The sequence below is a fragment of the Derxia lacustris genome (genome assembly GCF_002105195.1).
Classification (GTDB): domain Bacteria; phylum Pseudomonadota; class Gammaproteobacteria; order Burkholderiales; family Burkholderiaceae_E; genus Derxia; species Derxia lacustris.
Genome location: NZ_MUHU01000026.1, coordinates 112537 through 170207, shown reverse-complemented (window position 1 = coordinate 170207; position 57671 = coordinate 112537). Strand labels below are relative to the sequence as shown.

The following is a 57671-nucleotide window of genomic DNA, read 5'->3' as shown; positions in this document are numbered from 1 at the left end:
CAGCAACTCAATGCAAATATTACGCAAAAACAGAATACAACCATTCAGTGATCAAAGAAGCAGTGATGTATATGCTATCGCACTTTAAAGAAGTTCTTGACGGGATTAAACCAAAAGTAGCATATATCATTCAGGGCCACTTTGCAGGGGGCCAAGAAAAACTGGATGGCAAAATCGACGTTGATTTTCTGAAGCAAAATTTTTTACATACAAAAAAGATGGAATCGTTCGCCATCACGACATCGAACTTGGGTTGAGCAACACCGACGTCTTAGAATTCCTACGGCGCCTAACAATAAATGTTCGCGCGGTTGATTTTGACTCGCAATTTAATCTAGTTTTGCAGCATCTAAAAACTCATTTTAATTGCAGACAAGCCAGCGCCGAGTACTTTTTTTACAACAGCGCACTCGCGGCAATCAGAGAGATAGCAATCAAATCGGCAGCCGCCGATAGAAGAATCACAAAAGCAGAGTTTTTAAGAAAAATCAATAAAACCAATGTTCTTTTTGATGAATGGCTGATCCAAAAGAAAGGCAAGAAAGCACATTACGCCAATCTTCGCCAAGAATACTTCACTCTTCTAAACATCTCTCCGTTTGAGCGCTTTTTTCTCTTTGAGATCGATAGTAAATCTTACGATAGAGCAAATCTAAAAGAGCTACTTTTTATTACCTCAATGAAATGGTCAAAGCTTACAAAGCGGGAGCCAACTCCTTTTTGTCCATACGTATATGTTCATGGGCTTACTGACAGCGAATTAGTTGAGCTTAAAAATGAACTGCAAACAGAAGAATTTCGAATTATTGACGGGCACAATTTTCAAGGTGCAAATTTCGATTCAAAGACAATCGCACAACAAGCAACGCCAGGAAATAAGATTCGACTTAAGATTCTTAATTCACTCGACGCATTACGCGCGACTGTGACATCAATCAATAAAACAAGAAAAGTTTATCAATTTTACCTAAACACTGCTTACTTCGTCTTCGACGATACTGCAGTTCATCACGTGAAGATTCAAGTGGAAAGCCCACTTGATATCAAAACGATTATCTGAATCTGAAACTACTCGGAAGCCAACATGACTCTCGCAAGCCAAGACGATAGCATTAACGCACAAGTAATTGCTGTCTTTCCAGACAGTGTCCGTATTGTTGTAGACGATTTAGAAGATTTTAAAATCGCCGAGGAGTCTTTAAAGGTTGGATCTCACTTAAAGATCGCCGATAACGAGAATGCAGTTCTCATCGCAATTATTGAAAATTTTCAAATTTCCGTTAACGAAAAAGGAAAGCGCGAGCACATAATTGAAGCCTTTCCACTCGGCATTCTGAGAAATGGGAAGTTTGAGCGCGGCGGAGATTCACTTGCCACCCCCCCCAAAAAAGTGGAGCCAGCAACAATCGACGACATTAAGCAAATATACGACGGGTCAGTTGATTCAAACAAGAAATTTTGCTTTTCCAAATTATCTTCCAACAGAGAAGTTGCCGTCCCGATCGACGGAAACAAGTTTTTTAATAAACATATTGCAATTGTTGGATCGACGGGATCTGGCAAATCACACACGCTCGCTACAATTATTCAAAATGCAGTCAAAGAAAAAGGCGAAGGATTTTCACTCAATAATTCTCATATAATTGTTTTTGACATTCACTCAGAATACAAATCCGCATTTCCGGATGCGACTTACATCGACACCTCTAGCCTGACACTCCCATACTGGATGCTAAACAGCGAAGAACTGGAAGAGTTTTTTTTAGACACAGAGGCAAATGACCATAACCAAAGAAATATATTCAAAGAGGCGATTATTTTAGATCGCCGAGAAAAATTCACCGGCTCATATGCTGAAAAGCAAAAAATCCATTTAGACACACCACTTCTATTTGATATTAATAAAGTACTTGAGTATGCCAAAGCCAAAAATACAGAAATGATTGATACTGGCGAAGTATATGCCAACAGCAATAAAGAAAAGGCCGGACAACCTAGACTTACCCAAGGGAGCCTGCATGGGAAACTCACCAACTACGTAAGTCGACTAGAAAATAAAATTAATGATAGAAGGCTTGAATTTTTTCTAGGCGAACAATCAAGGAGCATTACCTTTGAACAAACGCTCCAAATGCTAATGGGCTACAAACCCGGCAGCATGTCCAATGTAACGGTGATTGATTTAAGCGGAGTACCGTTTGAAGTGCTGAGCATTACGGTATCTCTGATATCGCGCTTGATATTTGAATATGGCTACATCTACAAGCGCTCACGCTGCTCACAAAATCCCAGCGAAACAATCAACAACAACGCTCCGATTTTACTTGTATATGAAGAAGCTCACAAATACGCCCCCAACAGCGAACTATCGAAATACAGATCTTCGAAAGTGGCAATTGAAAGAATTGCCAAGGAGGGTCGTAAGTATGGCATTACTTTATTACTCGCAAGCCAACGCCCCTCAGAGATATCAGAGACCATTTTTTCACAATGCAACAATTTTATTGCCATGCGACTTACCAATCCCATTGATCAAGGATACGTAAGAAAACTGCTTCCAGATTCACTTGGATCACTAGCTGAAAAGATGACATCGTTTCGACAAGGCGAAGCCCTTCTTGTCGGCGAATCAGTTGTCTTGCCAACGATCGTGCAAATTGATCCGTGTGGCAACGCACCTTCTTCCAATGACATTCCTTACTGGGAACTTTGGAAAGAGGAATGGAAGGAGATTGACTTCACAGATATAAAAAGAGAATGGTATAAATAAAGGCCCAAAGATTCAGATGGGATAGTTAATAGCCAACATCTTTTTTAGTGCATCAGCGACCGAATCGATTCCAAATGGATTCGATTCGGCAGTCCCAGACAAACCGTTATTACTCAGACAATGGAACAAAAATCTTCCAACTTAGAAAGTCACGCGAATTAGTGACTTACGGCAAAAGATTCAGTGCTCTAAATTGCCAACTAATAACAAATATCTTTGTTAATGCGCCCCAGCCGCCTCCGCCCCCCCCGCCCCGCCCTTCTTCGCCGGCTTGGCCACCCAGACCAACCCGATCATCGCCACGAACAGCACCGCCGAGCCCCAGAACACATCGTTCACGCCCAACATCGCGGCTTGCGTGTCGATCATCCGGTTCACCACCGCAGTCCCCTGCTCCGCCGTCATCCCCGTGCCGCGCAGCGCCTCGAAGGTGCGCAGCGCCGCCGGATCGGCGTTGGTCATGTGCTCGACCAGTTGCGCGTGATGCAGCGTCATGCGGTTGTCCCACAGCGTGGTCGAGATCGAGGTGCCGAACGAGCCGGCCAGAATCCGGCAGAAGTTCGATAGCCCCGACGCCGCCGGGATGCGCTCGGGCGGCAGCCCCGACAGCGCCGCCGATACCAGCGGGATGAAGAAGAAGGCCATCGCGATGCCCTGGATCAGCGTCGGGATGACGATGGACGCCATGCCGATGTCGGTCGTGTAGCGCGAGCGCATCCAGAACACGAGCGCGAACACCAGCAGCGCCAGCGTCGAGTAGAGCCGCGTGTCGACGCGGTGGATGGTCAGCCCGACCACCGGCGACAGCAGCACCGCCGCCAAGCCGACGGGCGCCAGCGCCATGCCGGCCATCGTCGCGGTGTAGCCCATGTACTGCTGCAACCACAGCGGCAGCAGCACCACGTTGCCGAAGTAGAGCCCGAACGACACCGACAGCGTGACCGTGGCAGTCCAGAAATTGCGCCGCGTGAACAGCGACAGATCGACCACCGGATGCTTCTCGGTCAGCTCCCAGATCAGGAACACGACCAGCCCGACCACCGCAATCAGCAGCAGGCCCACGATCAGCGGCGACTCGAACCAGTCGAGCTCCTTGCCCTTGTCGAGCGCGACTTGCAGGCAGCCGACCCAGAGCACGAGCAGCGCGAGACCGATGCTGTCGATGGGCAGCTTGCGCGTGGGCGTTTCGCGCTTGCGGTAGATGGCCCAGGTGCCGGCGGCCGCGACGATGCCGACCGGCACGTTGATGTAGAAGATCCACGGCCAGCTGATGTTGTCGGTGATCCAGCCGCCGAGCAGCGGGCCGATCACCGGCGCGACCAGCGTCGTCATCGACCACAGCGCGAGCGCCAGCCCGGCCTTGGCCTTGGGAAAGCTCGACAGCAGCAGCGTCTGCGACAGCGGAATCATCGGACCCGCGACTGCGCCCTGCAGAACGCGGAAGAAGATCAGCATGCCGATGTTGGGCGCCACGCCGCAAAGCCAGGACGTGAGCACGAACAGCAGCACGCTGGCCACGAACAGCTTGACCGCGCCGATGCGCTGGGTGAGCCAGCCGGTGATCGGCACCGTGATGGCATTGGCGACGCCAAAGCTCGTGATGACCCAGGTGCCCTGGTTGGCGCTGACGCCCAGATCGCCCGCAATCGTCGGGATGGCGACGTTGGCGATCGAGGTGTCGAGCACGTTCATGAAGGTGGCGGTCGCCAGCACGATGGTGCCGATGACGCGGGTCGCGCCTTCGAGCGGCGGATGCGCGGCGGGTGGCGCGGCCGGCGCCGGGGCGGGCGGCGCGCCGGCCCCGGCCGGCAGTGCGGAATCGGAAGCAGCCATGCCGGTTCAGCCGTGACGTTGCGTGGCAGCGGCGGCACCGAGCGGCGCCGGAATGCGCTGGCCGGCCACGTCCACCGCCGCGCGCTTGCCCGCGACCGGCGCCGGAGCGCCCGCGCCGAGGTTGCGGGCGATGATGTCCGCGACCAGCTTGTCGGCTTCGGCCGCGGCGTCGGTGTAGCTCGCGGTCAGCGCCTGCGACGCCGGACGCGGCGCGGTGGCCACCGCCGGGCCGGTCTGGTCGTGCACATCCACCGTCGCGACCATCGACAGGCCGATGCGCAGCGGATGTTCCTTGAGCTGGGCCGCGTCGAGCGCGACCCGCACCGGCACGCGCTGCACGACCTTGATCCAGTTGCCGGTCGCGTTCTGCGCCGGCAGCAGCGAGAAGGCCGCGCCGGTGCCGGCGCCAAAGCCCACCACGCGGCCGTCGTACTCGACCTTGTCGCCGTACAGGTCGGAGGTGAGCTTGACCGGCTGGCCGATGCGCATGTCGGTCACCTGCACTTCCTTGAAGTTGGCATCGACCCAGACCTGATCGAGCGGGACGATGGACATCAGCGGCGTGCCGGCCGCGACGCGCTGGCCGACCTGCACATTGCGCTTGGCAATCTGCCCGCCGACCGGCGCGACCAGCGCCGCGCGATGCAGCGCCAGCCAGGCTTCGCGCACCCGCGCCCCGGCGCGCAGCACGTTGGGATGGTCGGTGGCGGTGACGCCGCGCGTCAGCGACTGGTTGGCCAGCAGCTGCTCGCGCGCGGCGGTGGTCGCGGCTTCGGCGGCGGCGAGCTGGCTGCGCGCGTTGGCGACGGCGTTGCGCGCGTGCTCCAGCTCCTCGCCCGAGACGGCGCCGCTGGCGGTCAGGCCGGCGCGGCGCTTGAGGTCGTCCTCGGCCTTGGCCAGGTCGGCGCGCACGCGCTGGGCGTCGGCTTCGCGCAGCTTGACCTGCGCGGCGTAGCTGGCGTCGTTGGCAAACAGGGTGCGCACCTCGCGCACGGTCTGGCCGAGCTGGGCCTCGGCCTGGTCGAGCGCGACTTGCGCATCGGCCGGGTCGAGCTTGATGAGCGGCGCGCCGGCGGCGATCACGTCGGTGTCGTCGGCATAGATGGCGAGCACCGTGCCGCCCACTTGCGGCGTGACCTGCACCACGTTGCCGGCCACGTAGGCGTTGTCGGTCTCGACATACCAGCGCGCGTTGTCGTACCAGCGCCAGCCGGAGATGGCCGCCCCGATGACGACGACGGCGGCCACGGCGAGCAGCGCCTTGCCGCGGCTGAACGGCGGCTTGTGCATCGGGCCGGCGGCGGGTGCCTGGGCGGCGGCCGGGCGGCCGGTGGCGGGAGCGTTGTTGTTGGTGTCCATGGCGATTCTCAGGATTGAGGGCTGTAGCCGCCGCCGAGCGCGCGGACGAGGCCGATCTGGTTTTCAAGCGCGCGGGCGCGCAGTTCGGTGCCGGCGCGGCGTGCGGCGAGCACGCTGCTTTCGGCGCTGAGCACCGTGAGGAAGCTGCCGAGGCCGGCGCGGTAGCGCTGTTCGGCCAGCGCATAGGCGCTTTCGGCGGCGGCCTGGGCGGCGCGCTGCTGCTCGGCCTGACGGTCGATGGCGCGGCCCGAGGTGAGCGCATTGGCCACGTCGCGGATGGCCAGCGTCAGCACCAGGTTGTAGCTCTCGACAGCTTCGTCGGCGGCGGCCGAGCGCGCCGTGAGCTGGGCGCGCAGCCGGCCGCCCTCGAAGATGGGCAGGCTGATGGCGGGCGCGACGCCCCATTCGCGGCTGCCGCTGTCGAGCAGGTCGCCGAGGCCCAGCGCATGCAGGCCGGCGAACACGCTCAGATTCACGTTGGGATAGAAGGCGGCGCGCGCCACGTCCACGCCGGCGAGCGCGGCTTCGACCCGGCGGCGCGCGCCGACCACATCGGCGCGGCGGCCGAGCAGGTCGGCCGGGATCACGGCAGGCGGCGGCAGCAATTGCTGGCCGGCGAGGCGCGGCGCCAGTTCGGCCAGCCGCTGCGGCGCGACGCCGGCCAGCGCGGCCAGCGTGTGGCGACCCAGCTCGATGCGCTCCTCGGTGGCGGCGATGTCCTGGCCGGTCTGCGGCACGGTGGTTTCGGCCTGACGCAGCTCGACCCGCGTGTCGAGGCCGGCGGCGACCCGCTCGGACACGATCTGGCGGATGTGCTCGCGCTGGGCCTGGGTGGCGACGAGGATGTCGCGCAGCTCGATGTCGCGCGCGAGTTCCACGTAGCTGGTGGCGATCTGCGTCGACAGGATCCAGCGCGCGGCGGCCACGTCGGCCTCGGCCGCGCGCGCCTGACCGAGCGCGGCGGCGAGCGCGGCGCGGTTGCGGCCGAACAGGTCCAGCTCCCACTGGCCGCCCACGCGCAGCAGCGCGTCGGCATCGACCGAGCCGGCCAGCGGCGCGGGATAAATGTAGTTGTCGCTGAAGCGCTGCTGCGTCACCGAGGCCTGGCCGTCGACGCGCGGCAGCAGCGCGGCGCGCGCGGTCTCGATGCCGGCGCGCGCCTGATCGAGCCGCGCGCTGGCGATGCGCAGCGACGGCGAATCGGAAAGCGCGGTGTCGATCAGGCGGTCGAGCGCCGGGTCGCCGATGGCGCGCCACCAGTGGTCGCCGGGCCAGGTGATGGGCGTGGCGGCAGCGGCGCTGTTGGCGCCGAGCGCAGCGGGATCGGTGAACGCGGCCTTCGGTGCGATGCCCTGCATGTCGGCGCAGGCGGCCAGCGCGAGCGCGGTCGCCAGCGCGAGCGCAGTCGTGCGCCGGGGCCGCGCGGCGACAGCCCGGCGCGCCGTCGGCGCGATGGAATCCGGCCGGTTCATGCGTCCTCCTCCTCGCCGCGCGGCGCATTGGCGTTCATGCGCTGGCCGTTCTCCAGCATGCGCAGCAGCAGCGCGCGCAGCACGTCGTGCTCCTCGCGGCTGAACCCGGCCAGATGGCCGTTGATGACCTCGCACAGCGCCCGCGGGATCAGCGCCGCGAGCCGCTCGCCTTCGGGCGTGAGTTCGAGCTTGACCACGCGCCGGTCCTCGGTCGAGCGCACGCGCAGCACCAGCCCCTTGGCCTCCAGCCGGTCGAGCAAGCGGGTGATGGCGCCGGTGTCGATGCAGCCTTCGCGCGCCAGCTCGGCGGCGGTGCTGGCGCGCCCCATGCTGATGTGCAGCAGCGGCTTCCACTGCGCGTCGGTGATGCCGTGCTCGGCCATGCGCTGGTCGATGGCGCGCGTCATCGACACGACGATCTGGCGCAGCGTGAAGCCGAGGCTCTGGCTCGGGTCGTAGTTGTCGGCGGTATAGAAATCGATGTCTGGCATGGCGGCCTTCAGGTCCGGTAGGACGATGGCTGCCATGTATATCACTGCTCAGGCAGCAATTGCTGCGTCAGAAGCTGCCGGTTACAAACGTGTCTGTTCAGCCGCCGAAGCCTTCGCGGGCGCGGTCGCGCGCCAGCAGTTCGTGCAGCGCGTCGCGCGGCGTCGTGCCTTCGAACAGCACGCGGCAGACGGCATCGGTGATGGGCAGGGCCACGCCGAGCCGGCGGCCGAGTTCGCGCGCCGGGCGCGCCGAGCGCACGCCCTCGGCCACCTGACCGAGCGCGCCGACCGCCTCGGCCAGCGCCTCGCCGCGCCCGATGGCGAGGCCCACGCGACGGTTGCGCGACAGGTCGCCGGTGCAGGTGAGGATGAGGTCGCCGACGCCGGCCAGCCCCATGAAGGTGTCGGCGCGGGCGCCGAGCGCGAGGCCGAGCCGGGTCATCTCGGCCAGTCCGCGCGTGATGAGCGCGGCGCGCGCATTGAGGCCCAGTTCCAGCCCGTCGGCCACGCCGGCGGCGACCGCCAGCACGTTCTTGATCGCGCCGCAGACTTCCACGCCGGCCAGATCGCTGGAGGCGTAGATGCGCATCGCGTCGCCGTGGAAGACGGCGGCGAGCCGGTCGGCGAAGGCGATGTCGTCGGCCGCGAGCACCAGGGCGCAGGGCAGGCCGCGCGCCACTTCGCGCGCGAAGCTCGGGCCGGAGAGCGCGGCGGCCGGCACGCCGGGCAGCGCTTCGGCCATCACCTCATGCAGCAGGCGGTCGCTGCCTTCTTCAAAGCCCTTGCAGAGCCAGACCACGGCGGCCGGCGGCCGGAGCGCGAGCCGTTGCGCCGTCGCGCGCAAGGCGGCGGCCGGCGTGGCGATGACCACGACGCCGCAACTGGCGGCGCGGTCGAAATCGGCGGTGATGGCAAGACGGTCGGGCAGCCGCGTGCCCGGGAGATAGCGCGCGTTCTCGCGCGCGGACTGCATGGCGGCGGCGGCTTCGGCATCGCGTGCCCACAGGAGCACATCGCGGCCCTGGCGCGCGAGCGCGGCGGCCAGCGCCGTGCCCCAGCTGCCGGCGCCCAGCACGCCGACCGGTGCTCCGATCGATGCGTCAACCGGCATGCCGACCGGCACATCGGCCGGCCAGCCGGGCGCAGCGCCCGGAGCGGGCCGGTCCTGCGCCGTCGCCGTGCCGCTGGCGGGCAGCGCGGGCTCGTGGCCAATGCCGGTCATGACCCGCGCCGCCCGTTCGACTTACTGCACCGTGCCGTTGCCGGCTTCGGCCTGACGCTGCGCGAGGCGCTGCTGGTAGAAGGCTTCGAAGTTGATTTCCTGCAGCAGCACGGGCGGCAGGCCGGTGCGGGTGATGAGGTCGGACAGGTTGGCGCGCAGATAGGGGTAGACGATCGACGCGCAGAGGATGCCGAGGATCGGGTCGAGCTGGTCTTCGGGGATCGACTCGATCTGGAAGATGCCGGCCTGCTTGGCTTCGGCCAGGAACAGCACCTTGTCCTTCACGCGGGTGGTGATGGTGGCGGTGACTTCGACCTCGAAGATGCCGGCGGCGAGCGGCTGGTTGGCCACGTCCACCTGGATGTCGACGGCCGGCGCTTCCTGCTCAAGGAAGATCTGCGGCGCGTTCGGCAGTTCGAGCGAGGCGTCCTTCAGATAGACGCGCTGGAGATTGAAAACGGGGGCCTGCGCTTGCTGGTCAGCCATGAAATGCACCTGTGGGGATTGCCGCCCGTGCGAGGGCGGAAAAATGAGCGGGCGTGAAACCCGGACGGCGGCCGCTCGGCGCAGTCCGGCAGAAATCGGGGGCGAAGCCCGCGCGCGGCCGGCTCAGGCGGCAAGCAGCGGATCGAGCCCGCCGCGCCGGTCGAGCGACAGCAGATCGTCGCAGCCGCCAACATGCTTGCCGTCGATGAAGATCTGCGGAACGGTCGTGCGGCCGGTGCGCTCGACCATTTCGCGCTTGAGCGCGTCGTCGTCGTCGGGATAGAGCTTTTCGATGCCGGTGACGCCCTTCTTCACCAGCACGCTTTCGGCGCGCCGGCAGTAGGGGCAGCTGTCGCGGAAGTACATGACGATCTTGGCCATGGCGGAGTCCTTGTTGTGATGGGCGCGTCAGGCCGTGCGCAGCGGCAGGCCGGCGGCTTGCCAGGCAGTCACGCCGCCTTCGAGCACGACCACCTCGCCGAAGCCGGCCTTGGTCAGCAGCGCGAGCGCGCGCTGGGCGCGCTGGCCGCTCTGGCAAACCACGATCAGCGGCTTGCTCTTGGCCTTGGTCAGCTCGGCGCTGCGCGCTTCGAGCTGGTCGAGCGGAATGTTGCGGGCGCCGGTGATGTGGCCGCGCGCGAATTCCTCGGCGCTGCGCACGTCCACCAGCCAGGCATCGCGATCGTTGATGAGCCGGGTGGCCTCGAAATGCGAGACACCGCCCTTGCCGCCGTTGCGCAGGATGGGCCAAAGCAGCAGTGCGCCCGACACGAGGGCGGAGGCGACGAGGTACCAATACTCGAGCAGGAACTTCACTTGGGGCTGACCTTGCGGCGCGGCATGCGCGCGGATGAGGGAAGCGTCAGGGCGACGCCAAAGTCGGCCATTATAAAATGCCGGGGTTTTCCTCCCGCCGCGCCCAGCTCGCAGGCGCGCATCCAGCGCCGCCGCCAGCCCGCAAACCACCGCCCAGAGGGCGCCGCCGCCGGACCCGGTTTCCAAACCTTGCAGCGCAACGCTGAGCCCGCCATGCATAAACTCGTTCTCATTCGCCACGGCGAATCGCAGTGGAACCTCGACAACCGCTTCACCGGCTGGACCGATGTCGACATCACCGAAAACGGCGCCCGCGAAGCCAAGGCCGCCGGCCAGCTGCTCAAGCAGGAAGGCTATTCGTTCGACATCGCGTTCACGTCGGTGCTCAAGCGCGCGATCCGCACGCTCAACACCGTGCTCGACGAACTCGACCAGCTCTGGATTCCGGTCGAGAAGCACTGGCGCCTGAACGAACGCCACTACGGCGCGCTGCAGGGCCTGAACAAGAGCGAGACCGCCGCCAAGTACGGCGACGAGCAGGTGCTGGTGTGGCGCCGCGCCTATGCGATCGCGCCCAATCCGCTGGCGCTCGACGATGAACGCCATCCGCGCTTCGACGCCCGCTATGCCGACCTCGACCCGGCGCTGCTGCCGGCCACCGAGTGCCTGAAGGACACCGTGGCGCGCGTGCTGCCCTACTGGGACGAGACCATCGCCCCCACGCTGAAGAGCGGCAAGAAGGTCATCATCGCGGCCCACGGCAACTCGCTGCGCGCGCTCATCAAGTACCTCGACGGCATCTCCGACGACGACATCGTCTCGCTCAACATCCCGACCGCGCGCCCGCTGGTCTATGAGCTGGACGACGACCTCAAGCCGATCCGCCACTACTACCTCGGCAATCAGGCCGAGATCGAGGCAGCGATGAATGCCGTCGCGGCCCAGGGCAAAGCCAAGGCGGCTTGAACCCCATCGCGCATCGAGGCCGGCGGTCGATGCCGGCCGCAAGCCGTGCCGCCCGGGCCGGCGCCGTCGCGCTGCGGCCGGGCGCGGCGGTCTTGCTGGCGGCGGCGCTGCTGACCGCCATGCCGGCCGGCGCCGCGCCGACGCCGGCACCCGCAGTCGCCATTCCCGCGCCGGCACCGGTCGGCGCCACCGCCGAGCAGCGCCGCGCCGCGCAGAGCGAAGCCGGCGAGCTGCGCGACCGCATCCAGTCGCTCAAGCGCGATCTGAACAAGGCCGAATCCGACCGCAGCGAGGCGCGCGATGCGCTGCGCGCGTCGGAAGCGGCCATCTCCGAAGCCAACCGCCAGCTGCACGACCTGGACACGCGCCAGCGCGAAACCGAAGCGGCGCTGGCTGCGGCGAATGCCGAGCAGGCCCGCGTCGAGCGCGAGATCGCCGATCAGCGCGAACGGCTTGCGCGGCTCGCCCGGGCCGAATACACGACCGGCCGCATCAGTCCCTGGCAGCTGCTGCTGTCGGGCCAGAACCCGAACGACAGCGGCCGCAGCCTGGCGCTGCTCGGCTATGTGGGCCGGGCCCAGCGCAAGGCCATCGACGAACTCGAAGCGGCCGAGCGCCAGCAGGCCGAGCTGGCCGCCAGCCAGCGCCAGCGCATCGACGAGCTGGCGGCGATCCGGGCCGAGCAGGAAACCGGCCGCGCCACGCTCGAACGCGAAAAGCTCGCGCGCAGCGCCACGCTGGCCCAGGTGTCGGCGCGGCTCGACGAGCAGCGCCGGCAGGTCGGCGCGCTGGAGCGCGATGCCGAGCGGCTCAACGGTCTCATCGACAAGCTCGGCAAGATCATTGCCGACGACGAACGCCGCGAGCGCGAGCGCATCGCCGCCGAAAAGCGCCGCGCCGAGCAGGCCGCACGCGATGCCGCCAAGGAAGCCGCGCGACGCGAGCTGGCCGAGCGCGAAGCGGCGCGCAAGCGGGCCGAGGCCGATGCGGCGCGCGCACGGTCGGGCACGGTGCAGCCGGCGCCGGGCACCGGCAATCGCGCCACGGCGAGTGCGGGCGCAGGCCCGTCGGCGCCGGTGGGCGGCGCATCCACGCCGGCGGGCAGCGCCGGCGCGCCATCGGCCGGCACGCCGGAGAACGTCGCGCCGCCGGCCGGCGCCGTCGCGCGTGCCGCCGAACCCGCTGCGCCGCCACCGCCGCCGCCCGCGCCGAGCATCGCGATGCTGCCCGACGGCTCGGCCTTCGAGGCATTGCGCGGCCGGCTCGCCCAGCCCGCCGCCGGCGAAATCACCGGCCGCTTCGGCCGTCCGCGCGACAACGGCCAGTCGACCTGGAAGGGCCTGTTCATCGCCGCCCCCACCGGCGCCGAAGTGCATGCGGTGGCACGCGGTCGGGTCGTGTTCGCCGACTGGCTGCGCGGCTTCGGCAACATCGTCATCGTCGACCACGGCGGGCAATACCTGTCGATCTACGCCGGCAATGAATCGATCTACAAAACTGCAGGTCAGAGCGTTAACGCCGGCGACACAATTGCCAGCGTGGGCGCGACCGGGGGCGCCGAACGCCCCGGCCTATACTTTGAACTCAGGCATGCAGGCGCGGCTATTGACCCTTCCGGGTGGCTGCGCTGACTGCATGATGCAAAGCCCGGCATCTCGCGCCGGGCTGTTTTTTTGCAGCGATTTCTCCGGCAACAGCCGTCTCGCAATAGGTGGATGAACGATGGGCAGCAAGTTGAAGAGCCTGGGTCTGGTTTCGGCGGGTGTGGTGGCGGGCGTGCTGGTCAGCCTGCAACTGACGGCGGTCGCGCAGCGCGAACCCCGCCCCGCCCTGCCCTACGAGGAAATCCGCCAGTTCACCGACGTGTTCGGCGCGATCAAGAGCAACTATGTCGAGCCGGTGGAGGACAAGAAGCTCGTCACCGAGGCGATCTCGGGGATGCTGACCAGCCTCGATCCGCATTCGCAGTACCTCGATGCCGATGCGTTCAAGGAACTCACCACGCAGACGCAGGGCGAGTTCGGCGGGCTGGGCATGGAGATCGGCAGCGAGGACGGCTTCCCCAAGGTGATCTCGCCGATCGAGGACACGCCGGCCGCGCGTGCCGGCGTGCATGCCGGCGATCTGATCGTGCAGGTCGACGACAAGCCAACCAAGGGCATGAGCACGACCGACGTGGTCAAGCTGCTGCGCGGCAAGCCCAAGACCAGCGTCACGGTCACCTTCGCGCGCAAGGGCGAGAGCAAGCCGATCGTCATCACGCTTGAGCGGGCGGTCATCAAGGTGGCCTCGGTCAAGTCCAAGATCGTCGAGCCGGGCTATGCCTATCTGCGCATCACCCAGTTCCAGGAAGCCACGGCCGAAAACCTGGTGACGCAGTTCAACAAGCTGGCGGCGCAAGGCCCGCTCAAGGGCATCGTGCTCGACCTGCGCAACGACCCGGGCGGCCTGCTGAATGCGGCCATCGGCGTGTCGGCGGCCTTCCTGCCCAAGGGCGATCTGGTGGTGTCGACCGACGGCCGCACCGACGATGCCAAGCGCAAGTTCTTCGCCAATCCCGAGGACTATCTGCGCGGTCGCGGCACCGAGGATTACGTGGCCAAGCTGTCGGTCGATGCCAAGCGGCTGCCGATGGTCATCCTGGTCAATCGCGGCTCGGCGTCGGCGTCGGAGATCGTCGCGGGCGCCTTGCAGGATCACAAGCGCGCGACCGTCATCGGCACGCAGTCGTTCGGCAAGGGCTCGGTGCAGACCATCCTGCCGCTGTCGGCCACGACCGCCATCCGGCTGACCACGGCGCGCTATTTCACGCCGGCCGGCCGCAGCATCCAGGCCAAGGGCATCACGCCCGACCTGCTGGTCGACGAATACAAGGACGGCGATCCGCTGGCCGAATTCGGCACCCGCGAGGCCGACCTCGACCATCACCTGGCCAATCCCGAGGGCGGCGAGGCGGCGGCCGAAAAGAAGACGCCGGAGCAGCGCGCCGCCGATGCCAAGCGCATCGAGGAAATCCTCAAGAACCGCAAGCCGGTCGAGTACGGCAGCGCCGACGACTGGCAGTTGCAGCAGGGCCTCAACCAGCTCAAGGGCAAGCCGGTCGAAACCGCCAAGCCGCGCGTCGAGACCGCCGCCGTGAGCGGCGACAAGGGCGCCGCTGCGCCGACCAAGCAATGAGTTGTCGCCGCGCGGCGCGCTTCGCATTCCGGAGCGCGCCGTGAACGACGATCAGCTGCTGCGCTACAGCCGCCACATCCTGCTCGACGAGATCGGCATCGAGGGCCAGCAACGGCTGCTCGATGCGACCGCGCTGGTCATCGGCGCGGGCGGCCTGGGTTCGCCGGCGGCCATGTATCTGGCCACCGCCGGCCTCGGCCGGATCGTGATCGCCGATGGCGACACGGTCGATCTCACCAATCTCCAGCGCCAGATCGCGCACAGCACGGCGCGCGTCGGCTGGCCCAAGGCCGCATCGGCACGCGAGACGCTGGCGGCGCTCAATCCGCAAATCGAAGTGGTGGCGATCGCCGAACGGCTGGCCGGCGATGCGCTGGCCCGCGAGGTGGGCCGCGCCACGGTCGTGCTCGACTGCTCCGACAATTTCGCCACCCGCCATGCCGTCAACCGCGCCTGCGTGGCGGCCGGCGTGCCGCTGGTGTCGGGCGCGGCAATCCGCTTCGAGGCGCAGGTCAGCGTGTTCGACCCGCGCGATGCGGCCTCGCCCTGCTACCACTGCCTGTTCCCCGAGGCCGACGACGCCGAGGAAATCCGCTGCGCCACCATGGGCGTGTTCGCGCCGCTGGTCGGCATCGTCGGTGCGATGCAGGCGGCCGAGGCGCTCAAGCTGGTGGCCGGCATCGGTCGCAGCCTGGCCGGCCGGCTGCTGCTGCTCGACGCCCGCAGCATGGAATGGACTTCGATCAAGCTGCCGCGCGACGCCGATTGCCCGGTCTGCGGCCAGCGCCATCACTGATTGCTTCGCATGCCCAAGCTGCTCAATGCGCGTCGCGCGCTCGCTCTCGTCTGCCTGATTTCGGTCGGCGCCATGGCTTCAGCGCTTTATGTCCAGCATGAGCTGGGCGTGGAGCCCTGCCCGCTGTGCATCGTGCAACGGCTGGCCTATGTGATTGCCGGCGCCATCGCGCTGGTGGGTGCGCTGGTCGGCACCCGGCCCTGGCTGATCCGGCTGCTGGCGGCGCTGTCGGCGCTCGCCTCGGCGGCAGGCCTTGGCGTGGCCAGCTGGCACACCTGGCTCATCGCCCATCCGCCCGAAAGCGCCAGCTGCGGTCGCCCGTTCAGCTGGATGCTGCAGAACTTCTCGCTCGAACAACTGCTGCCGCGCATCTTTGCCGGCCATGGCGACTGCCTGACCGTGGAATGGACGCTGTTCGGCTTCAACATCCCGCAGCTGTCGATGATGCTGCTGGCCACGATGCTGGCGCTGGGCCTGCTGGCCCTGGCGCGCCCGGGCCGCAGCCCGGGGCTGTTCGAAGGCGCCTGACGCGCCTGCCGATCAGACCAGCAGCAGGGTCGCGATCTGACCCTCGGCGCCTTCGCCCGGTGCCCGCAGCCAGCCGCTCTTGGCATAGCGGTGCCACTTGCCGCCCACGTAGCTGAGCACGAGGTTGGCGCGCGCATCCACGTCGAAGCCGTCGGGCAGACGGCCCTGGAACAGCGCGGCACGCAGGCCGCGCGCAATCGCCGCTTCGAGCCGGTCGAACAGCTCGTTCATGCGCACTTGCAGGCGGTCGTTCTCGCCCACCAGCGCATCGCCGACCAGCACCCGCGTCATGCCGCGGTTCTGTTCGGCAAAGCCCAGCAGCGCGAGCACCAGGGCGCGCGTCTGCTCAATGCCATCGTCATGGTCGGCCGCGCATTGCTCGGTGATGCCGAGCAGCGTGCCTTCGATGAATTCGATGAGCGACTCGAACATCTGGGCCTTGCTCGCGAAGTGGCGGTAGAGCGCCGCTTCGGAAACTTCGAGTCTGGCCGCGAGCGCCGCGGTGGTGATGCGCTCGCCTTTCGGGTGCTCCAGCATCTCGCCGAGCGCTTGCAGGATCTGCACGCGACGTTCGCCAGGCTTGCTGTAGGCCCGCTTGCGGGCGGTACCGGCGTCGTCGGTGATGTGGTCGTTCGCGAGTGTGGTGAGAGTCATCTTTCGAGGTCGGCGCTGAAATGCGTTTTGACAAAAATGTCACAGGAAATATCAAACGCGACGATTCTAGACAGCGGTCACTCGCCGGCACCATTCACGGCGACATAGAAACGGCCTTCCGCCCATCCTGTGAAAGCGACCGCATGCCGACCGTTTGGACACCTAGAAGCGTGAAATTTTACGTTGCAAGATGCCGATTGACGTGATTTTTTCCCTCGCCCACGTCGCACGTCGATGCATGTGTTTCGGCAGATGCGCGGTCATCAAAACTGTGCTCATGCCGAGCGCGCGCGCCGCGACGAGATTGGGCAGGCTGTCCTCCACCAGCACGCAGCGGCGCGGATCGACCCGCTCGCGCGCCAGCAGCGCGCGCAGCATCGGCCGCGACGGCTTGGGCCGCAGCTGGCCGTGCAGCGTCATCTGCTCGACCGCGACGCAGCGCTGGAAATGCCGGTCGATGCCCAGATGGAACAGCAGCGCCTCGGCATAGGCGCGCGGGCCGTTGGTGAACAGGATCTTGCGGCCGGGCAGCCGGCGCAGCGCCGCCGCCAGTCCGCGCTGCGGCACGATCAGGGCCGCCAGATCGTCGAAGGCATGGGCCTCGCGCAGGAACTCGGCGGCATCGACGCCGTGCTCCCGCACCAGCCCGAGCAGCGTGGCGCCGTAGCGCTGCCACAGCTCGCGGCGCAGCCGGTCGGCATCGGCGGGCGAGTAGCCCAGGCGCCGCACGATGTAGGCCGTCATCAGCCGGCTGATCTCGGGAAAGATCGCGGTCGAGGTGTCGTGCAGGGTGTTGTCGAGGTCGAACAGCCAGACCGGCGCACGGCGCGGCGCCGGTAGCTCGGCGATCTCGCGCCGCGCGCTGACTGGCGGGCCGAGGTCCGCGCGACGGCGGCCGAGCGGCCCGGTCTGGCGACGGACGGCCGGCGGGCGGCGCGTCACCGCTCAGTACGAGCGGATCATCGTCCCCACGCCCTTCTCGGTGAGGATTTCGAGCAGCAGGCAATGCGGCACGCGGCCGTCGATGATGTGGACCGCATGCACGCCGGCCTTGGCCGCGTCGAGCGCCGAGCTGATCTTGGGCATCATCCCGCCGCTGATCGTGCCGTCGGCAAACAGCTCGTCGATGCGCTTGGCGGTGAGCTTGGTGAGCAGCTCGCCGTTCTTGTCGAGCACGCCCTTGATGTTGGTGAGCAGCACCAGCTTCTCGGCCTTGAGCACCTCGGCCAGCTTGCCGGCCACCACATCGGCGTTGATGTTGTAGGTCTCGTTGTCCTCGCCGAAGCCGATCGGCGCGATGACCGGGATGAACTGGTCGTCCTGCAGCGCCTTGACCACCGCCGGATCGATGGCGGTGATCTCGCCGACCGAGCCGATGTCGTGCAGCTTGGTCGGATCGTCGCGGTCGGGCAGCAGCAGCTTGCGGGCGCGGATCATGCCGCCGTCGCGGCCGGTCAGGCCCACCGCCTTGCCGCCGGCATGGTTGATGAGGCCGACGATGTCGCCCTGCACTTCGCCGCCCAGCACCCACTCGACCACTTCCATGGTCTCGTCGTCGGTGACGCGCATGCCCTGGATGAAGGTGCCCTTCTTGCCGATCTTGGCCAGCGCCTCGTCGATCTGCGGGCCGCCGCCATGCACCACCACCGGGTTGAGGCCGACCAGCTTGAGCAGCACCACGTCCTCGGCGAAATCCTGTTGCAGCGCCGGATCGGTCATGGCGTTGCCGCCGTACTTGATGACGATGGTCCGGCCGTGGAACTTGCGGATGAAGGGCAGCGCCTCGGACAGGATTTCCGCCTTCACGCGCGGCGCCACCTTGGCGGCTTCGAGGGTGGGATCGAGTTCCTGGGTGTCGCTCATGGCAAAGGCTCGGGAGGAAGGGAAACGGGGCCGCAGTCTAGCAGCGCAAAAAGGCGCTTCCGGCAGCGAAAAGCTTGTGAAATCAGCGGGAAAGCGCGCTGGCGCGCAGGGCACGACGAGCGGACCGCGGCAGGGCGGCGCACGCCGGTTGCGCCGCGGCGCCCGGTCGGCCCTCAGTCGCGGGTCAGCGTGCAGCGGTCGCCGCCGGCGCGGCGCTCGACCGTCACCCGGCTGATCGCCGGCAGGGCCGCTTCGAGCTGGTGCCACACATAGGTACAGAGGTTTTCGAGCGTGGCCGGGCCGATCTCGGGAATCTCGTCGAGAAAGCGATGGTCGAGCCGTTCGCGCAGCGTGGCCAGCGCGGCGCGGAAATAGCCGAGGTCCATCAGCATCCCGTTCTTCGGGTCGGGCTGGCCGCGCAGGCTGACGAGGACGTGATAGGTGTGGCCGTGGATGCGGCGGCTGGAATCCGTCTCGATCGTGCGCTCCAGCGTGTGGGCGGCGTCGAAGAAGAATTCCTGGGTGAGTTCGTGAATCATCGGATGCCCAGGTACTTGTGGGTCTGTGCGCTCAGGCGCCAGCGCGGATCGCGCATGCAGGTGTCGACGGCGAGGCGGGCGTTGTCGCGCGCCAGTGCGCCGTCCATGGGTTGCAGGAAGCGGTGGTCGAAGTCGAGTTGCGCCAGCGCGTCGAGATCGAGGCCGGCCTGCGGCACGACCACCTTCAGCTCCTGGCCGCGCGTGGCGACCAGCGGCGCGCCGGCCTTGGGGCTGACGCAGAGCCAGTCGATGCCGGGCGGCGGCGCGACCGTGCCGTTGGACTCGACCGCAATCTCGAAGCCGCGCGCATGCAGCGCATCGACCAGGGCCGCATCGACCTGCAACAGCGGCTCGCCGCCGGTGAGGACGACGAAGGGGCGGATGGTAACAGCGGCCAACGTCGGCCATTGCGCGGCAATCTGGTCGGCCAGCGCTGCGGCGTCGGCAAACTTGCCGCCGAGCGTGCCGTCGGTGCCGACGAAGTCGGTGTCGCAGAAGCGGCAGACCGCGCCGGCCCGGTCGGCCTCGCGGCCGCTCCACAGATTGCAGCCGGCAAACCGGCAGAAGACTGCGGCGCGGCCCGCATTGGCGCCCTCACCCTGCAACGTGTAGAAGATTTCTTTCACCGAATACGCCATGCGCGTCGCTCCCGAGATGCCCGCATCGCCGCGCGACGCCCGTGCCGCTGCGGCACCATCGTGCGCCGCCAGCCCCGCGCCGGCAGCCGGACCGGCCGGCCGCGCGGGGCGGCAAGTCTAGCGGGCGCCCGGCCGGGCCTGCTGCAAGTTCCCTTTCCCACCCGGCGTGCGGCGTTCTGCCAGCGCGGCATGCCGGTCGCTCCCGACCCCATCCCAGGAGACGGCATGACCAGGCTCAACATCAATGGCCGCGAGTTCCAGTTCGACATCGCGGACGACACGCCGGTGCTCTGGGCACTGCGCGACAGCGCCGGCCTGACCGGCACCAAGTTCGGCTGCGGCATGGCGATGTGCGGTGCCTGCACCGTGCATATCGACGGCCAGGCCACGCGCGCCTGCATCACGCCGGTGAGCGCCGCCGTGGGCAAGAAGATCGTGACCATCGAGGCGATCGGCAACGAGCGCATCGGCAAGGCGGTCCAGGCCGCCTGGGTCAAGCACGACGTGGCCCAGTGCGGCTACTGCCAGAGCGGCCAGATCATGAGCGCGACCGCGCTGCTCAAGGACAAGCGCAAGCCGTCCGATGCCGACATCGACGCGGCCATGGCCGGCAACGTCTGCCGCTGCGGCACCTATCAGCGCATCCGCGCCGCCATCCACGACGCCGCCCAGGCGCTCGCCTGACCCCGGGAGCCATGCAGATGCAACTCGACCGCTTTCTCTCCGACCCCGCCGCGCGCGCCGAGGCCGACCGTGCCGCCGCCGGCCTGCTCGCCGCCACCGGCGCAGCGCAAGGCGGCGACGCCGCCATGCTCGACGCCACCGGCCCGCAACGGCTCGACCGGCGCCGCTTCCTCGTAACCACGGCCGCCGGCGGCCTGCTGATCGGCCTGGCGCCGCTGGCCCGCGCCGCCGACGAGCAGACCGACAAGCCGCAGATCTGGGGCGCCGCGCCGCCGCCCAAGGCGCTGCCGACCGGCCCCTTCATCCGCATCGGTGCCGACGACGGCGTGACCGTGCAGGTCAACCGGCTCGACTTCGGCCAGGGCGTGCAAACGTCGCTGCCGATGCTCATCGCCGAGGAACTCGACTGCGACTGGCGCCAAATCAAGCCCGAGCTGGCCCCGGCCGGCGACGCCTACAAGGACCCGGTGATCGGGCTCCAGATGGTCGGCGGCTCCAATTCCATCAAGAACTCCTGGCTGCACTACCGCACGCTCGGCGCCAGCGCGCGCAGCCTGCTGGTCGCCGCCGCCGCGCGGCAATGGCAGCTCGATCCGGCCGTGCTGCGCACCGAGAACGGCGCGGTCGTCGGCCCGAACGGCCGGCGCGCGCGCTACGGCCAGCTCGCCGAGGCGGCCGCCGGCCTGCCCCTGCCCGAGACCATCCTGCTCAAGCGGCCCGACCAGTTCCGGCTGCTGGGCAAGCCGACGCGCCGGCTCGATGCGCCGGCCAAGTCGACCGGCCGGCAGAGCTATGGCATCGACCGCCGGCTCGACGGGCTGAAGGTGGCGGTGGTCGCGCATCCGCCGGTGTTCGGCGCCAAGGTGGCGTCGTTCGACGACGGCAAGGCACGCGCGATCAAGGGCGTGCGCGCGGTGCTCAAGGTGCCGGCGGATCGCGGCGGCGAAGCCGTCGCGGTGATCGCCGACGGCTACTGGCCGGCCAAGCAGGGCCGCGAAGCGCTGGAAATCAAGTGGAACAGCGACGGCCTGGAAAAGGTCAGCACGCCCGACCAGATCGCGCGCTACCGCGAGCAGGCCAGGACCAGGGGCACGGTCGCGCTCGCCGCCGACATGAGCGCGCTGGCCAAGGAGCCGCCGCTCGGCGCCGGCACGCGCAGCGCGCCGCAGGCCATGCCGGTGGCCGCCAGCGGCGCCACCGCCGCCAAGGTCATCGAGGCCGAGTACGTCTTTCCCTATCTGGCGCACACGCCGATGGAGCCGCTCAACTGCACCATCGCCTTCAAGGACGGCGCGGCCGAGGTCTGGTGCGGCTCGCAATTCCAGGGCATCGACCAGGGCGCGGTCGCGCGCACGCTCGGCATCGAGCCGGCCAAGGTCAGGTTCAACACCGAGATGGCCGGCGGCGGCTTTGGCCGGCGCGCGGTGCCGACCAGCGATTACGTGGTCGAGGCCGCGCAAGTGGCCAAGGCCTGGGCCGCAGCCGGCCATGCCGAGCCGGTCAAGATGATCTGGAGCCGCGAGGACGATGTGCGCGGCGGCTACTACCGGCCGCTGCATGTGCACCAGGCGCGCATCGCGCTCGATGCCAAGGGCCAGGTGCTGGCCTGGGAACACCGCATCGCCGGCCAGAGCATCGTCAAGGGCACGCCGTTCGAGGGCTTTCTGTTCAAGGACGGCGTCGACGGCACCATGGTCGAGGGCATGGGCGCGCCCTATGCCGTGCCGATGGAGCTGTCGGTACACAACATGGAAGTGAATGTGCCGGTGCTGTGGTGGCGCTCGGTCGGCTCGACCCACACCGCCTATGTGATGGAAACGCTGATCGACGAGCTGGCCGCCAATGCCGGCGCCGATCCGGTCGAGTACCGGCGCCAGCTGATCGGCAACCAGCATCCGCGCCACCTTGCGGCGCTCGATCTGGCGGTGGCCAAGTCGGGCTACGGCAAGCGCAAGTTGCCGGCCGGCCGAGCCTTTGGCGTGGCGCTGCACGAAAGCTTCAACACCGTGGTGGCCTATGTGGTCGAGGCCTCGGTCGCCGACGGCGTGCCGAAGCTGCATCACGTCTGGGGCGGCGTGCATTGCAACTTCGCGGTCAATCCGCTGACCGTGACGGCGCAGGTGGAAGGCGCGGCGCTGATGGGTCTGGGCACCACGCTGCCGGGCGCCGCCATCACGCTGAAGGACGGCGTGGTCGAGCAGACCAACTTCCATCAGTACACGGTGGCGCGCATGCCCGACATGCCGGTGGTCGAGGTGTTCATCGTGCCGTCGGCCGCCGCGCCGACCGGCATGGGCGAACCGGGTCTGCCGCCGCTGGCGCCGGCGTTTGCCAACGCCATCGCAAGGCTGACGGGCAAGCGGCTGCGCTCGCTGCCGTTCGACCTCAAGTCGGCCTGACGGCAGCTGGTCCGCGGCCGGCCGAGCGGCGCGGGCAAAGGCACAGGCAGCGCCGCGCCCGACCGCGCGGCCCGGATCGCAAGCTCCGGAGTGCCGCCGCCGCGCCGGCCCGCGACAATCGCCACTCGATGACGGAGGCGATGCGATGAGCGAGCGGGCAATCCAGCGGGCGGGCGATGCGGCGGTGAGCGGCGCGGCAAGGGGCGCGGCGGCCGGTCCGCATCCGGCCAGCGGCGCCGACGCCGACCGCCAAGCCGGTGCCAGCGCCGGTGCCCCCGCCGACCGCCACGCCACCGTCGTCGCCGAGCTGTGCCGCTTCATCGAGGCGGCCGATGCCGAGCCCACGCTCGCCGATCTGGCCGCGCGCGCGGGCTTCAGTGCCTGGCATCTGCAACGCGTGTTCAAGGCCGTGACCGGCCTGAGCCCGAAAGCCTGGGCCGCCGCGCGCCGCGCCGACCGGGTGCGCGAGCGGCTCGCCGCCGGCGCGCGCGTGACCGATGCGCTGCATGCCGCCGGCTATGGATCGAGCGGGCGCTTCTACGAGGCCGCCGACGCCGTGCTCGGCATGACGCCGGGGCGCTATCGCGCCGGCGGCGCCGGCACCGAGATCCGCTTCGCCGTCGGGCAATGCTCGCTCGGCGCCATCCTGGTCGCGCAGACGGCGGTCGGCCTGTGCGCGGTGCTGCTCGGCGACGATCCCGACGCGCTGCTGCATGAGCTGCAACGCCGCTTCGGCGCCGCCCGCCTGATCGGCGGCGATGCCGACTTCGAGCGCACCGTGGCCACGGTCATCGGCTTTGTCGAGGCGCCACGGCTGGGCCTGGCGCTGCCGCTCGACCTGCGCGGCACCGCCTTCCAGCAGCGCGTCTGGCAGGCGCTGCGCCAGATTCCGCCCGGCAGCACCGCCAGCTATGCCCAGATCGCCGAACGCATCGGCGCGCCCAAGGCGGTGCGCGCGGTGGCCGGCGCCTGCGCCGCCAATCCGCTGGCGGTGGCGATTCCCTGCCACCGCGTGCTGCGCAGCGACGGCGGGCTGTCGGGCTATCGCTGGGGCGTGGAGCGCAAGCGCGCGCTGCTGGAGCGCGAGGCCGGCCCGCCCGGCGCCGCAACACACCAGCCCTGACCGCGCACGCCCGGGTTGCAAGCGCCGTCATCGCGCCCGGCGCCGACTGTTGCGCCCCAACCCGCATGGAGTCGCACATACGAATCATTCCGCACCGGCATGCAGTAAGAAATTCACCTAATTTTTTCTAGGATGGGAAAGGTCGGCATCACACGGCAGCCGGCCCTGCACTGCGACTTATGTCGCGCAGATGACTGTTTCGCTCGGGTTTCCCTCGCTTCCTGTCACCCCCGGGTTTGTCCTCGCTCCGCATTTGGGTGCGGGCATTCCGGTGGCGGCGTCCTCTCATCAGACCAACTCAGGAAGCCCAGCAATGCAAACCAACAAAACCCGGCCGACACGGCTGCAACCCCTGCTGCTCGGCCTCGGCCTGGTGGCCAGCGGCAGTGCCGCCGCCGCCCCGGCGCTCGGCGTGGCCAGCGACTACAACCTCTTCCTGTTCGGCAACAGCCATCAGACCTCGGACACCCAGGGCCGGATCGCGGTCGGCGGCGATGCCAGCTTCATCAACATGCCGGTCGGCGATCTGGCCAGCGGCAATGCGCCCACGCTGGTGGTCGGCGGCGATCTCGATCTGCACAACGCCACGCTGCGCGCCGGCAGTTCGCTGGTGGTGGGCGGCGATGTCACGCTCGGCAATGTGCAGCTCAACGGCAATCTGTCGGCCGGCGGTTCGGTCACGCTGGCGCCGTCGGGGCAGGTGAACGGCAACGTCACCTACGGCAGCAGCCTGAGCCGGTCGGCGAGCTTCACGCTCAACGGCACGGCGAGCCAGGGCAGCACCACGCTGCCGGTCGACTTCGGCGCGGCGCGCAACTATCTGACCGCGCTGTCGACGGCCCAGGTGGATGCGGCCGATCCCTCGGCCGGCCTGACCTGGGGCGCGCTCAATGTCAACGCCAGCACCGGCGGCACCAGCTTCTTCAACGTGTCGGCCGACGTGTTCAACCACGCCTACTCGGGCTTCAACATCTTTGCGCCGAGCGGCGCGACGGTGGTGCTGAACGTGGCCGGCAGCTCGCTGTCGGTGCCCAACACCGGCTTCAGCCTGAGCGGCGGCATCGCGCTCGACCATGTGCTGTTCAACTTCTACGAGGCGACGTCGATCAATGTGCAGGGCAGCGCGCACGGCAGCTATCTGGCGCCGCTGGCCGACGTGACCGGCGGCTGGGGCGGCTTCAACGGCACGCTGATCGCCAATTCGCTGTCTGGCGCCGGCGGCTCGGCAAGCGGACTGGAATTCCATGTGCGCGACTACGGCGGCGGACAGAACACGCTGTTTGCCGGCGATGGCCTGCGGCTGCCGACGACCTCCGCCGTGCCCGAGCCGTCGGCGCTGGCGCTGATGCTGGCCGGCATCGGCACGCTGGGCGGCCGGCGCAACCGCAAGCGCGCCTGAGCGACCGCGCCGGCAGCCGGCGTGCGGCGGCCGGGCGACAGTCGGGTGGGCCGGTCCCGAAACGGGCGGGACCGGCCGGCCCGATGCGCTCAGCCCGCCGCGCGCGCGCCTGCCGGGCGGCTGTCGGCGCCCTGCGCGGCGGCCTGCGGCTCGGCCGCGATCACGCGGTAAGCCAAGCCGGCGCAGCCCGCGCCGAGCAGCGGCGCGAGCCAGAACAGCCACAGCTGCGACAGCGCCCAGCCGCCCACGAACAGCGCCGGCCCGGTGCTGCGCGCCGGATTCACCGAGGTGTTGGTGATCGGAATGCTGACCAGATGGATCAGCGTCAGCGCCAGCCCGATGGCGATCGGCGCAAAGCCCTTGGGCGCGCGCGCATCGGTGGCGCCGAGGATGACGATCAGGAACATGAAGGTCATGACGAATTCGCAGACCAGCCCCGACAGCAGCGAATAGCCGCCCGGCGAATGCTCGCCATAGCCGTTGGAGGCCAGGCCGCCGGCCAGATCGAAGCCGGCCTTGCCGCTGGCGATCAGATAGACCAGCCCGGCGCCGACGATCGCGCCCGCCAACTGCGCGCCCACATAGGGCAGAAAGTCGCCGGCCTTGAAGCGCCCGCCGACCAGCAGCCCGAACGACACCGCCGGGTTGAGATGGCAGCCCGACACATGGCCGAAGGTGAAGGCCATGGTCAGCACGGTGAGCCCGAAGGCCAGCGAGACGCCGGCCAGGCCGATGCCCACCTCGGGAAAAGCGGCGGCCAGCACGGCGCTGCCGCAACCGCCGAACACCAGCCAGAGAGTGCCGATGAACTCGGCGGCGACACGATTGGCAATGGGCATGGGAAATCTCCTCCGCGATCCGGAATGCCACGCCCGCCGCACCCGCGTTGCCGGAAGACCGACGAATAGGCACGTCACGCGCGGCCGACGCGGCCGGCGAACACCGCCGACCGAGGCAACGCGGCGCCATTCAAACGCCATTTCGTGAACATGAGCACGTATGGATACATTTCATTCGGATGCATGCGTTGACACCGCTTCGCGCATCCGGGGCTAGCGCAAGCCGAATTCCACGCCGGCCGCGTCGCCGCCGAGCTGCGGCTCGTTGAGGAAGACGCGGTCGCGCGCCACGCCGAGCGTGTCGACCAGGGTGCGCAGCACCACGCGAGCCCGCGCGAGCGCGAGGTCGCGCAGCTCGGCCGCATCGGCGGGCGCGGCCCCGGACGGCGGGCGGCGGGCCGGATCGGGCGCTGCGACGGCGGCTGCCGGCGCGGCAACCGGAGCTGCCGGCGCGGCGCCGGCGGCGCGCGGCTGGGCCTCGGCCCGGGCGGCGCGCAGCGGCTCGCCGTCGCGCGCCGCATCGGCATGACCGACCACATCGAGCCGCAGCGCCGGCCGGTCCTTGAGCGCGGCGGCCAGCTTGGCAAGCCGGGCGCGCTGATCGTCGGCCAGCAGCGCCGAGCCGGGCGCGAAGTCGATGCGGTCGAGCGCCTCGGCATCGGCGCTGCCGCCGGCGAATGCCGCGCCGAGCAGCCGGAACGGCGAGGTGACGGCGCGCGTGACCAGATTGAGCAGCGCCCGCCCGATGACGCCGCCGACCGAGAACTGCGGATCGTCGAGCGAGCCGGCGATCGGCAGGTCGAGGTCGATCTCGCCGCGGCTGTTCTTGAGCAGCGCCACCGCCAGCAGCACCGGCAGCTGGGTCGCGGTCGGGCTGTCGACCCGCTCGCCGAAGGTGAGCTGGTCGAGGAAGACATGGTTGTCGGCGCTGAGCCGGCCGTGGTCGATGCGGTAGCCGAGATCGACCGAGAGCTTGCCGCGCTCGATCGGATAGCCGGCGTACTTGGTGGAGTAAGGCGTGAGGCCGGGCAGGTCGATGCCCTTGGCGCTGGCCTTGAGGTCGAGCGCCAGCGCGGGCGCGAGCGGCGCGATGCGGCCGGCGATGACGACCGGCGCATCGCCGTCGAGCCGGGCCGCGACGCGCACCTCGGCCGGCTCGGGCGCATCGACCGCGAGCCGGCCGATGGCACCGCCAAGGTCGGTGAGCCGGGCGCGGTAGTTGGGCCGCACGAAGTCGTCGGTGAAGTCGACGCTGCCGTTGCCGAGCGCGATGCCGTCGATGCCGAGCGCGACGGCGGGTGCGGCGGGTGCGGCGCTGGCGGGCGCCGATGCCGCACCGCCCTTCTCGGCCGGCTGGCCCGGCGGCTTCTTGCGCAGATCGGCGAGATTGAGCCGGCCCTCGGGCGAGATGCGGACGCGGGCGTGAAAGCCGCCGATGGCGATCTGGCCGACATCGAGCGCCAGCGGCGCGGCGCCGCGCAGCGCCAGCCGGTCCAGCGTCAGCGCCTGCCAGCTCACCAGATCGGTCGTGCCGGCGGCGTCGGCGAGCCGGAAATCCTCGATCAGCAGATTGCCGGCATAGCCGACACGCGGCGCGGCGCCGGGCGCGAGCGCCAGATCGAGCTGGCCGCGCGTGCTGAGCAGCGCCGACGCGAGTTGCGCATCGAAGCTGTCGGCGAGCCAGGGCTGGGCCGGCGCCAGATCGATGCGGCCAAGGTCGAGCCGCAGCCGTGCCGCCACCGGCGCCAGCGCGATCCAGCCGTCGGCGGCGATGCGGCCGGCGCCGAGCCGGGCCTTGAAGTCGAGCGGCACCTGATCGGCGCTGCCCGGCGCGAGGCGGCCGGCGCCGACTGCGATGCCGGTCAGCCGCTGCCGCAGCGCCGGGCGGCGCGTGAAGTCCTCGATGCCGACCTCGCCGCGCTCGATGCGGGTTTCGGCGAGGGTGACGGTCCAGGGCGCGGCTTGCGGCTCGGCGGCGGGTGCGCTGGTCGCCGCGCCGGCCGCAGAGCTGGTTGCGGCCAGCGCCGGCGTCGGTGCGGCGTCGGTCGGCGCCGCGCGCAGCAGCCGGGCCCAGCCGAGGCTGCCGTCGGCCAGCCGGCGCAGCTCGACGCGCGGCGCGTCGAGCCGCAGCCGGCCCAGGTCGATGCGGCGCGCGGCCACATCCACCGTGCCGCCGTCGAGCGCGAGCCGGGCCAGATCGAGCTCGGCGCCAGCCTCGGCCGGGCCGCGCAGCCGCAGCCCGCGCAGCGCGATGGCGATGTCGCTCAGGCGCGGCGTGGCGGCGCTGCCGGCGTCGAGCGTGGCGGCGGCATCGAGCCGGCCGCCGAGCTGGCCATCGAGCCTGCCGGCCAGCCAGGGCGCGAGGTCGTCGAGCCGCAGGTCCTGCAGCGCAATGCGCAGCTGCGCGGCCGGCGGCGCGAGGCCGACGCTGCCGTCGAGCCGCAGCCGTTCGCCGGCCGGCGTGCCGGCACTGGCCACGAGCCGGCCGGTCTGGCCCGGCGCATTGCCCAGGCCGGCGAGGTCGAGCGCAATCGCCTGCAGCCGGCGCTCGACGCCGCCGACCGTGGCATCGACCAGCCGCAGGCTGCCGTCGGCGATGCGCAGCCGCGCGAGGCTGAAATGCCAGGGCGCGGATGGCGCGGCCGCCGGAGCCGGAGCCGGAGCCGGAGCCAGCGCAGGTGCCGGCCCGCCAGTCGCCGTGCCCGCCTCCGCCCGCAGCGGCTGCGCCAGCAGGCGCTGCCAGTTGCTGCCGCCCGCATCCCGCATCAGCTCCAGCGCCGGCGCGTCCAGGCTCAGTTCGGCAATGGCGATGTCGCGGTCCAGCAGCCGGGCTTCATCCAGCACCAGCGCCAGCCGGCGCAGCGTCAGCAGCCGGCCGTCGGCGCCGGTCAGTTCCAGCTCGCGCAGGGCGGCCGAGCCGCGCAGCGTCAGCGCCGCCGCCACGGCCGGCGCGTCGGCGCTGGCGGCCACGGCGCGCCGGTAGCTGAGCGTGAGATCGGTATCGAGCAGCCCGTGCGGCAGCGCAAACGCCGGCGCGAGCGGCGCCAGGCTCAGCAGATTGGGCAGATCGAGCCCGTCGAGCTTGAGCCGCAGCACCGTGTCCAGGCTCGGGCCGAAGGGCAGCAGCTCGCCCTCCAGCGCCAGCGCCGCGCCGTTGACCCGCGCCGCCAGATGCGGCTGCACCCGGATCTCGGCATGCGCCGGCAGGCTGGACACGAAGGGCAGGCCGAGCGCGATGGCATCGATCTCGTCATGCCGGCCGCGCACCCGGTCGTCCAGGCTCAGCCGGCCGTCGGCGATCTCGATGTTGTGCAGCGCAAAGCGCGCCGGCCCGGCGTCGGGGTCGCTCGGCCGCGCCGCCAGCCGCGCCAGCACATCGTCGACATTGCTTTGGCCCGGCCCGGTGCGCGCCAGATGCAGCTCGGGCGCGTCGAGTTGCAGCGCATCGGCCACCGGCGCCAGCCGCCACAGCGATTGCCAGGCCAGATCGACGGTGGCGCCGCGCAACGCCAGCAGCGGCTCGGTCTCGTCGGCGGCGCCGGCCACGCGCAGCCCGGCCAGCGTCAGCCGCAGCGTGAAGGGGTTGAAGCGCACCTGCTCCAGCGTCAGCGCGCGGCCGAGCGCATCGCTGCCGGCGCGCTCGGCGCCCCAGCGCAGCAGCGCGGGCAGGCCGGCAAAGCCGAGCAGCGCATACAGCGCCAGCAGCAGCGCCAGCGCGCAAGCGGCGCGGCGCAATCTTGGGTTGAGGGATGTCATCGGGGCCTCCGGGGCCGGCGATTATCCGCAAGCGCCGGCCGGCCGGGCTGTCAGCCGACCGGCGCGGCGGCGGTCGGCCGGCGGGCTCAGATGACCCAGAAATCGGCCGCCGTCAGCAGCGTGCCGGCGCCGAGCGCGGCGAACTGCACCGCGCCAAACGCGCTGCCGCTGCCGTCGGCGTCGTAGTACAGCGCGCCGGTGCTCTGGTTGTAGACGATGCGGTCGCCGCTGTCGGCCACGGCGCCCAGCGCAAATGCGCCGGCCGCCAGCGCACCGACCGCGCCGATGCGGCTGAACACCGCATGGTCGAACTCGATGCGGTCGTCGGCGGCGACGAAGTCGGCAATGCGGTCGACATTGGTCGAGGCGCTCAGCGCGCTGCTGAAGCGGAAAGCGTCGAGGCCGGCGCCGCCGCTCAGGCTGTCGCGGCCGGCGCCGCCGTCGAGCGTGTCGTCGCCGGCCAGTCCGCTCAGCGCATTGGCGCCGGCGTTGCCGGTCAGCGCATTGGCCAGCGCATTGCCGCTGCCGGCCAGCGCATCGCTGCCAGCGAGGGTCAGGTCTTCGAGCGTGGCGCCGAGTGTCCAGTCGACCGTGGCCAGCACGCTGTCGCGCTCGCCGGCCAGGCTGCCGGTCTCGACGATCACGTCGCCGCTGGCATCGACCACGTACAGGTCGGCACCGGCGCCGCCCGCGAGGGTGTCGTTGCCCGCGCCGCCATCGAGCCGGTTGGCGCCGTCGTCGCCGGTCAGGCGGTCGTTGCCGTAGTCGGAGCCGACCAGGTTCTCGATGCCGGCGAGCTGGTCGCTGCCGCCGGCGCCGGTGGCCTGGGCGCCGACGATGCGCAGATCGACGCGCACGCTGCCGTAGGCGAGCCGGTAGTCGGCGGTGTCGCTGCCGGCGCCGCCGTCGAGCGAATCGTCGCCGGCGTCGGACACCAGCCAGTCGTTGCCGTCGCCGCCGAGCAGGCTGTCGTTGCCGCCGGCGCCGTCGAGCCGGTCGTTGCCGCCGCCGCCTTCGAGCCGGTTGTCCTCGTCGTCGCCGGCCAGCGTGTCGTGGCCGACCGCCGAGCCGACCAGCACTTCGATGTTGCGGATCAGGTCGATGCCGGCCGCGCCGGTGTCCTGGGCATCGCTGCGCGCCAGGTCGACCGCGACGCCGGCCGCCATCGCCGAGTAGTCGAGCCTGTCGATGCCGGCGCCGCCGTCGATGACCGAGTTGCCGCGCCGCTCGACGATGACATCGTTGCCGTCGCCGCCAAGCAGGGTGTCGTCGCCGCCGGCGCCGATCAGGCTGTCGTCGCCGTCCAGGCCAACGAGCCGGTTGGCGCCGGTATCGCCGGCGAGCGTGTCGTTGCCGACGCTGGAGCCGATCACCGTCTCGATGCCGGCGAGCACATCGTTGCCGGCGCCGGTGGCCTGGGCCGCGGTGAGCGCGAGATTGACCGTGACCGCACCGTTCACCGTGCGGTAGTCGGCGGTGTCGCTGCCGTCGCCGCCGTTCAGGCTGTCGTCGCCGGCGCCGCCCGCCAGCACATCGTTGCCCGCGCCGCCGAGCAGCGTGTCGTTGCCGGCGCCGCCAAACAGCGCATCGTCGCCGTCCAGCCCGGCCAGGGCGTTGGCGCCGGCATTGCCCACCAGCCGGTTGGCCAGCTCATTGCCGGTCGCGGCCAGGGCCGCCGCGCCGGTCAGCGTGGCGTTCTCCACATTGGCCGCCAGCGTCACCGAGACCGAGGCGAACACCGCATCCACGCCGGCGCCGGCCGCCTCGATCACGCTGTCGCCGGCGTTGTCGAGCACATAGCTGTCGTTGCCGCCCAGGCCGCTGAGCGTGTCGGCGCCGGCGCCGCCGTTGAGCAGATTGCTGCCGGCGGTGCCGACGATGGCATTGGCCAGCGCATTGCCGTAGCCGTTGACATTGCCGCCCGCGAGTTCGAGGTTTTCGAGATTGGCGCCGAGCGTGAAGCCCACGGTGACCGTGGCGCGCACCGTGTCGCTGCCCTCGCCGGCCAGCTCGCGGATGCCGCTGCCGCTGTCGTTGAACACCCAGTACACATCGTTGCCGAGCCCGCCGATCAGCGAGTCGGCGCCGCCGTAGTCGCCGGTCAGCGTGTCGTTGCCAGCGCCGCCGATCAGCAGATCGCTGCCCCAGCCGCCGTCGAGCGAGTCGTCGCCGGCATTGCCGTAGAGCGTGTCGTTGCCGTAGTCGCCGGCCAGCAGATTGGCGCCGGCATTGCCGCGCAGCACGTTGTCGCCGCTGTTGCCGCCGCCCCAGAGCGAATCGCTGCCGAGCAGGGTCAGGTTCTCGACGCCATAGCCGAGCGTGAAGCCGATGGTCGACTTGACCAGATCGACGCCGCCGCCGTTGTCGATCACCACATCGCCGACCGTGTCCACGAAATAGATGTCGTTGCCGGCGCCGCCATCGAGCGTGTCGGCACCGGCGCCGCCGTCCAGCACGTTGTTGCCGGCATTGCCGGTGATGCGGTTGGCCAGCGCATTGCCGCTGCCGTTGAGCGCCAGGCTGCCGCCGCCAAGCACCAGGTTTTCCAGGTTGTCGCCAAGGCTCCAGCTGATGCCGGCGAGCACCGTGTCGTCGCCTTCGCCGGCGGCCTCGACCACGGTGTCGAGCGCATCGACGCTGTAGCTGTCGTCGCCGCCCTCGCCCACCAGCGTGTCGGCGCCGCCGTTGCCGGCCAGCGCATTGCCGGCGGCATTGCCGACGATGAGGTTGTCGGCCGCGTTGCCGCTGCCGGCGATTGCATCGCTGCCGACCAGGAACAGGTTCTCCACCTCGGCGCCGAGCGTCTGGCTCACCGAGCTGACGATGGCGTCGCTGCCGCCGTCGGCCGCCTCGATGACGACATCGCCGGCGTTGTCGACGAAGTAAGTGTCGTCGCCGCCGCGCCCTTCGAGCGTGTCGGCGCCGCCCGCGCCGTCGAGCCGGTTGGCGGCGTCGTTGCCGGTGATGCGGTTGGCCAGACCGTTGCCGGTCAGGTCGGCGGCGGCGCTGCCGGTGAGCACCAGGTTCTCGATGTCGGCGGCGGGCAGCGTGTACGAAGCGCTGACCTGCACGGTGTCGTTGCCGCTGCTGTCCGCGATGGCGTCGTTGCCGCCGACCACGTACAGGTCGTTGCCGGCGCCGCCGATCAGGCTGTCGTTGCCGCTGCCGCCGTCGAGCACATCGTCGCCGCTGCCGCCGGTGAGCGTGTCGTCGCCGGCGCCGCCGTTCAGGCGCACGCCGGCCGTGCCGGCATAGGCAATCACGTCGCCATTGGCGCTGCCGGTCACGCTCGGCAGCTGGGCCGTGCCGCTGGCGTCGTAGCGCTGGGTGTAGAGGTCGTAGCCGAACGTGCCATAGACCTGCCAGCTCAGCGCAAAGCCGCCGTCGGCCGTGGCCTCGACCACCGCCTCGCCGCCGTTGCCGGTGACGGTGGTTTCGGCGCCCACACGGCTGCCATCGGCGCCAAAGCGCTGGAACACGATGGCGCTGCCGCTCTGCCAGCTCACCACAAAGCCGCCGTCGGCCAGCGCCGCCACGCTGGCGCCGAACTGCACGCCGGCCTGCGTGGCATTGACGATCTCGACGCTGGCGAGCGCCGCGCCGCTGGCATCGAAGCGCTGCATCGTCACCTCGGCGCCGATGTCCCACACCGCGACAAAGCCGCCGCCGGCCAGTCCGGCCAGATCGCGCAGGCTGGTCTGGTAGTAGCTGGCGGCGGTGATGCCGGCGCCGACCGCCGCGCCGCTCGCGTCATAGCGCTGGGCCAGCCAGCCGCTCGCGGCCCAGTCCTGCCACATCGCCACATAACCGCCGTCGGCCAGCGCCGCCACCTGGGGCGCGATCTGGTCGCCGGTGACGCTGGCGTTGATGCGGGTCTCGCCGCCGAGTGCCGTGCCGCCGGCGTCGTAGCGCTGCGAATAGATGTTGCGCTGGCCGCTGCTGTCGCCGTCCTGCCCGGCCGACTGCCACACCACCACATAGCCGCCGCCGTCGAGCGCGGCGATCTGCGGCTGGCTCTGGGCCAGCGCGGTGGTGGTGTTGACGACCGTCTCGCCGCCGAGCGCCGCGCCGCTCGCGGCAAAGCGCTGCAACACGATGTCGGAAGTGCTGCCGACCTGCTCCCAGGCCACCACATAGCTGCCGTCGGCCAGCGTTGCCACCTGCGGCCGGTACTGCAGCCCGGCCGTGGTGGTGTTGACATGCGTCTCGCCGCCCAGCTTTTCGCCGGCGCCGGAAAAGCGCTGCGAATAGATCTCGTAGTCGCCGCCGGTGAGGCTTTGCCACACCACCACATAGCCGCCGTCGGCCAACGGCGCGATCACCGCATCGGTCTGGGCGTCGGGATTGGCATTGCTGGCATTGACCGGCTGGATGCCGCCGCTGCGCAGCGCAAAGCTGGCGTTGTCGAGCCGCAGCGTCTCGATGCTGGACAGCGTGTCGTTGCCGGTCGCGGTCGAGCTGACGGTCCAGCGGCCGAGCGCATCGAGCCCGAGCACGACCGCCTCGTCGCTCGCGGCGATCGCTGCCTGATCGGCAATGCCGGCCGTGCCCGCGATGAGTTCACTGCCCGCCGTGCCGGTGTAGAGCGCCATGTTGCTGTCCTGTGTGGGGGAGAAGGCGCGGCGATGCTAGCGGGGCGGCGGGTGCGGGCGAAGGAAGTGCGGCGCGCTTGTGCCTGGTCGATCTCAGGTCCAGTCCGGTCGATCCGGCGCGAACCATTCCTGATCGACGAAGCGGCCAGTTCTGCGCAGGAGTTCGAGCAATTCTCGGTCGGCATAGTCGCAACCGGTCGTCCCCGGATCGGTCTGCTGCTCCTTGGCGGCCTGCGCCGGGAGATGCCCGCCGCCTGCCACCAGCTCGGTAGCCAGCGGGGCATAGCCGGGCTGCCAGGCATTCACCGCACCCAAGGTCTCGCGCAGGCTGCGCAGGATGGCCATGCCCGCGAAATCGAGATCGCCGAAAAAGCTCACCGGCAAGGCCTGCGCACCGAACAGCCAATCTTCCAGCCGCAGCAATCCGGCCTGCCGGGCAGGCGCCGCAGTGGCGCAATCGGCGCCCGTGCGCAAATACAGCCGGCAGGCAGCGCGCGACCGCAGACGACGGGCGCCGCCCCTGAAGCCAGCCGCGTACACCAGCGCGCTGCGCTGCCAGCTGCCAGCGCGCCAGTCGGCCATGCGCTCAAAGGTGACGAGGTTTTCGACGAAAAGTACAGCGTCGAAGTCGACCGGCAAGTCGACCAGCAGCTGGATCGGCCCCTCGTGAAATTGACCTGGCGTTGCGCCAAGCAAACGCAGCAGTTCGTCGCGGCTGTCGAGCAGCTTGGAGCGGCCCTGGAAGGCACGGGCCGACGCCTCGCGCAAAGGCATCGACCGGCGCGCGACACACAGTGCATGCAGCGCTTCGAGACTGGCTGCCGCCTCCTCCGGCACGAGGCCGCTCAGACCCGCCAGCGGGTTGCGCGCGAGGTAATCGAGCAGCGCCAGCACATCGACGCCGACGGGCGCGGCAACCGCCCAGCGACCGCGCAAATGGTCGAGCAAGCGCCGCTCCCAGCGCTCATCGCGGCGCACATGACCCACCGCCGCAGCCAGTCCATCGAAGTCGAGCAGTTCGATCTGCGGGCGACGGTCGGTAAAGCCGGCAAATTCGCGCGCCGGCCCGAGCTTGAGCCGGACCGCACCACCTTCGCACCAGGCCTCGATCAGCAGGCGCCAACGGTCGAGCTCATCTTGATCGTGGCAATCGAACAACTCGGGCGCCGCACGTCGATCCAGCGCAAGCCGCACCGGCCCGTCGCCAGTCGTGCGCTCCGCCCGCTCAAGCAGGCGCAGCGCAAGGCGCCGGATGAAGGGATCAGGAGTCGCGTGGGGCATCGACATCGGGCGGCAATGAAGCAAGATAGGCCGCCTGCGCGGCGGCACGGCTTTGCGCGATCTGCTCGGCCCAGAGTCGCGCCATGGGTTCTCGGTGATGGAGCTTTTCCTGCACCTCGCTGTGGAACAGCTCCTGGTCGCCACGCCGGCCGTAGACCTTGGAGAAGGTGAACTCCTTGTCGAACTCGGGCTTGACCGCACCCGACTTGGCCGTGGGCATGGCAACCACCAGCTGCAAGCCGAGCGTGCCCGACAAGAATCGCAACACGCTGCGCGACCGGGCTTCGTCCATCTTGGAAAACGCCTCGTCGCTGAGCATCAGGCGCAGCGCCGATCCACCGCGCCGGTCCGGCCCGAAATGCCCGAGCGCATGTGCCAGCACAGCCGAGCGCACCACGTAGAACGGCGTTTCCAGTTCGCCGCCGGAGCCCGTGCCCCAGGTGGAAAGTCGGGTCTGACCGACGGCATTGCTGCGCACGATGTCGTAGCGGCGGTAGTTGCGAAAGTCGGCCAGCTCGCGCAGTGCGCGTTCGCCGCTGCCCTGGTCGGCATCGAGCAGCCACTGCCGAATCTGCCCCGCCGTGGCGCGCTGCTCGTCGCTCAGCAAGGGCGAGTCGAACAGCGAACCGCGCTCGCGCTCCAGCCCCTCGGCTGCCTGCTCGACCGCCTCGAAGAACTCGAACACCTTCTGCTTGGCCGGTACCCATTCCCATTGCAGGCGAAAGCTGTCGGCGCCAAAGCGCAGATTGGCCAAGTGCTGGTTCAAGCGCCGCAACGTGTCCAGTCCGCGCCGCACGTCGTCACGCACCTTGAAGCAGAAACTCGTCGTGAACACGGCATTGAAGTTGGACTCGGCGTCGCGCAGTCGGCCGGCGTTCTCGGCCAGCCCGATCGCCCGCTGGCGCCGGACCTGCTCGGCCACGGCGGCGCCGGTGTTCACCACCACGCCGAGCAATTCCTCCAGCTTGTCGACGTTGCGCGGCGCGTCGGACCAGAGAAAGCGCTCCGATTCGCCGCGGGCGCCCGAAAGATAGAGGCCGACCTTGTCGCCCAGCTCGCGCATGCCGTGCGGGATGGACGAACGCAGGCTGGCGATGCGCTGACGCATCGCATCGCGCGACACCGCTTCGTCGACCGCCAGTGCGTGGGCGTCGGCGACCAGCTGGGCCTCGGTCGCCGTGTCATGCGCGACCGAGGTGAAACGGGCCACCCAGGTCATCTGGAGCGTGCATTCAAGGTCGAGCGCAGGCAGGCGCCGATCGAACTCGGCGTCCTGCTCACGCAGTCGCTTGAGCTGATCGCCCACGGCGCCGAATTCCTGCAGCTCCTGTTCCTTGCGCTCGCGGACTTCGGCGATGCGGCGGTCGAGCGCGTCACGCTCGGCAAACAACGCCTCGATCGACGACAGATCGAGCGCCTTGAGTGCCTGCGCGGAATGGGCATGCTGGCGCTGGGCTTCGAGCACCGCAAGCGCGAGTGGCTCGATCGGCACAAAGCTCGCGCCCTGAAACATGCGTACCAACAGGCCAAGCTCGCGCTGCCTCTGTTCACAGGCGGCAATCTCGCGACCAAGCCGTGCCAGCTCGGCCTCGCAGGCAAGACGCCGGCGCCGCCGCGCGGCCTCGCCAAAGGCCAGTTCCGCATCGGGCAGGCGGCAGGCAAACATGCCGTAGCCGCGACTGCCGATGCCTTCTTCCATCAGCCCTTGCGAGGTGCGGGCGAGTTCGTCTTCATCCGCCACCTTGCGCACGCGGCCGTACTGGGCCAGCAAGAAGGCCCAGGCCACCGGATGGCGACAGACAAGCTCGTGCAGCACGGCCTGAGCCTCGGGCTGGCGCCCGCCGGTATCGGCGAGCGCCTTGCTGCCCTGAACCACCTTGGGCGAACGCGAAGCGAAATGCCGCTTGACCAGTCGGGCACAACGCGCCTCCCAACCTGCCTCGACAATGATCGCGAAGCGGTCGCCGCCCATATAGCCCTCGATCGCGTTCTGCCAGGTCGAGCCCGGCCTGGGCTCGACCAGCTGCCACAGCAGATGCGGCCGGGCCTCCGGATAGTCATGCTCGATCAGCTCCACCGCCCGGGGCGCCTCGCGCGACCCGGGCACGCGGCCGGCCTGAAGCAGGCGCAACTCGGCATCGCGCTCGGTCCGCTCGTCTTGCAGCCTGGCCAACTCGACACTGGTCGCGGTCAGCGCACGCAATACCGACGGACCGAGAGCGGCCTCATCCGCACCGTGGATGTCTGCGCCAACCCGGGCCAGATCGGCATCGAATGCATCCAGCTCCGCCCCCGGCAGTTCGGCGTCGAGCCGGGCATCGCGGTCGTAGCCATCGGCCAGCACCGGCCAGAGCGCCAGCAGCCGGCGCGTCGGCTCATGCAGGCGATCCACCGCAGCGGCAACCTCGGGCAAGGCCGTCAGGTCGAAGACGATCAGTCCGCGCAGCTGGGTAAACAGACCAGCCAGACCGTGGATGGCCGCGCGCAGATTCTTCCAGTGCAGACGGAACTGGTCGGCCTGGATCCGGACCTCGTTGTCGAGCGCTGCCTTCTGACGCGCCACATCGCTGTCTTGCAGACGCGCGACCACGGTCTCGCGCTGGCCGCGCAACTGTTGCTCTTCTGCCGCCAGCGAATCCTGATGCGCCTGCAAGCCCTCGTGCCGCCGCAGGGCGGCATCGATCTGGCGCCGGCATGAGTCCAGCTCGGCACCGGTGTCGGCACGGGTGCGCAGGGCATGCGCAATGGTCGTCACGACAAAGCGACGCGCCTCGTCGAGCACGCGGTCGGCGCATTCGGCAGTGGCGTCGAGTCGGTTCAGATTGCGCTCGAACCGCTCGGCTTCGGCCTTGAGGTCGGCCATCGAGCGCATCAGCTGACGCATCTTTTCGAGGTCGGGGCCGAAATCGTGCGGTTCCAGAATCTCGTCGCGCACCAGTTCGTTGACGTTGCCGAGTTCCTTGTAGGCCATGGCCTTCACGATCGACCGCGCCGCGCGATTGGCCTCGGGTTCGCCGACCGAGGTCTTGCCCATCAGCGCACCGTACAGATGCTGGAGATAGCGCCCCTTGTTCTCCTCGAAGCGCTGAACCGCCTCGGTCCCGCACTGGCGCTGCAAATGGACGTAAAGATCGCGCAAGGGCAGCGGCTCGCGCTGGCCATCGGTCGGCGCGGTGCGGGTGAGCTGGGCAAATTCGAGCGCACCGCGCACGAGAAAGAACCATGGCCCGCGCACGTACTGGGCACGCTGCGCCTCCACCGAGGCCTCCAGCCCCACCAGCGCGGTGAGCGGTGCGGCCGTCTCGCCGGCCTGCGGCGAAGCCTCGAAAACGATGGCGACGTAGGTGGTGGACTGCGGCCGCAGAAATACGCCGTCGGCCTGCTGGCCAGTGGCATAGGCCGGCAAGGTGCGCGGCTCCTTGCCACCGCGCCGGGTCTGCGTCGATTCGTCCTGGCCGATGTTGAAATGCACCAGATGCTGGCGCGCCGCCGTGAGCACCACCTGAATCGCATCGAGCAAGGTCGACTTGCCCGACCCCGATTCGCCGGTCAGCAGCACCGTGTCCGCAAACACCCATTCGCGATTTTCGAGCGAGCCCCAGTGCCAGGTCAGCAGCTTGGCGATCTTCATGCGGCGGCATCCTCGGCCGCCGGCGCCGGCGGATGCCGCAGTCCGGCCACGCGCAGCGCATCGTCGAGCGCCTCGTCGCTGACAAAGCTCATGACCGGCCGCAGCACGGCAAGCCCCATCTCCATCGAACTGGCATCGTCGCCCTCGTACTGGATGACCCGATGGCGCCGCAGTTCGCGCAGCAGGCCCAGTCGATCGGTCGCCGAAGTCGGCAGCTGATGCCCAAGCAGCGAAACCACCGCCTGCGAAAGCTCTTCAAGGCTGATCGGCAAACGCTCGTCGAGCAGCGCACGCCGGCCGGTCAGCGCCTCGGTGTACAGAAAGCGCAGTGCAATCACTGCCGCGACGAAGTCGCGCGACAGCCGGGCACGCAATTGCCGGCCAACGTCGGCGTCGCCATCGACCTCGGCGCGCTCGCCGGGCGGATGCAGCCGAAAGATGCGTGCATCGGCATCGTGGGCCAGATAGAAACCCACCGCCCCAAACCACTCGCGCAGCAGCTCCTCGCATTCGCCAGCGTCGTCATACAGCGCGGCCTCGCTGCGCGACCAGTCGCGCCACAACACGCCGCCCGCCAACAGCCGCGCCACCAGTTCGGCAAACCGCGTGCGACCCAGCCGGCCACTCCCCTCGGTCGACAGACGCTGATCGAGTACCTGGGCAAGAGTGGGCAGCATGGCTTGGCGGCGGCAGAAAAGTCAGCGAGCCGTGCCGCGCGACTCGCGCGCTGCCAGCTCGTAATCGTCGGCAACGAAAAATTCGTTCTCGATCCGCCCGGGACGGCGGCGCACATCGACATGCACCCGCCCTTCTGGCGAACGCGCCGCGCCGACCGCGTGCAACACCCGCAAGGCATCGCGGGCCGTCTTGACGGTCAGGTCGCCCAGACCGATCGGGCCACGCTCAAGCAGCGGCAGCAGACCGGCCAGCAAGTCTCGGTCGCCGAGCGCGAAGGCCTCGGCCTCGGCGCGCCGCAACGCAGCGTCAAGCCGACTGGCCGCGTCGATGACCAGCGGCGCCATCGCTACCGCCGGCAACTCGTCGCGCCGCTGCGGTGCCCAGCGCAGCACCGCCGGTGCCAGTCGGACCTCGCTCATGGCAAGCCGTCCGCCAAGCACGTCGAGCAAGGTCAGGCGTGCCGGCGCCGGCTGCTCCTTGAGCCAGCCCATCGTTCGCCCAAGCGGCGATTCGGCACCGTAATCGAGCGACAGCGCCTGTCGCAGCAGGCTCGCAAAGCGGCGCACATAGTTGTTCATCTCCGAGCGCAGCATCGGCAGCTTGGTTTCGCAGGCCGCATCGACCATGGTCTGAATGCGGTCGGCCAGCCATTGCATCGGACTGCGACCCTGGGTCTCGCGCTCCAGCCAAGGCGCGCGCTGGAGCAGATGCGCATCGATCGCCATGCGCGCGTCGCCGGGCAAGGCCAGCACGCGGTCGAGCGCCTCGGCGATGTGACCGCGATGACGCTCGGCCGAGTCGGCCACCAGTCGCACCGCGTACTCGCGCGCAAAGCGCTTTTCGATGAACTCGTTGAACTCGCTCCAGGCCACCTGCTGGGCCAGCGCTTCGCGTGTGAGGCTCTGGATCAGCTGGCGGAAATACTCGATGTCGTCCTGCAAGTCCTGCACGACGCGGCTGGCGAATTCATGCGCATCGAGCAGCTCGTCGGCATCCTGGCTGTCGAGAAAGGCCGCCAGCGCCTTGCGCGCCGAGCGCATGTTGCGTTGCCGGGTACGGGTACGCGAATCGTCGAGTTCGGCAAAGGTCTGGCTGAAAGCCTTGCCGGCACGACTGAGCTTGAGCGTGGGCCGCAGATCGATCGGATCGCGGTAATCCTCGATCCAGCCATGCTGCTTGAGCTTGAGCAGCAATTCGCCGGCGCAAGTCCGCTCCTCTTCTGCCGACACCGCCCGGCCATCGTCGAAGGCCTGGGCTCGCAGTGCCGGATCGGCCAGCGCACGCACGATTACCTCGATGACGATTTCCCGCGTCAGCGGCTCCGAATAATCGGCATTCGTGCCGTGCACGCGCTCGTGCAACTGACGCAGCACCGTCGCGCACAACTCACGGTTGCCATGCGTCAGCGGCCGAAAGAACTGCTCGCGCGGTGAATTGAAAAAATGCATGCCGCCAATCCCGGGCTGCGGCGCTCAGCCGCGCCATTCGAAACGCTGGGCCAGCGCATCGAGCGTGGCATTCGATTGCACCGCGTCATGCGGAATCAGCAAATACCGCCAGGGCTTGCCGCCGTTCCGGCGCGAATAATCGGATGCATGTGCGCACCATTGCGCAGCGGCCAGCGCCTTGGCCCGCACTTCGTCGGTTTCGATATCGCCGGCGCGCTTGGTTTCGATGAGCAGATTCTCCAGTCGGGTCGTAGCCACGAAATCCGGCACATATTCCGGCTGCTCCACGCCCCGGCGGTAATAGATATTGAATTGCTGGGCCACCGGCCGAAACCAGCGCTGCGAATCGCGCTCAAGAATCACGGCCAGCACCCGCTCGGTATCCGAGTGAAACTTCTGGAAGGTGTAGGCGCAACGGCTGAAGCCCCCGTACACCAGCGCCGCAATGCGGCTGCGGTCGGCAGGCGGCTGATGCAGCGCAAGCACCTCGCCCTGGGCCGTGACCGCGCACGGACGCAAGGGCGTGAAACCCTGGCTGACCACCACCTCGGTTTCATCGGCGCTCTCGAAATGATTGCGGGCCAGTTGCGCATGTAGATTGTCGGCAATCGACTTTGCATGATTGCCGAGCACGCTGTGCAATTCATCTTCGGACTTCAGATAGGACCGGAAATGCGCCACCACCTGTTCGGCCAATTCATTGAGCAGATCGCCGTGATCGTCATAGGAAATGTCGTCGAAATCGATCAGTTCCCGAATCACATAATCTGCCAGCCGCAATTCCTGCACGATTGAAGATCGGCCATAAAGCAATTCCTCACCGCTCTGCAATCCGCGACTGACCAGCTGTTCGTCTTGCGGCTGGAAATTGAAGCGCGAGACATCGAGCGCAAACGGGCGATAGCCCGAGCGGACCGCGCCCTTCGGCTTTACCAATATCCGCGGAATGTCGATGGTGTGCTCGGCCACCAGCGCCAGCGTCTTGCGCACGATCTCGACCACCGAAGGTCCGTCGGCCGGCAACAGCTCGCCTTGCGACGGCGGCAATCTGGCCTGGACCCGGGCCGCGATGCCGGCCTGCACTTCGGGCTCGGTCAGCGCCGCGCTGGTCGGCACGACCGGTGCCGCATCGCCCGCCGGCCCGCGCCGGCTCAGATCGTTGACCACATCCAGCACCGCCTGCACCACCCGGGTCTGTTCGCCGGTGTAGAGCGCCGTGCCAGGCACCGGCCCGACCGGATAGCTGCCGCCAGCAGGCGTGGCATTGGCCGGCGCGAGGCCCAGCAGCGCCGTCAGCGTGGACTGCACCGACAGATTGCGCAGCGGCGGCGTGTCGGCATCGAGCGGTGCGAGCTTCAGCTCCTTGAGCCGGATCGGCGAGTCGCCGCGCCCGGCCTCGTCCACCACTTCCTGAAAGCGGTCGTGGGCAATGATGTTGAGCCGGTCCACCACCTCGACGCCGGTCTTGCGGCCATAGGGCAGGCGCAGACCGCGCCCGATCGACTGCTCGATCAGCGTGCGGGCGTTGGCCGCCCGCAAGGGCACGATGGTGTAGAGGTTGGTCACGTCCCAGCCCTCTTTCAGCATGTTCACGTGGATGACGATCTCGGTCGGTTCGTCATAGCTCTCCACCGCCAGCAGGCGCTGCACGATCTCGTCGCCCTCGGCGCCGCTGGTGGTGCCGCTGTCCACCTGAATCACCTTGCCCGCATAACGCCCCTCGAACAGCTCGCCGGAAATCAGCTGCATGAGCTGGCTGGCGTGCGCGGTGTCGCGCGCGATGACCAGCATGAAGGGCTTCACCACGCGCTCGCCGGTCTGCTGCGCATAGGTCAGCAGATGCACCTTGGTTTCCTCATGCACGCGCACGCCGTCCATGAGCTTGATGCGCTCCAGCTGCTCGGGGCTGTGGGCCGACGGATCGAAGTTCTGCTGGGTGACGACGGCCGGCTCCTTGACGAAACCATCCTCGATCGCGCGCGCCAGCGTATAGCCCATCACCACGTTCTTGAACGGCACCGGCCCCTTGGTCGATTCGGTAAAAGGCGTGGCCGTCAATTCCAACCCGAGCAGCGGCTTGAGCTCATTGAGCGCCCGCACGCCCGCACTGGCGCGATAGCGATGCGATTCGTCCATCAGCAGCACTAGATCGGGCAGACCGGCCAGATAGTCGAAATAGCTCTGACCCAGATATTCGGAAAGCCGCTTGATGCGCGGTGCCTTGCCGCCGCGCACTTCCGAATTGATCTTGGAAATGTTGAACACATTGATCTCGATGCCGCCCAGCAGGCTGCGCGTGCCCTGGCGCTCATAGGTTTCACCGTCGATCACCTCGGGCGGCGTGACTGCGAATTCGGCAATGCCCTTGAACACGTATTTGGGCGTGTTGGGCGTGAAATCGCGCTTGAGCTTTTCATAGATCGTGAGGTTGGGCGCCAGCACAAAGAAATGCCGATAGCCGAAGGCCGCATGCAGAAAGGCGATGAAGGCACCCATCAGCCGCGTCTTGCCCACGCCGGTGGCCAGTGCAAAGCACAGCGACGGGAAATCGCGCTCGAAATCCGACAGATCGGGAAACTGCGCCTTCAGCGCCTCGACCATCGCGGCCAGATCGGTGGGCGTGCGCGCCGAATGGTCGCGCAGGGCCGGCACCGAATCGATGGCCGCCACCAGCCGATGCAGGCTTTCGGCCTGGGGCGCGCGCAGACTCAAGCGGCCGGCAATGGCGCGGGCGATGTTTTCCGGATTCATTCGCTGCTGTCCTTCTTGTTTTTGGGGGCGGCGGGCCGGGTGCTGCGGCGCGTCTTGTCGATGAGCCTGACCGGCGCGGCAATCGTCGCCTCGAAATCGCGCTCGGCCCGCGAAGGCGCCGCGAGTTCCCGCGCGCGAAACAGGTCGAATTGCGCCTCGGCCTTGGCATGCGCCAACTCGGCGCTGACCTTGCCCGCATGCGTGAGCACATCGCGCTCGGTCATGCGCAGAAAGTCGTCCAGCCGGGCAATCCAGTCGCGCATGGTCATCGGCTTGCGCGACTGGGCCTGCAATTCGGCCACGTCGATATACGCACTCACGATGCGATTGAGCGTCGCGAGTTCGGCTTCATCGAGATAGTTCTTGGCAATCGTCACATCGGCCTTGCGAATCGGCCCGCCCTTCGCCGCGCCAGCCCAATGAGTGAGGCCCATGTTGGGCGCGGCGGCATCGGCGCGTGCGGCAATCAATTCGGCCGCGGTGTGGCCATGGGCGGCCCAATGCATCCTGTTTTGCACCGCTGCAAAAAACCGCTGCGAAGTCTCGACCGTCGGGTCGTAATCGATGCTGGTCGCATAAATGTCGAGCACCTTCTTCCAGAACAGCTTTTCGGAAGAACGGATGTCGCGGATGCGCGCGAGCAGCTCGTCGAAATAGGCATCGTCCTCGGCGCGCTTGAAACGCTCGTCATCCAGCACGAAACCCTTTTGCAGGTAATCGCGCAACGTTTCGGTGGCCCAGCGCCGGAATTGCGTGCCGCGATGCGAGCGCACCCGATAACCGACCGCCAGCACCACTTCCAGCCGGTAATGCTTGAGGCTGCGGCTCACGCTGCGGCCGCCCTCGTCGCGAACCTGTAAGTACGGCTTACAGGTTGCCGCCTCGTCCAGCTCGCCCTCGGCATAGATGGCGCGCAGGTGCTGGGTGATGTTCTGCGGCGTGCTCTGGTAGAGCTCGGCGAGCTGCTGCTGGGTCATCCACAGCGTGCGTTCTTCCAGGCGCACCTGGAGCCGGGTGCTGCCATCGGGCGCCTGATAGAGCAGGAACTCGCCGGCCATGGCTCAGCCCTCGTCGCCGCCAAACAGCGCCTGCTGTCGCGGCACGCCCGGTTCTGGCCGGGGCGCCTGCGGCAGGTTCTCGACATTGAGGCTGTAATCGTCATGGCTCCATTCGCACTTTTGCAGAACCATTTTCGGAATCTTCTTGACCGTGAGATTGGCGAATTGGTCGGCATTGCCGCGAAAGGCCGCGCAGCACACCAGCAGCGAGCGCTGCGGCCCCACTTCCTCGGCCAGCGCGCGCAATTGCTCGGCGCCGAGGGTTTGCGTGGTGACGTAGATGAAATCGCATTCGCTGCTATGGCCGTGCTGCCAATACAGATCGGCGCTCGGCGCATAGCTGAAGCCTTCAAGCTTGCAAATGGCCTCGGCGAGCATTTCGGGGTTGTATTCGCGATTGATGACCCACTGGCCCCAGCGATCCTGCTTGAGCAGGCTGGGTGCGAGGCGGTAATAGCGGAAACCGCCGCCGCCTTTCCATTTAGTGAGTTTTGTAATGCCGGCTGTATCCTGCCCATCGATTACGCGTTGTAGCCGGGGCACGATGTGAGTGTCACAATGCTCGCCAAGCTCGATCATCACCCAGCGCCTTTGCATTTTATGTGCTACTGCGCCCGTAGTGCCGGACCCGGCAAACGAATCAAGCACCCAATCTCCAGGATCAGTGCAGAGCTCCAACACCTTATGAAGGAGCGCTTCCGGTTTCTTACCATTCGGAAAAGAGACGCCCCCTCTTTGGTTAAGTTATTAAGCGGAAATCCTTCCCAATAAGTCCCCGCCTTCTCCAGCTTAACGAGTCGATCTCCCTTCTTAATCGCGACGTCACCTAGCCAAGCAATTAGGTCGCAATTATTACCCTTGTAGTACAGGGTAATTTTTTGACCCTTGCGGCGACCAGACCTAGGTATGTACTCGATACTGAAAAAATCACCTTTTCCGGCGGTGGCGTCCATAACTCGCGTACGAATTGAACTCTGCGCGTTAGTGTCTCTAAAAACTCGATCAAAGTATTTCTTATAGCACTGCTGTTCAGTAAGGCCTTCTCTAGCGGCAAGCACAGAGATTGGCAGCATTACCACGCCGTAATGCGTGTATACGTCAATTGGTTCACCATTGCCGTCTTGAATCTGTTTGAAAAATTCTCTTCGCCCCAAGTCCAGAAGTACTCTGGTGTATTTCCAACTTTTACCCTCAGCACGCATCTCTTCAATGACGTCGAATAAATCTTCTTCATCGTACACATCGTTGAATTTCACAAATCCATGCATTCCATCTTTGTCATTAGCATAAATCAAGATATGTTCAGTATTTTTCTTTAACCTCTTGTCTTCCCCGCCACCTGAAGCACCCGCGGTCTGCTTCATTCGAACGCTTACATGATTAAGGAAATTGGACCGTCCAAAGACTTCGTCAAGCAGCACTTTGGCATAAGCCATTTCTTCATCATTAAGTTGACAGAGAAAGACTCCGTCTGAGCGCAATAATCTTTTAAGGCAAATAAAGCGCTCACGCATCAGTGATAGCCATATAGAGTGCTCCAGTCCATCGTCATAGTGCTTCATCGCCTGCCCAGTATTGTATGGCGGGTCGATATAGATGCATTTCACCTTCCCCGCAAATTCCTGCTCCAGCGCCTTCAGCGCGAGCAGGTTGTCGCCAAAGATCAGTCGATTGTCGAATTGATCGTTGTCCGAAACCCGCTGCTTCGCGCAATAGCTCTTTTCGGTATCTTCCAGAAGAATGCGCGGTTCGAGTTTCGGCCGCACATCCTTGCCGATCCAGGTCAATTCCAGTTTCTGCTTCATCGCTGCATTCCTGCTTGCGGGCGCGGCCATGCCGGCGGGCGGGCGCCTCATTTGGGGGTATTCGCTTGTCGCGGGCTTCGGGCCGGCGGCCTTCGGCGGCCAGTGCCCCGGCGCCCGCGCGGGCCGGTCAGTCGATGCGCCACTCGCAGGCGAACAGCGCTTGCAGCGTCACCCGGCGGTCGAGCTGGGCTTCGAGGTCGTCGATGAGTCGGTCGCGCTCGCGCTGGATTTCATCCTGCCGCACGAACAGCTCGCGGCGCTTTTTGTCCCGTTGCGCTTCCAGCTCGCGCTGCTCCTTCTGGAACGCGAGCTTTTCGGCCAGCGTGGCGGCGCTGCGGCCGCGCGTGCGGGCTTCCTTGATGCGCCGGTCAAGCTCCTTGATTTCGCGTTCGAGGCCGAAGCGCAGATCGTCGGCCCAGGCGTCGAGCTTGTCGGTCTCGGCCGCGAAGTAGTCGAGGTTGCGCGTTTCGACATGGCCTTCGATTTCGCTGCGCCGGGCGTCGAGGCTGGCACGCAGCGCGGCGGGCACCGGAGCGGCGGCCCAGGCGGGCTCGGCCTGGCCGGGCAAGGCGAGCAGCTTTTCGCACAGCTCGGCGTCGAGCGGCTGGCCGCCGGCCTCGGCGGCGATGAGCAGGTAGTCCTCGGTGGTGCCGAGCGCGGCGATGGTCAGGCGCTCGACCACCACGCTGCCGCCGCTGCCACGCAAGGCCAGCAGCCCATCGACGCGGCTGCCGTAGGCGGCGTAGTCGAGGTGCAGGCGCGCGGGCGGCAAGGGGGCGCGCAGTGCGGCCGCGAGCAGGCCCTGGGCGAGCGGATGCTGGAGCCGGTACACATGCGCGTCGTCATTGCGGCGCGGTAGCTCGTAGCGGCCGGCCGGCACGCCGGGGCCGGGCTCGGCCACGCCTTCGGCGACAAGTTCAAGCGGCGCGGGCAGCGTGAAGGCGAGGCCGTCGGCGTCGAACCGGGCGCGGCCGTCGAGCATGGCGCGCGTGAAGCGCATGAGCAGCCGTTCCATGCGGTCGAGGCTGGCGCTGGCGTCGGCCGAGGTGACGCGCAGGCGCTGCTGAACGTCTTCGTCGAAGTGTTCGAGCAGGGCGCGGCGGGCGTCGAGCATGGCGGCATCGATCTCGCCGGCGAGGTCGTGACGCAGCTGGGCGAAAGCGGCGTCGATGTCGTCGGGATGGCGGCAGCGCTGGTAGATGTCGGCGATGCGGCGCTCGAAATCGACGCCCGATTCGATGGCGCCGAGCACTTCGTCGCTCACGCCGAACACGCCGTCGAACAGGCGGAATTTCTGGTCGAGCAGCTCGAAGACACGGACATCGGCCTGGTTGTCGAGGTTGAGGAAGTTGACCACGACCACGTCGTGCTTCTGGCCGTAGCGGTGGCAGCGGCCGATGCGCTGCTCGATGCGCTGGGGGTTCCAGGGCAGGTCGTAGTTGATGACGAGCGAACAGAACTGGAGGTTGATGCCTTCGGCGCCGGCTTCGGTGGCGATCATGATGCTGCCCTGCTCGCGGAACCAGTCCACCAGCGCGGCGCGGGTGTCGGCGGTACGCGAGTTGCTGACGCGGTCGGTGCCGCGATGACGGGCGAGCCATTCGGCATGGATGCGGCGGGCGTCGCCGTCGCTGTTGCTGCCGTTGAAGAGCACGACATGGCCGGCGTGCTCGGTCTGGCCGAGCAGGTTCAGCAGGTAGCTCTGGGTGCGGCGCGATTCGGTGAAGACAATGGCCTTGCGCGCGGCGCCCATCTCGTCGAGCCGCTCGAAGGCGGCCTTGAGGGCGGTGAGCAGGGCCGCGCCCTTGGCGTTGTCGGTGATCGAGACGGCGAGGTCGCGGAAGGCTTCCAGCTCGACGATTTCGGCGCGGATGGCGGCGATTTCGTTCTCGCCTTGCGGGCGGCTGTCGTCGAGGTTGGCGATGCCGAATTCGTCGGCCGTAGCGTCGAAGGATTCGTAGTCGTCGCCCAGCTCCGACGCGGCGGCGATGCGCTCGCCGAGCGTGCGGCGCAGGCGGTTGACCAGGGTGTCGAGCGCGCCCGCGATGGCGAAGGTGCTCGACGACAGCAGCTTGCGCAGCACGAGGGTGATGAGCTGGCGCTGGCTGTTGGGCAGCGCGAACAGGCGCTCGCGCTGGAGGTAGGCCGAAACCAGCTCGTAGAGCGTGGCCTCGTCGGACGAGGGCTTGAAGTCGTAGCGCACCGGGATGCGCCGGGTGTACTTGACGTAGGCCTCGACCTCGCGCCTGAGCGTTCGCTTGCAGATGGGTGCCAGCCGGCGCTGCAACTCGGCGAAGTTGCCGGCGTCGCGCGCATTGCCGAATTGCTGGCGGAAGCTGTCGAGATCGCCGAAGACGAGGTCGTCGATGAAGCTCACGAGGCCGAACAGCTCAAGCAGGGTGTTCTGGAGCGGCGTGGCGGTGAGGAAGACCTTGGGCGCGTGGGCGAGCGCGTCGCGCAAGGTGTTGGCGGTCTTGTTCTCGGGCTTGTAGACGTTGCGCAGGCGGTGCGCTTCATCCACCACCACGAGATCCCAGGGCACGCGGGCCACGTCCGCCGCCTTGCCGGCCGCGAACTGGTACGAGCAGATGACGATGGCCGTGGCGACGGCGCCGGGCGCGGCGGCCTGCTCGAAGGGGTTGGCGACGCCATCGGCCAGCGCCTTCTTGTACGACGTGGCTTCGACAATGATGGCCGGCAGACCGAACTTGTCGGCCAGTTCCTGATGCCATTGCTTGCGCAGATTGGCCGGCACGATGACGAGGATGCGGCGCCTGCGCTCGGCCCAGCGCTGGGCGATGAGCAGGCCGGCTTCGATCGTCTTGCCCAGCCCGACCTCGTCGGCAAGGATCACGCCGCGCGACAGCGGATTGGCGGTCGCAAACAGGGCGGCGTCGATCTGATGCGGATTGAGGTCGACCTGGGCATCGAGCAAGGCGCCGGTCATGCGCTCGATCGAATCGGCTGGCGCCTTGAGCGTGAGCTTGCTGGCGAAGTAGGCGAGCTGGTGTGGGCTGTACTGCATCGTCGCAGGCATGTGACCGGTCCGATGCGAGCACCGGACCGGCGCTACTGGTTTTGAGGGTCAGACGTTGAACCGGAAGTGCATCACGTCGCCGTCCTTCACGACGTATTCCTTGCCTTCGAGCCGCATCTTTCCCTTCTCCTTCGCACCCTGCTCGCCCTTGAACGCGATGAAGTCTTCATAGGCGATCACTTCGGCGCGGATGAAGCCGCGCTCGAAGTCGGTGTGGATCACGCCGGCGGCCTGGGGCGCGGTCGCGCCGATCGGCACGGTCCAGGCGCGCACTTCCTTCACGCCGGCGGTGAAATAGGTTTGCAGCCCGAGCAGGCTGAAGCCGGCGCGGATCAGCCGGTTGAGGCCGGGTTCCGACATGCCGATGTCGGCCAGGAACACCGCCTTGTCCTCGTCGCTCAGGTCGGAGATTTCGGATTCGATCTTGGCGCAGATGGCCACCACCGGCGCGCCGTGCTTCGCGGCGTATTCCTTCAGCCGATCCAGGTGCGGGTTGTTCTCGAAGCCGCCCTCGTCCACGTTGCCGACGAACATCGCCGGCTTGGCGGTGATGAGGCACAGCGTCTTGACCAGCGCGCGCTCGTCGTCGCTGAGATCCAGCGCGCGCACCGGCAGGCTCTGGTCGAGCTGCTTCTGGCACTTTTCGAGCACGTCGACCAGCTTCTTGGCGTCCTTGTCGCCCGAGCGCGCGATCTTGCCGTAGCGGTGCAGCGACTTTTCGACCGTGCCCATGTCGGCCAGGCACAGCTCGGTCTGGATCACTTCCAGGTCGTCGATCGGGTCGACCTTGCCGGCCACGTGGATGATGTTTTCATCCTCGAAGCAGCGCGCCACGTTGACGATGGCGTCGGTCTCGCGGATGTGCGCGAGGAACTGGTTGCCCAGACCTTCGCCCTGGCTCGCGCCGGCCACCAGCCCCGCGATGTCGACGAACTCGACGATGGCATGCATCACGCGCTCGGGCTTCACGATCAGGCTCAGCGCGTCGATGCGCGGATCGGGCACCTCGACCACGCCGGTGTTCGGCTCGATGGTGCAGAACGGATAGTTCTCGGCCGCGATGCCGGCCTTGGTCAGCGCGTTGAACAGGGTGGACTTGCCGACATTGGGCAGCCCGACGATGCCGCATTTGAGGCTCATGGAATTTCCGATCAGGTGAATGCGCGGGAGTGTAGCGAGGCGGCCCGGCGGAGTTCTTGTCAGGGCGCGCGGCGGCGCGAGGCGGGTTGACGGCGGCGGCGCGCTGTCCGCGCCGGCCCGGCCGTTCAGCGCGCGTGCAGCTTCGCCACGGCCTTGTCGCCGTCGCCGCGCACGAAGTCGTCCATCACGTCGAGCGCCGCGTCGATGGCGGCGTCGATCTCGTCCTGGTGCGTGCGGCTGGGCCGGTGCAGCACGAAATCGGCGACCTGCTGGTTGAGCGCCAGCGAGCGCGGATGGCCGATGCCGATGCGCAGGCGCCAGAAATCCTGGCTGCCGATGCGCGCGGCGATGTCCTTGAGCCCGTTGTGCCCGCCCGACGACCCGCCCTTCTTCATCTTGACCGTGCCGGGCAGGAAATCGAGTTCGTCATGCGCCACCAGGATTTCGTCGGGCGCCAGCTTGTAGAAATTGGCCAGCCCCGACACCGAGATGCCCGAGCGGTTCATGAAGGTCTGCGGCTCGCAGAACCAGACCGGCAGGCCGGCGAGCTGGCCCTTGGCCGTCAGCGCCTGGTAGGCCTTGTCGGCACGCAGGCTGGCGCCGGCGCGCGCCGCCAGCCGGTCGGCAAACCAGAAGCCGGCGTTGTGGCGCGTGTCGGCGTATTCCTGCCCCGGATTGCCGAGGCCGACGATGAGCTTGATGGCTTTCATGGCGGCAAGAAAAAGGCCCGCGCGGGGCGGGCCTTTTGCTGGCTTGCGGCGCGATTACTCGGCAGCGGCTTCGTCGCTGGCGCCCTTGGCGGTCGCCACGGCCGACACGATGGCGGCTTCGATGCCGGCGGCGGGGATTTCCACGCCTTCCGGCAGCACGAGATGGCTGGCGTGCAGCGTGACGCCGGCTTCCAGCGTGCTCAGGTCCACCGAGATGAATTCCGGCAGGTTGCCCGGCAGGCACAGCACTTCCAGTTCGGTGACCAGATGGCTGATGACGTTGTGGCCCAGCTTCACGGCCGGCGATTCTTCGCCACCCACGAAGTGCAGCGGCACCTTGATGTGGATCTTTTCGGTCGCGCTGACGCGTTGCAGGTCGACGTGCAGCACGAGCTGCTTGTACGGGTGGACCTGGAAGTCGCGCAGCAGCACGGGGCCGGCTGACACGCCGTCGATGCTCAGATCGAGGATCGACGAATGGAAGGCTTCCTTGCGCAGCGCGTGGAAGATCGAGTTGTGATCGAGCTCGATCGACACCGGCGCGGCCGTGCCACCGTAGACGATGGCAGGAACCTTGCCCGCGCGACGCAGGCGGCGGCTCGCTCCGGTGCCCTGCAGGGTGCGCGTGACGGCTTCAACTTTCATGTTTGCTCCAATGGCTGTGCGCCCCGCGACCAGGTGCGCACTGTGAAAAAACGCCGGCACAAAGGCCGGCGTGCAGATGAGTCGGCAGCCTTATTCGATGAACAGGCTGCTGACCGAATCGGATTTGGTGATGCGGTTGATCGTCTCGGCGAGCAGCGCGCCCACCGAAAGGACGCGGATCTTGCCCGACTTGGCGGCGTCGTCGCGCAGCGGAATGGTGTCGGTCACGACCAGCTCGTCGAGCGCCGAATTGGCCACGCGCTCGGCCGCGCCGCCCGACAGCACGCCGTGCGTGCAATACGCCAGCACGCGCTGGGCGCCGTGATCCTTGAGCGCCTGGGCCGCCTTGCACAGCGTGCCGGCGGTATCGACCATGTCGTCCATGATCACGCAGGTGCGGTTGGCGACGTCGCCGATGATGTTCATCACCTCCGACACGTTCGCCTTCGGGCGCCGCTTGTCGATGATGGCGAGGTCGCTGTCGAGCCGCTTGGCGATGGCGCGCGCGCGCACCACGCCGCCCACGTCGGGCGACACGACCAGCAGGTTCTGGAAGTCCTGCTTCCAGATGTCGCCCAGCAGCACCGGCGACGCATAGACGTTGTCGACCGGGATGTCGAAGAAGCCCTGAATCTGGTCGGCGTGCAGGTCCATCGTCAGCACCCGATCGACGCCGGCCACTTGAAGCATGTTGGCGACGACCTTGGCCGTGATCGCGACCCGCGCCGAGCGCGTGCGGCGATCCTGGCGCGCATAGCCGAGGTAGGGAATGACGGCGGTGATGCGGCCGGCCGAGCTGCGCTTGAGCGCGTCGACCATGACCATCAGTTCCATCAGCGTGTCGTTGGCCGGCGCGCAGGTGGACTGGATCACGAAGACGTCGCGACCGCGCACGTTCTCGTTGATCTCGACCATGACCTCGCCGTCGGAAAACCGGCCCACAGTCATCTTCCCGAGCGGAACGTTGAGGTTGCGGGCGACTTCGGCTGCGAGCCTGGGGTTCGCGTTGCCGGTGAAGACCATCAGGTTTTCGGCGACGGGTGTCATGGCGTGCTTGGAGTCAAGAGCGAACAGACGGAGGGACGTGGAATCGCGCACAGTGAAAAGTGCCGGGCCCACAAAGCAAAACGCCCGCCAGGAAAGCCTGGCGGGCTAATGCTGGCAGGGGAGGAAGGACTCGAACCTTCGGATGCCGGAATCAAAATCCGGTGCCTTAACCAACTTGGCGACTCCCCTAATGCAACGCCTGACGGCGATGCACAAATGACCGCTTGCTTACGGAAGCTGACCGGTCCAGTCGAGCAGCGGATGAACATCGACTCCGCTTGCCATCGTGGCCGTCATGCCCGCAGGCAGCTCGAGCACCGAACTGTTTGCGCCTTGAGGCAGTTGCGCAACGCAGCTGGCACCGGAGCCGCTCATCCTGCCGTGCAGTCGGTTGGCATGGAGCCAATCGAGCGCCGTGCGAACCCTGGGATAGCGGCTTGCTGCCACTGGCTCCATGTCGTTGTGACCGAAGCCGAGCGTGTCTTGCCTGCCGCTTCCCGGAGCCGCGAAAAGCATGGCTTCCGAAAAGCTCGCTACTGTAATTTCCGGTGTATTCCGTGTCAACTCGGGGGCGGAAAAAATCTCTGCCGTGGGCACCGATGTGCCGGGAAATACAACAAGGTAGTCGGCTGGCGGCAGGTCAACGGCGCGCAGCAGTTCGCCGATGCCTTCGGCGAAGGCGCTGCGGCCGTAGATGAAGAAGGGCACGTCGGCGCCGAGCGCCAGGCCGATTTCCATCAGCCGCTCGCGCGCGAGGCCGAGACGCCAGAGCCGGTTGAGGCCGAGCAGCACGGTCGCGGCATCGGAGGAGCCGCCGCCGAGGCCGCCGCCGGCCGGGATCGCCTTGCGCACGGCGAGGGTGACGCCGGCGGTGCAGCCGGTGGCGGCGCGCAGCGCGAGTGCCGCGCGCACCGCCAGATCCTGTTCGGGCGGCAGATCGGCCATGCCGGCGCTGCGCTCGATGCGGCCGTCGGCGCGCGGATGCAGCTCGACTTCATCGGCGAGGTCGAGCAGGCGGAACACGGTTTGCAGCCGATGCCGGCCATCGGCGCGCCGGCCGACGATGTGCAGGAAGAGATTGATCTTGGCCGGCGCCGGCAGCACGACGCCGCCATCGTCGAGCCAGCGGATGGGCGGCATCACGGCGCGACTCCGGTCCAGTCGTCGATGACGATGCGCACGTCGATGGCGGGCGGGCCGGCGCGCCGCAGCCGCAGCGCGGCCGGATGCGTGCCGTCGGCGGACATGCGCGGATAGGCGATGCTCCAGCCGTCCTCGTCGAAGGCTGCAGGCGCGCGCGGACGGCCGCTGCGGTCGCGGCCGCGCAGCCAGTCGCGCAGGCCTTCGACCGGCAGCGGCGCGCCGAGCCGGCGCGCGGCAAGTTCGTCGGGCGAGACGGCCACTTCATCGCCGGCGCTGCTGCGCATGCGCGCGCGGCCGGGCTCGATCCACAGTTCGGCGACGATCTGGCCGAGCGGCGTGGCGAAGGCGAGCGAGCTGGCATCGCCCTGCTCGGCCCAGGTGAAGCTGCCGCTGCTGTAGGCGGGCTGGGCGTCGGGCGCGAGGTTTTCGGTGGTGATGGAGAGCCGGCCCGAGACCGTGAGCCCGGCCGGCCGGCAGTCGACCGCAGCGCAGTCGGGCGCATGAAGGTCGCTCACGGCGGCGCCGGTGCCACGCGGGTCCGGCACTGGCGTGGCTGCGGCAGCCGGCGCGGTCGCGCCGCGTCCGGCCATTCCGGCGCATCCGGTCAGCGCCGCGCATGCCAGCAGCATCGCCGCGACACCGGCGCCCGGCGCGCGGCGCACTTGCCCAGCCATCAGAAGCGCACGTTCAGCCGGGCCAGCGTCTCGACCAGCGTCTCGTTGGCCGGGTCCTGCGCACGGGCGGCGCGCCAGGCCTGCTGGGCCGCATCGCGCTTGCCGGCCACCCACAGCACCTCGCCGAGATGGGCGGCGATTTCGGGGTCGCCGCGCAGCTGGTAGGCGCGTTGCAGCGTGGCGATGGATTCGTCGAGCCAGCCCTGGCGGTAGAGCACCCAGCCCTTGCTGTCCATGATGAAGGGGTCGTCCGGCGCCAGTTCGAGCGCACGGTCGATGAGCCGGCCGGCCTCGTCGAGCCGCTCGTTGCGGTCGGCGAGCGAATAGCCGAGCGCGTTGTAGCCCTGGGCTTCGCCGGGCCGCAGCTCGATCACGCGGCGCAGTGCGCGCTCCATCTCGGCCGGCTTGCCGACCTTGTCGGCCGCCAGCGCGTAGTCGTAGAGCAGTTCGGGCGCGTCGGGCGACTTGGCGAGCGCCTCGGACAGCACGCGGAACGAGCCCTGCGAGTCCTTGCCGTCGCGCAGGATCTGCGCCTCGGTCAGGGTGATCTGCATGGCTTCCGAGTCGTCGCGCGCCGGCAGGTCGTGCAGCACGCGGCGCGCATCGTCGATGCGGCCGTCGCGTGCGGTGAGCAGCGCCACGCGCATCTGGGCGGTGAAGGCGCGCGCGCCCTGCACGCCGCGCAGCACCTCGGCGGCGCGCTTATAGTCGTGCCGGTCCTCGTACAGCTGGGCCAGGCCGAAGCGCACCGCATCGACATCGAGCCCGCCGTTGTTGGGCACCGCCCGGGCGGCCGCGATGGCGCGCTCGAAGCCCGTTTGCGCGAGGTCGAAATCCTTGATCTGGTAGGCGATGCCGGCCGCCGCCGCGATGAGCCGGGGCGGCGCCGACTTGTCGAGCAGCGGCTTGACGACGGCGCGCGTGGCATCGACATCGCCGCTCTGGGCCAGCGCGCGCGCATAGGCGAGCCGCACTTCGAGCGCGTCGGGATGGGCCTTGGCGTGATCGCGCAGCAGGCCGATCGCGGCACCCGGGTCGCCGGCCGAAAGCAGCTCGGCGGTGGTCAGCACGGCCAGCTCGTTGTTGGGGTCGAGCTTGAGCGCGGCGCGCGCCTCGACCAGCGCGCGGTCGCGCTGACCGGCGCCGAAGGCCGCGCGGGCCAGCGCCAGCCGCACCTGGGGCTGATTGAGATAGGGCTGGCCGAGCCGGTCGAGCACTTGCAGCGTGGCGGCCTTGTCGCTGCCAATGGACGCCTGCTGCTGCAATTCGGCAAATGCCAGCTCGGGATGGGCCAGACCGGCCAGCCAGGTCTTGAGCAGCGGCTCGGCCTCGGCGATGCGGCCCGACTCGACCAGCAGACCGCGCAGCGCGGTCTGCGCATCGCGGTCCTCGGGCGCAATCTGCGACCACAGCCGCGTCGCTTCGAGCATCGCGTCGACATCGCGGCGCGCCAGCGCGATCTCGACCGCGCGCTTGGCCAGCCGCGCATCGCCGGTGCTGCGCGCGACCGACAGATAGGTGGCATAGCCGGCCGCGACCTCGCCGCGTTGCAGGGCGATCTCGGCCATGATGATCTGGTACATCGACGGCGCATCGAAGCGCTCGTCGGGCAGCACGCGGCGGGCGGCGGCCACGGCGGCGGCGGGCGGCTTGGCGTCGTCCGAGGCCTGGGCCAGCGCCACGCGGCTTGCTGCGGCAGTGGCCGGCAGCGCCGTCATCAGCCCGGCTGCGCCAAGGGCCAGCGCGAGCGCCCGACTAGAATGTTTGAGCCTTCCGATGTCCATTCGCCGTGCCCGATCGCAAGTGATTTGTTCCGTGGCAAGCATAGTCCATGCACGCAAGGCCGGCCGGCCGTGACGCCCTGATACCTCCATGCCAGAACTCCCCGAAGTCGAAGTCACCCGGCGCGGCATCGAGCCGCATCTGCTCGGCGCGCGCGTGGTCGCGGTGCGGCTGTCGGACAAGGCGCTGCGCTGGCCGCTGGCCGCCGAGGCGCCGGCGCTGCTGGCCGGCCAGACCGTGCTGTCGGTCGACCGGCGCGGCAAGTACCTGCTGATCGAGACCGCGCCGGGCTGGCTCATCGTTCACCTTGGAATGTCGGGCCGGCTGTCGGTGCTGCCCGACGGCGTGCCGCCCGGCGCCTGGGACCATGCCGATATCGTCATCGACGGCGCCGCCGGCCGGCAGCTGCTGCGGCTGACCGATCCGCGCCGCTTCGGCG

Annotated in this window: 43 protein-coding genes, 1 tRNA gene and 1 pseudogene (2 of these 45 only partly in view); 13 read left to right on the top strand and 32 right to left on the bottom strand. The window is 67.7% G+C overall.

Annotated features, from left to right (window positions below):
• The 3 genes in view from B9P64_RS28230 to B9P64_RS18615 are tightly spaced (at most 24 nt apart) and all read left to right on the top strand, a layout consistent with a single transcriptional unit that may run on beyond the window.
• A protein-coding gene (locus B9P64_RS28230) for a hypothetical protein (protein WP_235840042.1) crosses the window boundary here: on the top strand, positions 1-257 show its 3' portion. It extends 151 nt beyond the left edge of the window; the window shows 257 of its 408 coding nt (coding positions 152-408); its start codon lies off the left edge, out of view; the stop codon is at positions 255-257.
• Positions 254-1060 carry a DUF4297 family anti-phage-associated protein gene (locus tag B9P64_RS18620; RefSeq protein WP_235840041.1) on the top strand — a complete coding sequence of 269 codons (807 nt, stop codon included), beginning with the start codon at positions 254-256 and terminating at the stop codon, positions 1058-1060. The genes B9P64_RS28230 and B9P64_RS18620 overlap by 4 nt, the downstream gene beginning before the upstream one ends.
• A gap of 24 nt (positions 1061-1084) precedes the next feature.
• Complete coding sequence (locus tag B9P64_RS18615) at positions 1085-2770, top strand: ATP-binding protein (RefSeq protein ID WP_085317718.1); 1686 nt, start codon at positions 1085-1087, stop codon at positions 2768-2770.
• A 219-nt stretch (positions 2771-2989) separates the two neighbouring features.
• On the opposite strand, the gene B9P64_RS18610 is transcribed toward B9P64_RS18615, so the two are convergent.
• From B9P64_RS18610 to B9P64_RS18575, 8 genes are all read right to left on the bottom strand, one after another.
• Positions 2990-4603: a DHA2 family efflux MFS transporter permease subunit gene (locus B9P64_RS18610; RefSeq protein WP_085317660.1), complete on the bottom strand. Its 1614-nt coding sequence runs from the start codon at positions 4601-4603 to the stop codon at positions 2990-2992.
• 6 nt (positions 4604-4609) lie between these two features.
• A complete protein-coding gene (locus tag B9P64_RS18605; protein ID WP_085317659.1) occupies positions 4610-5962 on the bottom strand; it encodes an HlyD family secretion protein in 1353 nt (450 codons plus the stop codon).
• A gap of 8 nt (positions 5963-5970) precedes the next feature.
• On the bottom strand, positions 5971-7434 hold the full coding sequence (locus B9P64_RS18600) for an efflux transporter outer membrane subunit (protein WP_085317657.1): 1464 nt from the start codon (positions 7432-7434) through the stop codon (positions 5971-5973).
• Positions 7431-7925, bottom strand: a complete 495-nt coding sequence (locus B9P64_RS18595) for a MarR family winged helix-turn-helix transcriptional regulator (protein WP_085317717.1) — start codon at positions 7923-7925, stop codon at positions 7431-7433. The genes B9P64_RS18600 and B9P64_RS18595 overlap by 4 nt, the downstream gene beginning before the upstream one ends.
• Positions 7926-8022: 97 nt before the next feature.
• The gene (locus B9P64_RS18590; protein WP_328589878.1) at positions 8023-9147 is read right to left on the bottom strand and encodes an NAD(P)H-dependent glycerol-3-phosphate dehydrogenase; all 1125 of its coding nucleotides are present in this window, start codon (positions 9145-9147) and stop codon (positions 8023-8025) included.
• Positions 9148-9168: 21 nt separating this feature from the next.
• A complete protein-coding gene (secB, locus tag B9P64_RS18585; RefSeq protein ID WP_085317715.1) occupies positions 9169-9633 on the bottom strand; it encodes a protein-export chaperone SecB in 465 nt (154 codons plus the stop codon).
• Positions 9634-9756: 123 nt separating this feature from the next.
• Positions 9757-10014, bottom strand: a complete 258-nt coding sequence (gene grxC / locus B9P64_RS18580) for a glutaredoxin 3 (RefSeq protein ID WP_085317655.1) — start codon at positions 10012-10014, stop codon at positions 9757-9759.
• Between the two features lie 27 nt (positions 10015-10041).
• On the bottom strand, positions 10042-10449 hold the full coding sequence (locus B9P64_RS18575) for a rhodanese-like domain-containing protein (RefSeq protein ID WP_085317654.1): 408 nt from the start codon (positions 10447-10449) through the stop codon (positions 10042-10044).
• Between the two features lie 213 nt (positions 10450-10662).
• On the opposite strand from B9P64_RS18575, the gene gpmA reads away from it, so the two are divergent.
• From gpmA to B9P64_RS18550, 5 genes are all read left to right on the top strand, one after another.
• The gene (gpmA, locus tag B9P64_RS18570; protein ID WP_085317653.1) at positions 10663-11415 is read left to right on the top strand and encodes a 2,3-diphosphoglycerate-dependent phosphoglycerate mutase; all 753 of its coding nucleotides are present in this window, start codon (positions 10663-10665) and stop codon (positions 11413-11415) included.
• Between the two features lie 29 nt (positions 11416-11444).
• On the top strand, positions 11445-13046 hold the full coding sequence (locus B9P64_RS18565; protein WP_085317652.1) for a murein hydrolase activator EnvC family protein: 1602 nt from the start codon (positions 11445-11447) through the stop codon (positions 13044-13046).
• A 91-nt stretch (positions 13047-13137) separates the two neighbouring features.
• The gene (locus B9P64_RS18560; RefSeq protein WP_085317651.1) at positions 13138-14592 is read left to right on the top strand and encodes a S41 family peptidase; all 1455 of its coding nucleotides are present in this window, start codon (positions 13138-13140) and stop codon (positions 14590-14592) included.
• A 40-nt stretch (positions 14593-14632) separates the two neighbouring features.
• Positions 14633-15388 (top strand): HesA/MoeB/ThiF family protein, encoded by a 756-nt coding sequence (locus B9P64_RS18555; RefSeq protein WP_085317714.1) that lies wholly within the window; start codon positions 14633-14635, stop codon positions 15386-15388.
• A 9-nt stretch (positions 15389-15397) separates the two neighbouring features.
• Complete coding sequence (locus tag B9P64_RS18550; RefSeq protein WP_085317650.1) at positions 15398-15916, top strand: disulfide bond formation protein B; 519 nt, start codon at positions 15398-15400, stop codon at positions 15914-15916.
• Positions 15917-15928: 12 nt separating this feature from the next.
• On the opposite strand, the gene slmA is transcribed toward B9P64_RS18550, so the two are convergent.
• The 5 genes from slmA to queE form a co-directional block, all read right to left on the bottom strand.
• Positions 15929-16570 carry a nucleoid occlusion factor SlmA gene (gene slmA, locus B9P64_RS18545; RefSeq protein ID WP_085317649.1) on the bottom strand — a complete coding sequence of 214 codons (642 nt, stop codon included), beginning with the start codon at positions 16568-16570 and terminating at the stop codon, positions 15929-15931.
• A gap of 162 nt (positions 16571-16732) precedes the next feature.
• On the bottom strand, positions 16733-17512 hold the full coding sequence (locus B9P64_RS18540) for a pyrimidine 5'-nucleotidase (protein WP_235840040.1): 780 nt from the start codon (positions 17510-17512) through the stop codon (positions 16733-16735).
• 3 nt (positions 17513-17515) lie between these two features.
• Positions 17516-18433: an acetylglutamate kinase gene (gene argB, locus B9P64_RS18535; RefSeq protein WP_085317648.1), complete on the bottom strand. Its 918-nt coding sequence runs from the start codon at positions 18431-18433 to the stop codon at positions 17516-17518.
• Positions 18434-18606: 173 nt separating this feature from the next.
• Positions 18607-18972: a 6-pyruvoyl trahydropterin synthase family protein gene (locus tag B9P64_RS18530; protein WP_085317647.1), complete on the bottom strand. Its 366-nt coding sequence runs from the start codon at positions 18970-18972 to the stop codon at positions 18607-18609.
• Positions 18969-19610 (bottom strand): 7-carboxy-7-deazaguanine synthase, encoded by a 642-nt coding sequence (gene queE / locus B9P64_RS18525; protein WP_085317646.1) that lies wholly within the window; start codon positions 19608-19610, stop codon positions 18969-18971. The genes B9P64_RS18530 and queE overlap by 4 nt, the downstream gene beginning before the upstream one ends.
• A 225-nt stretch (positions 19611-19835) precedes the next feature.
• Here queE and B9P64_RS18520 point away from each other — a divergent pair, with 225 nt between their 5' ends.
• The 4 genes from B9P64_RS18520 (at position 19836) to B9P64_RS18505 (ending at position 25215) form a co-directional block, all read left to right on the top strand.
• Positions 19836-20294, top strand: coding sequence for a (2Fe-2S)-binding protein (locus tag B9P64_RS18520; protein WP_085317645.1), 459 nt, complete (start codon positions 19836-19838; stop codon positions 20292-20294).
• Positions 20295-20305: 11 nt separating this feature from the next.
• A complete protein-coding gene (locus B9P64_RS18515; RefSeq protein ID WP_407919693.1) occupies positions 20306-22693 on the top strand; it encodes a xanthine dehydrogenase family protein molybdopterin-binding subunit in 2388 nt (795 codons plus the stop codon).
• A 145-nt stretch (positions 22694-22838) separates the two neighbouring features.
• Positions 22839-23816: a methylated-DNA--[protein]-cysteine S-methyltransferase gene (locus tag B9P64_RS18510; RefSeq protein WP_085317644.1), complete on the top strand. Its 978-nt coding sequence runs from the start codon at positions 22839-22841 to the stop codon at positions 23814-23816.
• Positions 23817-24129: 313 nt separating this feature from the next.
• Positions 24130-25215, top strand: a complete 1086-nt coding sequence (locus tag B9P64_RS18505; protein ID WP_176256883.1) for a collagen-binding domain-containing protein — start codon at positions 24130-24132, stop codon at positions 25213-25215.
• An 89-nt stretch (positions 25216-25304) separates the two neighbouring features.
• Here the strand turns inward: B9P64_RS18505 and aqpZ are convergent, their stop codons facing one another.
• The 19 genes and pseudogenes from aqpZ to B9P64_RS18405 form a co-directional block, all read right to left on the bottom strand.
• Complete coding sequence (gene aqpZ / locus B9P64_RS18500; RefSeq protein ID WP_085317643.1) at positions 25305-26054, bottom strand: aquaporin Z; 750 nt, start codon at positions 26052-26054, stop codon at positions 25305-25307.
• Positions 26055-26267: 213 nt separating this feature from the next.
• On the bottom strand, positions 26268-29810 hold the full coding sequence (locus B9P64_RS18495) for a DUF748 domain-containing protein (protein ID WP_085317641.1): 3543 nt from the start codon (positions 29808-29810) through the stop codon (positions 26268-26270).
• Between the two features lie 86 nt (positions 29811-29896).
• On the bottom strand, positions 29897-34402 hold the full coding sequence (locus tag B9P64_RS29910) for a beta strand repeat-containing protein (RefSeq protein WP_085317639.1): 4506 nt from the start codon (positions 34400-34402) through the stop codon (positions 29897-29899).
• Between the two features lie 93 nt (positions 34403-34495).
• Positions 34496-35689, bottom strand: coding sequence for a hypothetical protein (locus B9P64_RS18485; protein WP_085317637.1), 1194 nt, complete (start codon positions 35687-35689; stop codon positions 34496-34498).
• A complete protein-coding gene (locus B9P64_RS18480) occupies positions 35664-39314 on the bottom strand; it encodes an SbcC/MukB-like Walker B domain-containing protein (RefSeq protein WP_085317635.1) in 3651 nt (1216 codons plus the stop codon). Before B9P64_RS18480 ends, B9P64_RS18485 begins: the two co-directional genes overlap by 26 nt.
• Entirely contained in the window at positions 39311-39991 is a 681-nt protein-coding gene (locus B9P64_RS18475) for a DUF4194 domain-containing protein (RefSeq protein WP_085317633.1), read from the bottom strand. Before B9P64_RS18475 ends, B9P64_RS18480 begins: the two co-directional genes overlap by 4 nt.
• 21 nt (positions 39992-40012) lie before the next feature.
• Complete coding sequence (locus tag B9P64_RS18470) at positions 40013-41440, bottom strand: Wadjet anti-phage system protein JetA family protein (RefSeq protein ID WP_085317631.1); 1428 nt, start codon at positions 41438-41440, stop codon at positions 40013-40015.
• 24 nt (positions 41441-41464) lie between these two features.
• Positions 41465-44191 carry a DEAD/DEAH box helicase gene (locus B9P64_RS18465; RefSeq protein ID WP_085317629.1) on the bottom strand — a complete coding sequence of 909 codons (2727 nt, stop codon included), beginning with the start codon at positions 44189-44191 and terminating at the stop codon, positions 41465-41467.
• Positions 44188-45249 carry a virulence RhuM family protein gene (locus tag B9P64_RS18460; RefSeq protein ID WP_085317627.1) on the bottom strand — a complete coding sequence of 354 codons (1062 nt, stop codon included), beginning with the start codon at positions 45247-45249 and terminating at the stop codon, positions 44188-44190. The genes B9P64_RS18465 and B9P64_RS18460 overlap by 4 nt, the downstream gene beginning before the upstream one ends.
• Before the next feature lie 3 nt (positions 45250-45252).
• Positions 45253-47054: pseudogene (locus B9P64_RS29115) on the bottom strand (DNA methyltransferase); the annotation flags it as partial.
• A gap of 127 nt (positions 47055-47181) precedes the next feature.
• Entirely contained in the window at positions 47182-50091 is a 2910-nt protein-coding gene (locus B9P64_RS18445; protein WP_085317621.1) for an SNF2-related protein, read from the bottom strand.
• A gap of 48 nt (positions 50092-50139) precedes the next feature.
• Positions 50140-51231, bottom strand: a complete 1092-nt coding sequence (gene ychF, locus B9P64_RS18440) for a redox-regulated ATPase YchF (RefSeq protein WP_085317619.1) — start codon at positions 51229-51231, stop codon at positions 50140-50142.
• Positions 51232-51356: 125 nt separating this feature from the next.
• Entirely contained in the window at positions 51357-51941 is a 585-nt protein-coding gene (gene pth, locus B9P64_RS18435) for an aminoacyl-tRNA hydrolase (protein ID WP_085317617.1), read from the bottom strand.
• A 54-nt stretch (positions 51942-51995) separates the two neighbouring features.
• Entirely contained in the window at positions 51996-52586 is a 591-nt protein-coding gene (locus B9P64_RS18430; protein WP_085317615.1) for a 50S ribosomal protein L25/general stress protein Ctc, read from the bottom strand.
• A 90-nt stretch (positions 52587-52676) separates the two neighbouring features.
• Positions 52677-53633 carry a ribose-phosphate pyrophosphokinase gene (locus B9P64_RS18425; protein ID WP_235840039.1) on the bottom strand — a complete coding sequence of 319 codons (957 nt, stop codon included), beginning with the start codon at positions 53631-53633 and terminating at the stop codon, positions 52677-52679.
• 112 nt (positions 53634-53745) lie between these two features.
• Positions 53746-53822: transfer RNA gene (locus B9P64_RS18420), tRNA-Gln, on the bottom strand.
• 39 nt (positions 53823-53861) lie between these two features.
• Positions 53862-54773, bottom strand: a complete 912-nt coding sequence (gene ispE, locus B9P64_RS18415; protein WP_085317613.1) for a 4-(cytidine 5'-diphospho)-2-C-methyl-D-erythritol kinase — start codon at positions 54771-54773, stop codon at positions 53862-53864.
• Positions 54773-55291 carry an outer membrane lipoprotein LolB gene (locus B9P64_RS18410; RefSeq protein WP_176256882.1) on the bottom strand — a complete coding sequence of 173 codons (519 nt, stop codon included), beginning with the start codon at positions 55289-55291 and terminating at the stop codon, positions 54773-54775. The genes ispE and B9P64_RS18410 overlap by 1 nt, the downstream gene beginning before the upstream one ends.
• Positions 55292-55449: 158 nt before the next feature.
• Positions 55450-57168 (bottom strand): tetratricopeptide repeat protein, encoded by a 1719-nt coding sequence (locus B9P64_RS18405; RefSeq protein WP_176256881.1) that lies wholly within the window; start codon positions 57166-57168, stop codon positions 55450-55452.
• 154 nt (positions 57169-57322) lie between these two features.
• Between B9P64_RS18405 and mutM the strand changes: the two genes are divergently transcribed.
• Positions 57323-57671: the beginning of a bifunctional DNA-formamidopyrimidine glycosylase/DNA-(apurinic or apyrimidinic site) lyase gene (gene mutM / locus B9P64_RS18400; RefSeq protein WP_085317608.1), read on the top strand. Its footprint extends 485 nt past the window's final position; only the first 349 of its 834 coding nucleotides appear in the window; it begins with the start codon at positions 57323-57325; the stop codon falls past the right edge of the window.

Coding starts and splice junctions, on each gene's coding strand:
- B9P64_RS18615 (WP_085317718.1), top strand. CDS start 1,085: ATGACTCTCGCAAGCCAAGACGATAGCATTAACGCACAAGTAATTGCT.
- B9P64_RS18610 (WP_085317660.1), bottom strand. CDS start 4,603: ATGGCTGCTTCCGATTCCGCACTGCCGGCCGGGGCCGGCGCGCCGCCC.
- B9P64_RS18605 (WP_085317659.1), bottom strand. CDS start 5,962: ATGGACACCAACAACAACGCTCCCGCCACCGGCCGCCCGGCCGCCGCC.
- B9P64_RS18600 (WP_085317657.1), bottom strand. CDS start 7,434: ATGAACCGGCCGGATTCCATCGCGCCGACGGCGCGCCGGGCTGTCGCC.
- B9P64_RS18595 (WP_085317717.1), bottom strand. CDS start 7,925: ATGCCAGACATCGATTTCTATACCGCCGACAACTACGACCCGAGCCAG.
- B9P64_RS18590 (WP_328589878.1), bottom strand. CDS start 9,147: ATGACCGGCATTGGCCACGAGCCCGCGCTGCCCGCCAGCGGCACGGCG.
- secB (WP_085317715.1), bottom strand. CDS start 9,633: ATGGCTGACCAGCAAGCGCAGGCCCCCGTTTTCAATCTCCAGCGCGTC.
- grxC (WP_085317655.1), bottom strand. CDS start 10,014: ATGGCCAAGATCGTCATGTACTTCCGCGACAGCTGCCCCTACTGCCGG.
- gpmA (WP_085317653.1), top strand. CDS start 10,663: ATGCATAAACTCGTTCTCATTCGCCACGGCGAATCGCAGTGGAACCTC.
- B9P64_RS18565 (WP_085317652.1), top strand. CDS start 11,445: ATGCCGGCCGCAAGCCGTGCCGCCCGGGCCGGCGCCGTCGCGCTGCGG.
- B9P64_RS18560 (WP_085317651.1), top strand. CDS start 13,138: ATGGGCAGCAAGTTGAAGAGCCTGGGTCTGGTTTCGGCGGGTGTGGTG.
- B9P64_RS18550 (WP_085317650.1), top strand. CDS start 15,398: ATGCCCAAGCTGCTCAATGCGCGTCGCGCGCTCGCTCTCGTCTGCCTG.
- slmA (WP_085317649.1), bottom strand. CDS start 16,570: ATGACTCTCACCACACTCGCGAACGACCACATCACCGACGACGCCGGT.
- argB (WP_085317648.1), bottom strand. CDS start 18,433: ATGAGCGACACCCAGGAACTCGATCCCACCCTCGAAGCCGCCAAGGTG.
- B9P64_RS18530 (WP_085317647.1), bottom strand. CDS start 18,972: ATGATTCACGAACTCACCCAGGAATTCTTCTTCGACGCCGCCCACACG.
- queE (WP_085317646.1), bottom strand. CDS start 19,610: ATGGCGTATTCGGTGAAAGAAATCTTCTACACGTTGCAGGGTGAGGGC.
- B9P64_RS18520 (WP_085317645.1), top strand. CDS start 19,836: ATGACCAGGCTCAACATCAATGGCCGCGAGTTCCAGTTCGACATCGCG.
- B9P64_RS18515 (WP_407919693.1), top strand. CDS start 20,306: ATGCAGATGCAACTCGACCGCTTTCTCTCCGACCCCGCCGCGCGCGCC.
- B9P64_RS18510 (WP_085317644.1), top strand. CDS start 22,839: ATGAGCGAGCGGGCAATCCAGCGGGCGGGCGATGCGGCGGTGAGCGGC.
- B9P64_RS18505 (WP_176256883.1), top strand. CDS start 24,130: ATGCAAACCAACAAAACCCGGCCGACACGGCTGCAACCCCTGCTGCTC.
- aqpZ (WP_085317643.1), bottom strand. CDS start 26,054: ATGCCCATTGCCAATCGTGTCGCCGCCGAGTTCATCGGCACTCTCTGG.
- B9P64_RS18495 (WP_085317641.1), bottom strand. CDS start 29,810: ATGACATCCCTCAACCCAAGATTGCGCCGCGCCGCTTGCGCGCTGGCG.
- B9P64_RS29910 (WP_085317639.1), bottom strand. CDS start 34,402: ATGGCGCTCTACACCGGCACGGCGGGCAGTGAACTCATCGCGGGCACG.
- B9P64_RS18485 (WP_085317637.1), bottom strand. CDS start 35,689: ATGTCGATGCCCCACGCGACTCCTGATCCCTTCATCCGGCGCCTTGCG.
- B9P64_RS18480 (WP_085317635.1), bottom strand. CDS start 39,314: ATGAAGATCGCCAAGCTGCTGACCTGGCACTGGGGCTCGCTCGAAAAT.
- B9P64_RS18475 (WP_085317633.1), bottom strand. CDS start 39,991: ATGCTGCCCACTCTTGCCCAGGTACTCGATCAGCGTCTGTCGACCGAG.
- B9P64_RS18470 (WP_085317631.1), bottom strand. CDS start 41,440: ATGCATTTTTTCAATTCACCGCGCGAGCAGTTCTTTCGGCCGCTGACG.
- B9P64_RS18465 (WP_085317629.1), bottom strand. CDS start 44,191: ATGAATCCGGAAAACATCGCCCGCGCCATTGCCGGCCGCTTGAGTCTG.
- B9P64_RS18460 (WP_085317627.1), bottom strand. CDS start 45,249: ATGGCCGGCGAGTTCCTGCTCTATCAGGCGCCCGATGGCAGCACCCGG.
- B9P64_RS18445 (WP_085317621.1), bottom strand. CDS start 50,091: ATGCCTGCGACGATGCAGTACAGCCCACACCAGCTCGCCTACTTCGCC.
- ychF (WP_085317619.1), bottom strand. CDS start 51,231: ATGAGCCTCAAATGCGGCATCGTCGGGCTGCCCAATGTCGGCAAGTCC.
- pth (WP_085317617.1), bottom strand. CDS start 51,941: ATGAAAGCCATCAAGCTCATCGTCGGCCTCGGCAATCCGGGGCAGGAA.
- B9P64_RS18430 (WP_085317615.1), bottom strand. CDS start 52,586: ATGAAAGTTGAAGCCGTCACGCGCACCCTGCAGGGCACCGGAGCGAGC.
- B9P64_RS18425 (WP_235840039.1), bottom strand. CDS start 53,633: ATGACACCCGTCGCCGAAAACCTGATGGTCTTCACCGGCAACGCGAAC.
- ispE (WP_085317613.1), bottom strand. CDS start 54,773: ATGCCGCCCATCCGCTGGCTCGACGATGGCGGCGTCGTGCTGCCGGCG.
- B9P64_RS18405 (WP_176256881.1), bottom strand. CDS start 57,168: ATGACGGCGCTGCCGGCCACTGCCGCAGCAAGCCGCGTGGCGCTGGCC.